Annotated in this window: 62 protein-coding genes and 3 other annotated features (2 of these 65 cut by a window edge); of the genes, 46 read left to right on the forward strand and 16 right to left on the reverse strand. The window is 37.3% G+C overall.

Annotated features, from left to right (window positions below):
* The 7 genes from thrS to AB1280_RS23035 all read left to right on the forward strand — a co-directional run.
* Nucleotides 1–438 carry the end of a threonine--tRNA ligase gene (thrS, locus tag AB1280_RS23005; RefSeq protein ID WP_429757125.1) on the forward strand. 1,494 nt of this gene lie to the left of the window's left edge, so the window shows 438 of its 1,932 coding nt (coding positions 1,495–1,932); the start codon falls outside the window, past its left edge; it ends in the stop codon at nucleotides 436–438.
* A 200-nt stretch (nucleotides 439–638) separates the two neighbouring features.
* Nucleotides 639–757, forward strand: a sequence feature (ribosomal protein L20 leader region).
* Between the two features lie 62 nt (nucleotides 758–819).
* A complete protein-coding gene (infC, locus tag AB1280_RS23010) occupies nucleotides 820–1,323 on the forward strand; it encodes a translation initiation factor IF-3 (protein WP_020060081.1) in 504 nt (167 codons plus the stop codon).
* Nucleotides 1,324–1,344: 21 nt separating this feature from the next.
* Entirely contained in the window at nucleotides 1,345–1,542 is a 198-nt protein-coding gene (gene rpmI, locus AB1280_RS23015; protein WP_020060080.1) for a 50S ribosomal protein L35, read from the forward strand.
* Between the two features lie 40 nt (nucleotides 1,543–1,582).
* The gene (gene rplT / locus AB1280_RS23020; protein WP_230573755.1) at nucleotides 1,583–1,942 is read left to right on the forward strand and encodes a 50S ribosomal protein L20; all 360 of its coding nucleotides are present in this window, start codon (nucleotides 1,583–1,585) and stop codon (nucleotides 1,940–1,942) included.
* 183 nt (nucleotides 1,943–2,125) lie between these two features.
* A complete protein-coding gene (gene adhP / locus AB1280_RS23025) occupies nucleotides 2,126–3,142 on the forward strand; it encodes an alcohol dehydrogenase AdhP (RefSeq protein ID WP_429757126.1) in 1,017 nt (338 codons plus the stop codon).
* A 709-nt stretch (nucleotides 3,143–3,851) separates the two neighbouring features.
* Nucleotides 3,852–4,343 (forward strand): dUTP diphosphatase, encoded by a 492-nt coding sequence (locus AB1280_RS23030; protein WP_272186540.1) that lies wholly within the window; start codon nucleotides 3,852–3,854, stop codon nucleotides 4,341–4,343.
* Nucleotides 4,344–4,414: 71 nt separating this feature from the next.
* Complete coding sequence (locus AB1280_RS23035; RefSeq protein ID WP_429757127.1) at nucleotides 4,415–5,500, forward strand: M42 family metallopeptidase; 1,086 nt, start codon at nucleotides 4,415–4,417, stop codon at nucleotides 5,498–5,500.
* A 38-nt stretch (nucleotides 5,501–5,538) separates the two neighbouring features.
* Here the strand turns inward: AB1280_RS23035 and AB1280_RS23040 are convergent, their stop codons facing one another.
* Nucleotides 5,539–6,159, reverse strand: a complete 621-nt coding sequence (locus AB1280_RS23040; protein WP_272186542.1) for a TetR/AcrR family transcriptional regulator — start codon at nucleotides 6,157–6,159, stop codon at nucleotides 5,539–5,541.
* Between the two features lie 296 nt (nucleotides 6,160–6,455).
* On the opposite strand from AB1280_RS23040, the gene AB1280_RS23045 reads away from it, so the two are divergent.
* On the forward strand, nucleotides 6,456–7,109 hold the full coding sequence (locus AB1280_RS23045; RefSeq protein ID WP_272186543.1) for an HlyD family secretion protein: 654 nt from the start codon (nucleotides 6,456–6,458) through the stop codon (nucleotides 7,107–7,109).
* Nucleotides 7,110–7,124: 15 nt separating this feature from the next.
* On the forward strand, nucleotides 7,125–8,912 hold the full coding sequence (locus AB1280_RS23050; RefSeq protein ID WP_429757128.1) for a DHA2 family efflux MFS transporter permease subunit: 1,788 nt from the start codon (nucleotides 7,125–7,127) through the stop codon (nucleotides 8,910–8,912).
* Nucleotides 8,913–9,139: 227 nt separating this feature from the next.
* Here AB1280_RS23050 and AB1280_RS23055 read toward each other — a convergent pair whose 3' ends face one another.
* The 3 genes from AB1280_RS23055 to AB1280_RS23065 form a co-directional block, all read right to left on the reverse strand.
* The gene (locus tag AB1280_RS23055; protein WP_429757129.1) at nucleotides 9,140–9,508 is read right to left on the reverse strand and encodes an ammonia permease; all 369 of its coding nucleotides are present in this window, start codon (nucleotides 9,506–9,508) and stop codon (nucleotides 9,140–9,142) included.
* Nucleotides 9,509–9,840: 332 nt separating this feature from the next.
* The gene (locus tag AB1280_RS23060) at nucleotides 9,841–10,557 is read right to left on the reverse strand and encodes a CPBP family intramembrane glutamic endopeptidase (RefSeq protein WP_429757130.1); all 717 of its coding nucleotides are present in this window, start codon (nucleotides 10,555–10,557) and stop codon (nucleotides 9,841–9,843) included.
* A gap of 150 nt (nucleotides 10,558–10,707) precedes the next feature.
* Nucleotides 10,708–11,280, reverse strand: a complete 573-nt coding sequence (locus AB1280_RS23065) for an HD domain-containing protein (protein WP_429757131.1) — start codon at nucleotides 11,278–11,280, stop codon at nucleotides 10,708–10,710.
* 191 nt (nucleotides 11,281–11,471) lie between these two features.
* Between AB1280_RS23065 and AB1280_RS23070 the strand changes: the two genes are divergently transcribed.
* Nucleotides 11,472–11,714 (forward strand): hypothetical protein, encoded by a 243-nt coding sequence (locus AB1280_RS23070; RefSeq protein WP_272186547.1) that lies wholly within the window; start codon nucleotides 11,472–11,474, stop codon nucleotides 11,712–11,714.
* 109 nt (nucleotides 11,715–11,823) lie between these two features.
* On the opposite strand, the gene sspI is transcribed toward AB1280_RS23070, so the two are convergent.
* On the reverse strand, nucleotides 11,824–12,033 hold the full coding sequence (gene sspI / locus AB1280_RS23075; RefSeq protein WP_272186548.1) for a small acid-soluble spore protein SspI: 210 nt from the start codon (nucleotides 12,031–12,033) through the stop codon (nucleotides 11,824–11,826).
* An 82-nt stretch (nucleotides 12,034–12,115) separates the two neighbouring features.
* Between sspI and AB1280_RS23080 the strand changes: the two genes are divergently transcribed.
* The 3 genes from AB1280_RS23080 to pheT all read left to right on the forward strand — a co-directional run bounded on the left by AB1280_RS23080 (nucleotide 12,116) and on the right by pheT (nucleotide 16,692).
* On the forward strand, nucleotides 12,116–12,913 hold the full coding sequence (locus AB1280_RS23080) for a TrmH family RNA methyltransferase (RefSeq protein ID WP_429757132.1): 798 nt from the start codon (nucleotides 12,116–12,118) through the stop codon (nucleotides 12,911–12,913).
* Between the two features lie 32 nt (nucleotides 12,914–12,945).
* Nucleotides 12,946–13,174 (forward strand) — a binding site (T-box leader).
* Between the two features lie 44 nt (nucleotides 13,175–13,218).
* Nucleotides 13,219–14,253, forward strand: coding sequence for a phenylalanine--tRNA ligase subunit alpha (gene pheS, locus AB1280_RS23085; protein ID WP_272186549.1), 1,035 nt, complete (start codon nucleotides 13,219–13,221; stop codon nucleotides 14,251–14,253).
* 18 nt (nucleotides 14,254–14,271) lie between these two features.
* Nucleotides 14,272–16,692 (forward strand): phenylalanine--tRNA ligase subunit beta, encoded by a 2,421-nt coding sequence (gene pheT / locus AB1280_RS23090; protein ID WP_272186550.1) that lies wholly within the window; start codon nucleotides 14,272–14,274, stop codon nucleotides 16,690–16,692.
* A gap of 67 nt (nucleotides 16,693–16,759) precedes the next feature.
* Here pheT and AB1280_RS23095 read toward each other — a convergent pair whose 3' ends face one another.
* Entirely contained in the window at nucleotides 16,760–17,473 is a 714-nt protein-coding gene (locus AB1280_RS23095) for a hypothetical protein (protein ID WP_429757133.1), read from the reverse strand.
* 403 nt (nucleotides 17,474–17,876) lie between these two features.
* Entirely contained in the window at nucleotides 17,877–18,434 is a 558-nt protein-coding gene (locus AB1280_RS23100; protein WP_429757134.1) for a hypothetical protein, read from the reverse strand.
* A 281-nt stretch (nucleotides 18,435–18,715) separates the two neighbouring features.
* Between AB1280_RS23100 and AB1280_RS23105 the strand changes: the two genes are divergently transcribed.
* The 4 genes from AB1280_RS23105 (at nucleotide 18,716) to AB1280_RS23120 (ending at nucleotide 22,742) form a co-directional block, all read left to right on the forward strand.
* Nucleotides 18,716–18,931, forward strand: coding sequence for a hypothetical protein (locus tag AB1280_RS23105; protein WP_272186553.1), 216 nt, complete (start codon nucleotides 18,716–18,718; stop codon nucleotides 18,929–18,931).
* Nucleotides 18,932–19,024: 93 nt separating this feature from the next.
* Entirely contained in the window at nucleotides 19,025–20,392 is a 1,368-nt protein-coding gene (locus AB1280_RS23110) for a YcdB/YcdC domain-containing protein (protein ID WP_429757135.1), read from the forward strand.
* Nucleotides 20,393–20,455: 63 nt separating this feature from the next.
* Nucleotides 20,456–20,708: a binding site (T-box leader), on the forward strand.
* 50 nt (nucleotides 20,709–20,758) lie between these two features.
* Nucleotides 20,759–22,150, forward strand: coding sequence for an asparagine--tRNA ligase (gene asnS, locus AB1280_RS23115; RefSeq protein WP_272186555.1), 1,392 nt, complete (start codon nucleotides 20,759–20,761; stop codon nucleotides 22,148–22,150).
* 121 nt (nucleotides 22,151–22,271) lie between these two features.
* A complete protein-coding gene (locus tag AB1280_RS23120; protein WP_429757136.1) occupies nucleotides 22,272–22,742 on the forward strand; it encodes a hypothetical protein in 471 nt (156 codons plus the stop codon).
* 212 nt (nucleotides 22,743–22,954) lie between these two features.
* Here AB1280_RS23120 and rnhC read toward each other — a convergent pair whose 3' ends face one another.
* A complete protein-coding gene (gene rnhC / locus AB1280_RS23125; RefSeq protein ID WP_429757400.1) occupies nucleotides 22,955–23,893 on the reverse strand; it encodes a ribonuclease HIII in 939 nt (312 codons plus the stop codon).
* Between the two features lie 124 nt (nucleotides 23,894–24,017).
* Between rnhC and zapA the strand changes: the two genes are divergently transcribed.
* The 8 genes from zapA to AB1280_RS23165 all read left to right on the forward strand — a co-directional run bounded on the left by zapA (nucleotide 24,018) and on the right by AB1280_RS23165 (nucleotide 32,785).
* Nucleotides 24,018–24,287, forward strand: coding sequence for a cell division protein ZapA (zapA, locus tag AB1280_RS23130; protein WP_154713278.1), 270 nt, complete (start codon nucleotides 24,018–24,020; stop codon nucleotides 24,285–24,287).
* A gap of 1 nt (nucleotide 24,288) precedes the next feature.
* Complete coding sequence (locus AB1280_RS23135) at nucleotides 24,289–24,828, forward strand: CvpA family protein (protein ID WP_429757137.1); 540 nt, start codon at nucleotides 24,289–24,291, stop codon at nucleotides 24,826–24,828.
* 54 nt (nucleotides 24,829–24,882) lie between these two features.
* Entirely contained in the window at nucleotides 24,883–26,601 is a 1,719-nt protein-coding gene (gene polX / locus AB1280_RS23140) for a DNA polymerase/3'-5' exonuclease PolX (protein WP_429757138.1), read from the forward strand.
* 20 nt (nucleotides 26,602–26,621) lie between these two features.
* Entirely contained in the window at nucleotides 26,622–28,982 is a 2,361-nt protein-coding gene (locus AB1280_RS23145; protein ID WP_272186559.1) for an endonuclease MutS2, read from the forward strand.
* A 226-nt stretch (nucleotides 28,983–29,208) separates the two neighbouring features.
* Nucleotides 29,209–30,285, forward strand: coding sequence for a nitric oxide synthase oxygenase (locus AB1280_RS23150; RefSeq protein ID WP_429757139.1), 1,077 nt, complete (start codon nucleotides 29,209–29,211; stop codon nucleotides 30,283–30,285).
* 261 nt (nucleotides 30,286–30,546) lie between these two features.
* Nucleotides 30,547–31,743, forward strand: coding sequence for a class I SAM-dependent rRNA methyltransferase (locus AB1280_RS23155; RefSeq protein WP_429757140.1), 1,197 nt, complete (start codon nucleotides 30,547–30,549; stop codon nucleotides 31,741–31,743).
* A gap of 327 nt (nucleotides 31,744–32,070) precedes the next feature.
* Nucleotides 32,071–32,556, forward strand: coding sequence for a DUF2975 domain-containing protein (locus AB1280_RS23160; RefSeq protein WP_429757141.1), 486 nt, complete (start codon nucleotides 32,071–32,073; stop codon nucleotides 32,554–32,556).
* A gap of 10 nt (nucleotides 32,557–32,566) precedes the next feature.
* Nucleotides 32,567–32,785 carry a helix-turn-helix domain-containing protein gene (locus tag AB1280_RS23165; protein WP_429757142.1) on the forward strand — a complete coding sequence of 73 codons (219 nt, stop codon included), beginning with the start codon at nucleotides 32,567–32,569 and terminating at the stop codon, nucleotides 32,783–32,785.
* Between the two features lie 144 nt (nucleotides 32,786–32,929).
* On the opposite strand, the gene AB1280_RS23170 is transcribed toward AB1280_RS23165, so the two are convergent.
* The 3 genes from AB1280_RS23170 to AB1280_RS23180 form a co-directional block, all read right to left on the reverse strand.
* The gene (locus AB1280_RS23170; protein WP_429757143.1) at nucleotides 32,930–33,124 is read right to left on the reverse strand and encodes a YwbE family protein; all 195 of its coding nucleotides are present in this window, start codon (nucleotides 33,122–33,124) and stop codon (nucleotides 32,930–32,932) included.
* Nucleotides 33,125–33,298, reverse strand: a complete 174-nt coding sequence (locus AB1280_RS23175; RefSeq protein WP_090996626.1) for a hypothetical protein — start codon at nucleotides 33,296–33,298, stop codon at nucleotides 33,125–33,127.
* Between the two features lie 519 nt (nucleotides 33,299–33,817).
* Nucleotides 33,818–34,417, reverse strand: coding sequence for a hypothetical protein (locus AB1280_RS23180; protein ID WP_429757144.1), 600 nt, complete (start codon nucleotides 34,415–34,417; stop codon nucleotides 33,818–33,820).
* A 312-nt stretch (nucleotides 34,418–34,729) separates the two neighbouring features.
* On the opposite strand from AB1280_RS23180, the gene AB1280_RS23185 reads away from it, so the two are divergent.
* The 6 genes from AB1280_RS23185 (at nucleotide 34,730) to AB1280_RS23210 (ending at nucleotide 39,127) form a co-directional block, all read left to right on the forward strand.
* Complete coding sequence (locus AB1280_RS23185) at nucleotides 34,730–35,425, forward strand: response regulator transcription factor (protein ID WP_429757145.1); 696 nt, start codon at nucleotides 34,730–34,732, stop codon at nucleotides 35,423–35,425.
* Between the two features lies 1 nt (nucleotide 35,426).
* Nucleotides 35,427–36,362, forward strand: coding sequence for a HAMP domain-containing histidine kinase (locus AB1280_RS23190; protein ID WP_429757146.1), 936 nt, complete (start codon nucleotides 35,427–35,429; stop codon nucleotides 36,360–36,362).
* Between the two features lie 124 nt (nucleotides 36,363–36,486).
* Nucleotides 36,487–37,410 (forward strand): ABC transporter ATP-binding protein, encoded by a 924-nt coding sequence (locus AB1280_RS23195; protein WP_429757147.1) that lies wholly within the window; start codon nucleotides 36,487–36,489, stop codon nucleotides 37,408–37,410.
* Nucleotides 37,403–38,083 carry an ABC transporter permease gene (locus tag AB1280_RS23200; RefSeq protein ID WP_429757148.1) on the forward strand — a complete coding sequence of 227 codons (681 nt, stop codon included), beginning with the start codon at nucleotides 37,403–37,405 and terminating at the stop codon, nucleotides 38,081–38,083. The genes AB1280_RS23195 and AB1280_RS23200 overlap by 8 nt, the downstream gene beginning before the upstream one ends.
* Before the next feature lie 28 nt (nucleotides 38,084–38,111).
* Nucleotides 38,112–38,804 (forward strand): ABC transporter permease, encoded by a 693-nt coding sequence (locus AB1280_RS23205; protein WP_429757149.1) that lies wholly within the window; start codon nucleotides 38,112–38,114, stop codon nucleotides 38,802–38,804.
* A gap of 164 nt (nucleotides 38,805–38,968) precedes the next feature.
* On the forward strand, nucleotides 38,969–39,127 hold the full coding sequence (locus AB1280_RS23210; protein WP_272186569.1) for a hypothetical protein: 159 nt from the start codon (nucleotides 38,969–38,971) through the stop codon (nucleotides 39,125–39,127).
* A gap of 110 nt (nucleotides 39,128–39,237) precedes the next feature.
* Here AB1280_RS23210 and AB1280_RS23215 read toward each other — a convergent pair whose 3' ends face one another.
* Together AB1280_RS23215 and AB1280_RS23220 are read right to left on the reverse strand one after the other, a co-directional pair.
* Nucleotides 39,238–39,696, reverse strand: coding sequence for an NUDIX hydrolase (locus tag AB1280_RS23215; protein ID WP_429757150.1), 459 nt, complete (start codon nucleotides 39,694–39,696; stop codon nucleotides 39,238–39,240).
* A 127-nt stretch (nucleotides 39,697–39,823) separates the two neighbouring features.
* Nucleotides 39,824–40,327, reverse strand: a complete 504-nt coding sequence (locus tag AB1280_RS23220; protein WP_429757151.1) for a DinB family protein — start codon at nucleotides 40,325–40,327, stop codon at nucleotides 39,824–39,826.
* 343 nt (nucleotides 40,328–40,670) lie between these two features.
* Between AB1280_RS23220 and AB1280_RS23225 the strand changes: the two genes are divergently transcribed.
* From AB1280_RS23225 to uvrC, 7 genes are all read left to right on the forward strand, one after another.
* Nucleotides 40,671–42,356 (forward strand): long-chain-fatty-acid--CoA ligase, encoded by a 1,686-nt coding sequence (locus AB1280_RS23225; RefSeq protein ID WP_429757152.1) that lies wholly within the window; start codon nucleotides 40,671–40,673, stop codon nucleotides 42,354–42,356.
* A gap of 108 nt (nucleotides 42,357–42,464) precedes the next feature.
* A complete protein-coding gene (locus AB1280_RS23230; RefSeq protein ID WP_429757153.1) occupies nucleotides 42,465–43,052 on the forward strand; it encodes a TetR/AcrR family transcriptional regulator in 588 nt (195 codons plus the stop codon).
* Nucleotides 43,053–43,068: 16 nt separating this feature from the next.
* On the forward strand, nucleotides 43,069–43,842 hold the full coding sequence (locus tag AB1280_RS23235) for an enoyl-CoA hydratase (protein WP_429757154.1): 774 nt from the start codon (nucleotides 43,069–43,071) through the stop codon (nucleotides 43,840–43,842).
* A gap of 79 nt (nucleotides 43,843–43,921) precedes the next feature.
* On the forward strand, nucleotides 43,922–44,695 hold the full coding sequence (gene etfB / locus AB1280_RS23240) for an electron transfer flavoprotein subunit beta (RefSeq protein ID WP_272186575.1): 774 nt from the start codon (nucleotides 43,922–43,924) through the stop codon (nucleotides 44,693–44,695).
* Between the two features lie 31 nt (nucleotides 44,696–44,726).
* Complete coding sequence (locus tag AB1280_RS23245; RefSeq protein WP_272186576.1) at nucleotides 44,727–45,704, forward strand: electron transfer flavoprotein subunit alpha/FixB family protein; 978 nt, start codon at nucleotides 44,727–44,729, stop codon at nucleotides 45,702–45,704.
* A gap of 209 nt (nucleotides 45,705–45,913) precedes the next feature.
* Complete coding sequence (trxA, locus tag AB1280_RS23250) at nucleotides 45,914–46,228, forward strand: thioredoxin (RefSeq protein ID WP_098914164.1); 315 nt, start codon at nucleotides 45,914–45,916, stop codon at nucleotides 46,226–46,228.
* Nucleotides 46,229–46,409: 181 nt separating this feature from the next.
* The gene (gene uvrC / locus AB1280_RS23255) at nucleotides 46,410–48,191 is read left to right on the forward strand and encodes an excinuclease ABC subunit UvrC (RefSeq protein ID WP_429757155.1); all 1,782 of its coding nucleotides are present in this window, start codon (nucleotides 46,410–46,412) and stop codon (nucleotides 48,189–48,191) included.
* 156 nt (nucleotides 48,192–48,347) lie between these two features.
* Here uvrC and AB1280_RS23260 read toward each other — a convergent pair whose 3' ends face one another.
* Nucleotides 48,348–48,797 (reverse strand): YslB family protein, encoded by a 450-nt coding sequence (locus tag AB1280_RS23260; protein ID WP_429757156.1) that lies wholly within the window; start codon nucleotides 48,795–48,797, stop codon nucleotides 48,348–48,350.
* A gap of 303 nt (nucleotides 48,798–49,100) precedes the next feature.
* On the opposite strand from AB1280_RS23260, the gene AB1280_RS23265 reads away from it, so the two are divergent.
* The 4 genes from AB1280_RS23265 (at nucleotide 49,101) to AB1280_RS23280 (ending at nucleotide 52,881) form a co-directional block, all read left to right on the forward strand.
* Entirely contained in the window at nucleotides 49,101–49,727 is a 627-nt protein-coding gene (locus tag AB1280_RS23265) for a succinate dehydrogenase cytochrome b558 subunit (RefSeq protein ID WP_429757157.1), read from the forward strand.
* A gap of 13 nt (nucleotides 49,728–49,740) precedes the next feature.
* Complete coding sequence (gene sdhA, locus AB1280_RS23270; RefSeq protein WP_429757158.1) at nucleotides 49,741–51,534, forward strand: succinate dehydrogenase flavoprotein subunit; 1,794 nt, start codon at nucleotides 49,741–49,743, stop codon at nucleotides 51,532–51,534.
* Nucleotides 51,527–52,288: a succinate dehydrogenase iron-sulfur subunit gene (sdhB, locus tag AB1280_RS23275; RefSeq protein WP_272186581.1), complete on the forward strand. Its 762-nt coding sequence runs from the start codon at nucleotides 51,527–51,529 to the stop codon at nucleotides 52,286–52,288. The genes sdhA and sdhB overlap by 8 nt, the downstream gene beginning before the upstream one ends.
* A 146-nt stretch (nucleotides 52,289–52,434) precedes the next feature.
* Nucleotides 52,435–52,881 carry an acyl-CoA thioesterase gene (locus tag AB1280_RS23280; RefSeq protein WP_272186582.1) on the forward strand — a complete coding sequence of 149 codons (447 nt, stop codon included), beginning with the start codon at nucleotides 52,435–52,437 and terminating at the stop codon, nucleotides 52,879–52,881.
* A 25-nt stretch (nucleotides 52,882–52,906) separates the two neighbouring features.
* Here the strand turns inward: AB1280_RS23280 and AB1280_RS23285 are convergent, their stop codons facing one another.
* Nucleotides 52,907–53,701 (reverse strand): M15 family metallopeptidase, encoded by a 795-nt coding sequence (locus AB1280_RS23285; RefSeq protein WP_429757159.1) that lies wholly within the window; start codon nucleotides 53,699–53,701, stop codon nucleotides 52,907–52,909.
* Nucleotides 53,702–53,977: 276 nt separating this feature from the next.
* On the opposite strand from AB1280_RS23285, the gene motA reads away from it, so the two are divergent.
* Together motA and motB are read left to right on the forward strand one after the other, a co-directional pair.
* On the forward strand, nucleotides 53,978–54,769 hold the full coding sequence (gene motA / locus AB1280_RS23290) for a flagellar motor stator protein MotA (protein WP_272186583.1): 792 nt from the start codon (nucleotides 53,978–53,980) through the stop codon (nucleotides 54,767–54,769).
* Entirely contained in the window at nucleotides 54,762–55,538 is a 777-nt protein-coding gene (motB, locus tag AB1280_RS23295) for a flagellar motor protein MotB (RefSeq protein WP_272186584.1), read from the forward strand. Before motA ends, motB begins: the two co-directional genes overlap by 8 nt.
* A 21-nt stretch (nucleotides 55,539–55,559) precedes the next feature.
* Here motB and AB1280_RS23300 read toward each other — a convergent pair whose 3' ends face one another.
* Complete coding sequence (locus tag AB1280_RS23300; protein WP_429757160.1) at nucleotides 55,560–56,393, reverse strand: 5'-nucleotidase, lipoprotein e(P4) family; 834 nt, start codon at nucleotides 56,391–56,393, stop codon at nucleotides 55,560–55,562.
* 190 nt (nucleotides 56,394–56,583) lie between these two features.
* Here AB1280_RS23300 and AB1280_RS23305 point away from each other — a divergent pair, with 190 nt between their 5' ends.
* Nucleotides 56,584–57,468, forward strand: a complete 885-nt coding sequence (locus AB1280_RS23305; protein WP_272186586.1) for an ABC transporter ATP-binding protein — start codon at nucleotides 56,584–56,586, stop codon at nucleotides 57,466–57,468.
* Nucleotides 57,469–57,470: 2 nt separating this feature from the next.
* Nucleotides 57,471–57,671: the beginning of an ABC transporter permease gene (locus AB1280_RS23310; RefSeq protein WP_429757161.1), read on the forward strand. 1,026 nt of this gene lie beyond the right edge of the window; only the first 201 of its 1,227 coding nucleotides appear in the window; its start codon is at nucleotides 57,471–57,473; its stop codon lies off the right edge, out of view.

A 57,671-nucleotide genomic window follows, 5' to 3' on the forward strand; every position in this document is an offset into this window, starting at 1 on the left:
GAACGATTTGAGTTAACTTACATCGGTGAAGATGGTAAGCATCATCGCCCAGTTGTTATTCACCGCGGTGTTGTATCAACTATGGAACGCTTTGTTGCCTTCTTAATCGAAGAGTACAAAGGTGCATTCCCAACATGGTTAGCGCCGGTTCAAGTACAAGTAATTCCAGTTTCTCCGCAAGTACATTTAGACTACGCGAAGAAAGTACAAGAAGAATTACAACGTGCTGGCATTCGTGTTGAAGTGGATACTCGTGACGAGAAAATTGGTTACAAAATCCGCGAGGCGCAAATGCAAAAGATTCCGTATATGCTTGTAGTAGGTGACAATGAAGTTGCTGAAACTGGTGTAAACGTCCGTAAATACGGCGAACAAAAATCAGAAACAATCTCATTAGATGCTTTCGTTGACCTAATTAAAGTTGAAGGAAAACGATAAGAAAAAGTCGCGGCTTGCCCGCGGCTTTTTTGTGTACTTTGAATTGGTAATAAGAACCAGAGTTCGCTTTATATAAAAAACTGTTGCATGTATTCATTTTGTTTGTTACAATATTTTTTGTTGCTACTTAAGAAGTTTGACTTCTTGACACACAGCATGTCCTATGGTAAAATCATCAAGGATAATAGAATACGGATTTGTGGAACAAGTAGAAGCACCCGCTTCTCACCTGATTGACGCGAAAGCAGTTGGCAGGTAAGTATTTCTTACTAGAGATATTATAAGTGTGGGTGTCATATGCCCGCACTTTTTTGTTTGGGTTCTTCCTTCCCAAAACGTATTCCCATAAAACCTTGGAGGTGGCTTACTATTAGCAAGGACATGATGATTAACGAGCAAATTCGTGCACGTGAAGTACGTTTAGTTGGTGCAAATGGTGATCAACTTGGAATTAAGTCTCGTCAAGAAGCATTAGATATGGCTGCAAACGTAAATCTTGATCTAGTATTAGTTGCTCCAAATGCGAAACCACCAGTATGCCGTATTATGGACTACGGAAAATTCCGCTTTGAGCAACAAAAGAAAGAAAAAGAGCAGCGTAAAAATCAAAAAATCATTAGTATGAAAGAAGTTCGTTTAAGTCCAACAATTGATGAACATGACTTTAACACAAAACTTCGCAATGCTATTAAATTCTTAGAGAAAGGCGACAAAGTTAAAGCGTCTATTCGCTTTAAAGGTCGTGCTATTACTCATAAAGAAATCGGTCAACGTGTTTTAGATCGCTTCTCTGAAGCTTGTGCTGAAGTTAGTACAATTGAATCTAAGCCAAAAATGGAAGGACGCAGTATGTTCTTAGTTTTAGCACCGAAAAATGATAAGTAATAAATAGAGGAGGAAATCACTATGCCTAAACAGAAAACTCACCGCGGCGCTGCAAAGCGTTTCAAAAAAACAGGATCTGGTAAACTAAAGCGTTCTCACGCTTACACAAGCCACTTATTCGCTAACAAATCTACAAAAGCTAAACGTAAATTACGTAAAGCTGGTGTAGTAAGCGCTGGTGACTTCAAACGTATTCGTCAAATGCTTGACAACATGTAATTTATATTTTGTTCAGATAGATATCTAGGAGGGAAATAATATGCCAAGAGTAAAAGGTGGTACGGTTACTCGTAAACGTCGTAAAAAAATTATTAAATTAGCAAAAGGTTACTACGGTTCTAAACATACATTATACAAAGTTGCTAACCAACAAGTAATGAAATCTTTAATGTATGCATTCCGTGACCGTCGTCAAAAGAAACGTGACTTCCGTAAATTATGGATCACTCGTATTAACGCAGCTGCTCGTATGAACGGTCTTTCTTACAGCCGTTTAATGAACGGTCTTAAGCTTGCTGGTATCGAAGTAAACCGCAAAATGCTTGCTGACCTAGCTGTTTATGACGAAAAAGCTTTCGCTGAATTAGCAACAGCTGCTAAAACAGCTTTAAACAAGTAATTGATAATAAATCCTTAGGACATTGCTCCTAAGGATTTTTTTAATGTTTATTATTAAAGAATAAATCCTAATAGTCATAAAAAATTCAAAAAATATCCAAAATAGTTCCTCTTTGGTAAATGGGAATGCTTTAATATATAAATGAAAACTTTTTCCAAAAAGCGGGTTGAAGGAGGAATTCATTTGAAAGCGGCTGTTGTAAACCAATTCAAAGAACAATTAGAGGTTAAGGATGTACCAAAACCGAAAGCAGGTCCAAATCAAGTGCTTGTACATATTCAAGCATGCGGCGTCTGTCATACGGACTTACATGCAGCGCACGGTGATTGGCCGGTAAAGCCGAAGCTTCCATTAATTCCAGGTCATGAAGGTGTTGGTGTAATTGAAGAAGTTGGTGAAGGTGTTACACATTTAAAAGTTGGTGATCGTGTTGGGATTCCATGGCTATATTCGGCATGTGGGCATTGTGAATACTGTTTAACAGGAAGAGAAACACTTTGCTTAGATCAACATAACGCTGGTTATTCTGTTGATGGCGGCTATGCTGAATATTGCGTTGCGGCAGCGGATTATGTTATGCAAGTGCCTGAGAACTTAAGCTTTATTGACGCAGCACCACTGTTTTGTGCGGGTGTTACGACATATAAAGCGCTAAAAGTATCAGAGGCAAAACCTGGACAATGGGTTGCTATTTTTGGAATTGGTGGACTGGGACATTTAGCGGTACAATATGCAAAGGCAATGGGATTACACGTTGTAGCTGTGGATACAGTTGATGAAAAGCTTGAACTCGCAAAAGAATTAGGGGCAGATTTAGTAGTAAATCCATTAAAAGAGGATGCAGCACTATGGATTCATGAACAAGTAAATGGTGTACATGCTTCCATTTGTACAGCTGTGTCGAAGCCTGCATTTGACCAAGCTTACCGTGCCGTGCGCCGAGGCGGGGCATGTGTTGCAGTTGGTTTACCGCCGGAAATGATGGAAGTACCAATTTTTGATACAGTGTTAAATGCTATAAAGATTGTCGGTTCCATCGTTGGGACTCGTAAAGATTTACAAGAAGCATTGCAATTTGCAGCTGAAGGAAAAGTAAAAGTAATCATTGAAACGCGTCACCTTCATGAAATTAATGATGTATTTGCTGAAATGGAAGAAGGAAAGATTAATGGACGTGTTGTATTAGATATGACAAAATGAGAATAAAAGATTCAATAATATAGAAGAATAAACATAAAAAGTCGGAGAGGTTCTCTGGCTTTTTATGTTTATTTATCCCGCTATTGGAGGGCAGTAACACTCCCACTTCAAAATTCGGAGAAAGCATTGTTCAGTTCCAGTGGCTAGAATGTTCGGTGGCTTCGCTTCTTCCTACGAGGTAAAAAATACCTCTATGTCAGAAGTTCTATCCCCCTCACATTCTGGGCGAGCCACTTCCGCTTTTCTTAAGAAGTTAGGTGGAAGATAAACTGCTGGCATGCACCCGATTGGTGGAGGCTGATAATCAGTGGGGATGAAGAAAACCTCCACTGATTAAAGTTTCACTTTATATATACAAGGAAATTTAAAAAACAACATAAAAACCCTTTTCTTTTTCGGGAGGACGAGAGTATCTGGCCGTGTATAGAAGTGATCAGTGCCACATGCGAGGTTTCAAACAAAGGAAGACAGCAAGTGCAGATCATGTTGTGTTGTACTTTGCATAGCAACAACTTATATATCGGAAAACAAAAATAGATATATATGAAATATGCTGTGAAAAGGGTGTTTGACTTCAGATAATCTTATCTTTCCACACGAAAGTGACACTGTTATAATGTAAGAATATAACTTGGTTATTTGTTCATATTTACCAATAGAATGGAGCAATATCGAGTGAGTTTATTCGATATTGAAGGAGGAGTACGTTTTGGATTTACTACAATTATTTAAATTACAAAAAGAATTAGATGATCGTATTACGGAAGAACATAATTTAGAACCGAAAAAATTATTAAAAGAAAAAATGCTAGCACTTCTTGTGGAAATTGGTGAACTTGCAAATGAAACACGCTGCTTTAAATATTGGAGTAACAAGCCAGCATCTGAGCGTCAAGTTGTACTAGAAGAATACGTAGATGGGCTGCATTTTATTTTATCTATTGGAATCGATTTAGGAATTGATAAAAATTTCTTGTTTTATAAATGTGCACTAACAAATAAAACGCAAGTAGAAATCTTCTTAGATGTATATGCGAAAGCAATTCGCTTTAATGAGCAGCCGTCTATTACAAATTACATTGAATTGTTTACAAGCTATCTTCGTTTAGGACAAGCGCTTGATTTTGGACAAGAAGAGATTGAGAAAGCATACTTAGATAAAAATGAAGTGAATCATCAACGTCAAACAGAAGGGTATTGATGAAATTTTTTGAATATTATTTTCCGCTCTTGTATAATTGAAGAGGTGAAGAAAAAGGAGGACATTGTCCAATGACAAAATTAGATGCGACATTGACGATGCTAAAAGAATTAACAGATGCACGCGGGATTGCTGGAAATGAACGTGAGCCTCGTGAAGTAATGAAGAAATATATCGCACCGTTTGCTGATGAAGTATCAACAGATAACTTAGGAAGCTTAGTTGCGAAAAAAATTGGTGACGGCAATGGTCCAAAAATTATGGTAGCAGGTCATTTAGATGAAGTCGGTTTTATGATTACGCAAATTGATGATAAAGGTTTCTTACGCTTTCAAACAGTTGGCGGCTGGTGGTCACAAGTTATGTTAGCACAGCGCGTAACAATTGTTACGAACAAAGGTGATGTAACGGGTGTCATTGGTTCAAAACCACCGCACATTTTACCGGCTGAAGTTCGTAAAAAACCAGTTGATATTAAAGATATGTTTATTGATATTGGTGCTTCTAGTAAAGAAGAAGCGTTGGAGTGGGGCATACGCCCAGGAGATCAAGTTGTACCATATTTCGAATTCCAAGTAATGAAAAATGAAAAAATGTTACTTGCGAAAGCATGGGACAACCGCATTGGCTGCGCAATTGCAATCGATGTTTTAAAACAATTAAAAGATGAAAAACATCCAAACATTGTATACGGTGTTGGAACTGTACAAGAAGAGGTAGGTCTTCGCGGAGCGAAAACATCTGCACATTATATTCAACCTGATATCGCATTTGCAGTAGATGTTGGAATCGCTGGTGATACACCAGGAGTAAGCGAAAAAGAAGCGCAAGGAAAAATGGGTGATGGCCCGCAAATTATTTTATATGATGCATCTATCGTTGGACATAAAGGTCTTCGTGACTTCGTTGTTAACGTAGCAGATGAATTAAATATTCCGTATCAATACGATGCACTTCCTGGCGGCGGAACAGATGCAGGAGCAATTCATATTTCCGTGGACGGTATTCCAGCGATGGCAATTACAATTGCAACTCGCTATATTCATTCTCATGCGGCAATGTTGCATCGTGACGACTATGAAAACACAGTGAAGTTAATTGTAGAAGTTGTGAAACGTCTTGATAATGAGGCTGTACATAACATTACATTTGATTAATAGAAAAAAGAGCGAGAGGATATGCCTTTCGCTCTTTTTTATTTAAGTGGCTCCTCTAATCCAGCTGCTGTATAGGGACCTAAAATGATTAAACGAGCTAGCTGTAAGGCCATATAATGAGGTGTATATGGCATATTTTGTTTAAGCCATGAAATGATCATTCCTAAATGTGCACCTGATACATAACTAATGAGGATATCACGTGGTACAACTAATTTATCATCATTAGGTTGTGAAACCGAAAGGCTAAGAAGTAAGTTCGTTTGAATTGCTTTCATCATTCGAGAGGAAAACTTCGGAATCCCATTCTCCCCAAGCATCACTTGATAAAAGAAAGCATTCTCAGCAATATGACTAAACAAAGATAGAAAGACAGGATGAGGAGTATCAAGGGTAAGTTTAAACTCACTCTTATCTAATTTTTTCGGCTTGAGAATGTCTGATAATGTTGTTAACTTTTCTTCAATGCTTTTGTCTAGTAGATCATATTTGTCATAATAATGACTATAAAAGGTTGCACGGTTGACAGTTGCCTTTTCAGCAATATCCTGAACGGTAATGCTATTGAAACTTTTTTCATGTATTAAAGATATAAGGGCATCACGTATTGCTTGTCTCGTTCGTTTTACGCGTGGATCGTTTGAGTTTTTAATAGACATTTTCGTTCTCCTTGCTGAATTTTATTCACTTAACCAACATATGTTTAGTAAAGTGTTGGTTAAACAACATACATAATCAAATTGTCGGTTGTAGATTCAAAATAATTATTTATAATTATAAACGATATTCCTTTAGAAAACAGCACCACTTGCATGCAGACGAAAAACTGTTTTGTCATGCAAAAGGTGTGATTTTTTTGGTTAATTGTTAATATAATTAACAATTAAAGAGTATAAACAAAAGGGGTATTAATAGTTTAGAAAAAAATTATATGCGATATAAGGAGAGGAAAGCAATGAATCAGTTTCGAAGAATGATAATTATCAACATTATCACATTAATTGTATTAGTTGGTGGCGGTATTGGCGGTTATTACTACTACAATCAATCTCAAAATTATTTAAAAACGGATAATGCAAAAATCGATGGGAAAATAATTCCAATCGCATCACCAGTAGCAGGGAAGTTAACTGAATGGAAAGCTGAAGCAGGTAAGAATTACAATGAAAACGATAAATTAGGTACTGTTTCTACAGTAGGACCAAATGGTGAGCAAACGGTGGATGTAACAATTCCGAAAAGTGCAACAGTTGTTCAATCAAATGCAACAACAAATGCTTTTGTTGGAGCAGGTAGTCCAATTGCGTATGCATATGATATGAATGATTTATGGGTAACAGCAAATATTGAAGAAACAGATATTGATAGTGTACACAAAAGTCAAGAAGTAGACGTGTATGTAGATGCATATCCTGATACAACGTTAACAGGAAAAGTAGAACAAGTTGGTTTAACAACAGCAAACACGTTCTCTATGCTACCATCAAGCAATGCAACAGCAAACTATACAAAAGTAACACAAGTTGTACCAGTTAAAGTTTCTTTAGATCATAGCAAATCAGTAAATATTGTTCCTGGAATGAATGTGACAGTTCGTATTCATAAGTAAGAGGGGGAAGATAAAATGTCCTCAGGTTTAATTGTAGGATATGCATTATTTTGTATTATTGTCTTCTTCCTTGTAAATCGTCTTTTAAGAAAGAAAAAAACGAACGTGGGAGAAGAACAAGTCCCAGCCGTAAGTAAGATAGAAGCAAAGCAATCAAGGCAAGAAGCTTCAAATGTCGTGGAATTAGAAACACCAAAAAAAGAAGTAGCAGAACAAGAAATACCGAAAATTACAAAAGAAGAACAAAAAAAAGAATCAAAAAAGCAATTGCCAGTAGAAAATGTAAATGTAAAGGCAGTTGTAGCAGTATTAATTCTCGGTATGTTCGTGTCGATTTTAAACCAAACAGTCATTAATGTTGCTTTGCCGGCATTAATGAATGAATTTAACGTATCTACTTCAACGGCACAATGGTTAACAACAGGATTTATGCTTGTAAATGGCATTTTAGTGCCAATTAGTGCGTTTTTAGTTTCTCGGTTTACGTATCGTAAACTATTTGTAGCAGCGATGTTGTTCTTCACAGTAGGTTCTATTATTTGTGCTGTATCTGGAAGCTTCACGATGATGATGACAGGACGCGTGACTCAAGCAGTTGGTGCAGGGATTCTAATGCCAGTTGGTATGAATATTTTCATGACTTTATTCCCGCCTCATAAGCGCGGAGCAGCGATGGGGTTACTTGGGGTAGCAATGATTTTAGCGCCAGCTATTGGACCAACTATAACAGGTTGGGTTATTCAAAATTACAATTGGAACTTAATTTTCTATGCGATGTTTTTCATTGGTTTATTTGTCACATTGCTATCTGTAAAATTCTTTACACTTGCTCAGCCAGTTTCTAACACAAAGTTAGATATATTTGGCGTTATTAGTTCAAGTATTGGGCTTGGTAGCTTACTGTATGGATTTAGTGAAGCGGGAAATAAGGGCTGGAGCAGTGCAGAAGTTGTGATTTCACTTATCATTGGTGTAATTGGTATAGCGTTATTTATTTGGAGAGAGATGACGACGGATAATAAGATGCTTGATTTACAAGTATTTAAATATCCAACGTTTACTTTCACATTATTAATTAACGCAATTGTAACGATGGCACTCTTTGGAGGTATGTTATTACTTCCTGTCTATCTGCAAAATATTCGCGGCTTTACGCCAATTGAATCTGGTTTGTTGCTTCTTCCAGGATCATTAATTATGGGGATCATGGGACCAATTGCAGGTAAGCTATTTGATAAACATGGTATTCGTCCATTAGCGATATTTGGATTAGCTATTACGACATTTGCAACATATGAATTTACTAAGTTAACAATGGATACACCATATAGCGTCATTATGACGGATTATATTATACGTTCATTTGGTATGGCATTCATTATGATGCCAATTATGACAGCGGGTATGAACGCATTGCCGATGAAATTAATTTCTCACGGTACAGCAACGCAAAATACATCAAGACAAGTAGCAGGTTCAATTGGTACAGCGATCTTAATTACAATTATGACGCAGCAAACAACAGCACACGTAGCAGATTACGGAAATATGCTAACAAAAACAAACCCAATTTTAGTTGATAAAGTACATGGAATGGGGCAAAACTTAGCAGCGGTTGCCGGATCAGCACAAGCTGGAGATGCGATGAGCTCGCAATTATTATTCGGACAAATTTCGAAACTGTCTGCGATTAACGGTATTAATGATGCTTTCTTAATTGCAACAATATTAGCGGGCATTGCCTGGGTATTATCATTCTTCTTACCATCAGGCAATAAGCCAAATCGAAAAGCAGAGAATTGATTTCTCTGCTTTTTTTCATTTTGATATTAAAATAGAGGTTTAATCATAGGGATTATTATTGGCTCTTTTCTCGGAAAGCTGTTAACGGGGATTATTTATGGCATAGTATTTGGCATTTGTTTTTATGAAATATTTAGAAGAAAAAAGATGAATTAAGGCTAATGCAAAATAAAAAGTCACGTATGATGAGATGGCATACATGACTTTTTTCTTATTTGAGATTCAGCTTAATGAGGATTAGACATGATTTGGTAGAAAGTTACCCCAAGGACACCAACAGAAATCATGATAATCCCCATAAGAAGGATACTCATAATTTTATTGCGCATTCCACTTATGCTAGCTAACGCGCCAGCTAAAGGAAAGATGCTCCAGTACATAGTAGTTGGGATAGGAATAAGTCGTTCCATATCAATCCCTATTCCCCAGAGAATAAAAGGTGTAGTTACAAGTGAGAAACAAACCAGTCCTGCGATAATAACAATGACCTTTCGGTGCTTCACTCCTGTGATTATTAAAAATATGCCTCCAATAATTCCGGAGAATACTAGGACTGGCATGAATAAAATCCAAAGAAAGACTCCCGCATTTTCCATATAAACATATCTCCTATAATTAGTGTTGTTTTACAACAATAGTTACATTTTATACTAAATATCTTATTGTGGATATGTTTTGTGTAAAAAAATCCATTTATAGGGGTTTTCAACTAGAACATGTTCTAAAAGTTAAAACGCCATTATGTAACCATAATGGCGTTTTGTTCAGTACAAGAAGGAACATGTATTAATTGTGATGTGAAGAAGGATAGCTGGAATAATAGAATTCGTTTGTTGTTCTATATGTATATGTGTTTGCAAAGTTATACTCCTTTTTAATAATAGTTAGTTGATTTAGTGTAATCGGTATATACTCCCTACTCCCTTGTTTATGATAAAAACGCGAGCGTATTATTCATCATATGAAATAACATAGCAGGAATAATAGAGTTCGTTTTTTTATATACTACAGCCATAAACATGCCCATCATAAAAGCACTAACCATAACACCTAGAGAATATGTATGGGCAATTCCGAAGATGAAGCTTGAGCTAAGTGCGGCTATCCAAAATGGAAAACGCTGCTGGAAAAATTGAAGAATGATTCCGCGGAAAATAAGTTCTTCAAAAATAGGGACGAAAATCGCACTTCCTAAAATTAGTAGAATTTTATATTGATTTAAAGTTTCTAAGTTTAAAGCTAAATCTTGTTCTTGCGTTGCATGAGGAAATATCTTAGAAATTACAAATACATTTATAGCAATGCTAAGCGCGAAGAAAAGAAATAAGTATACATATGTACGAACTTTTTGGAGCGCTTGAAAATTGAAAACAGGTAATAATAGTTTTTTTAAGGGTTCGTATTTAAAAATAAACAATAATAAAATGAGCAGTTGTAATAAAGCACTTCCGGTTGTTCCAAGTGAGCTATAAAGGGCACTCGTTTTTTTGTTCGAAATACTTTCGCTGTAAATCATAAACGGAAGAGCTATAAATAAGCCGCTTATGATATTCGTCCCCAAAAAAGCAAATGAAACAGAACCAATAAATTTTCCCCATGATAAAGAATGATTTTGATCGTATGTGAGTTGTACAGAATGCTGCATATATCGAATCCTTTCTATTGTTTATATATAAAATTATACATATTTGGATGAAATGTTCCAGGAGATAATGTTACATAATAGTTCGAAATTTCGCAATCAAAGTAAAAATCACCTTAGCCTTTACTAAGGTGATCTGTGTATAGTTATTGATTAACAGATTTGCTCTGCTTTTTTATTGGTAGAAATATGAGCATGGGACACTGATTGTTGAACTTGTAATTCACGATCTACCATCTCATCTAATCGCTGGATTGCTTGCAATGCTTTTTCATAAGAAATTGTTCGATAGTGATGTGCCCCGCCCGGTTCTTCATCGGCTTCGTCTGCCCATTTAATAATATTTTGGAGAGGTGTTCTCTCAAGAGTTTGTTCTAGTAGAAAAGAATCAGTGTGCAGAAGAATGGCAACAGAAATATCCTTTGCTTGTTTTGGGTGTTCTCCTAATCGAATTAGCAATTTATGAGCTCTTTCCGCTCCTTTAATCGCATGTATATCATTTTTCTTGTACCATTCATAGTCCCATTGTCCGTTTTGATACCATGTGTGGTGTCCTATATCATGAAGAAAACCAGCCTTTGTTGCCGCATCGACTGAGGCGTGATGCTTTTTGGCTAAGTGAAACGCATGGTAAGCGACGGCAATCGCGTGAACCATTCCAGCACGGTTTACATACTTTTGGGTAATATGATGTTTGAAAATTTGTTCAAGTGTAACACGGCGCATAAAGTATCCACTCCTTTTATTCATTGCTGTATATGGTAGAAAAAATAATAGCTATAAAGATATTTTGAATATTTTACTCCATCATATTGTGTTAGTAAAGAAATTTATGAAAGGTTGTTCAATTGTCTATTTCAAAGAGAGTTACTCTATCATATAAATATAGTAACTCTATAAAGAAAGGAGTTAAATGTATGGCCCTTCTAACTAACTGTACTACATGTACGCCTCCTGCGGGTTCAACACCTATTCTCACTGTAGATATTCCTGGTGGACTTGCTATTAATCTATTGGGTATTCATATTGAAGCTTGCCCAATCTGTCTTACAGTATTCACTGGTGGCGGAACATTAACTGCTGAACAGCAAGCTATTGCAAACAACCTTGTGCAAGCTGTTAATAATTTGATTCCGAATATCCCGAATGTTCAAAAGTGAATAGGTGTATAATTATTTTGAAAAGTCTTCCATTTTTCTCCAGAAGGCTTTTTGGTGAATAGCATTAGAGACGAGGCAATATGTATTGCCTCGTCTCTAAGGAAATTCCCTATCGTTTTAATCCTTGCTCTAGCGTCGCTAACATTTCATGTTTTTCTTGTTCATCAGCAGTTTTCCAAATGACTTCGAATAACACGCCAAGGCCTGGAAGCATTTTTTCTTCTCCGCTTTGAATCGCATCGACAATTGTTTCTTGTAATTGGTCTTGTGTATTTCCTGATACGTTGGCTAATACAGCACCGCGTAAATTAAAGTTCATCATGCTCACCTCTTTTTAGGAATGGAAACTGACGTTAGTTTTTGTTCTTTTTTATGTAAATATGTATGAAAAATGGGCTATAATGAGAAGACAAGAAGAGAGGGAAATACATATTATGAAAAACATTGATTCAGTACAAAATCCACGCGTAAAGCAGTGGAAGAAGCTGCAAACGAAAAAAGAGCGCGATAAAAAAGGATTATTTTTTGTAGAGGGATTCCATTTAGTAGAGGAAGCTTTAAAAGCAGGTGTTGCAACAGAGCTAATCGTCTCAGATCAGACAGACCTTCCGAAAGATTGGACGGTTGCTGAGGTAGAAATGTATATCGTGTCTGAAGCGGTTGTGAAAATGTTATGTGAAACAGAAACGACGCAAGGAGTATTTGCTGTTTGTGAGAAACATGAAAAAGAAATCGCTCTTACAAATGGGAAGTTTCTACTATTAGACGGCTTGCAAGACCCAGGGAATTTAGGGACAATTATTCGTACCGCAGATGCCGCTGGACTTGACGCTGTTATTCTTGGAGAAGGGTGCGTCGATGTATATAACAGTAAAGTATTACGTTCTACGCAAGGATCTGTATTCCATTTACCAATTGTAAAAGGAAACTTAGAAGAATGGGTAGACAAGTTAACTGAAAAGAACGTTCCTGTATACGGAACAGCTCTTGAAAACGGGGTTCCATACGGTGAAGTAGTGCCGTCAGGAAGCTTTGCATTAATTGTAGGTAACGAAGGAAACGGCGTTCGCCAAGAGCTTCTTGCGAAATGTAATCAAAACTTATACATTCCGATTTACGGAGGAGCAGAATCATTAAATGTTGCGGTTGCAGCAGGTATTTTAACGTATTATTTACAAACTCCGGTTGCGAATCGCTAAAAAACTTCTTATAATAGGTGGAAGTGAAATATTAAAAAACGATGATAGAGAAGAGTAGCTTGCAAAATCGCCATTTAGGGAGAGAATGTCATAGACTGAAAGCATTCTTATGGTAGACGGAAGTGAATTCACCTCTGGAGTTGACGCCAGGACCATTGTTATGTAAAGGCGTTCCGGTTTAACAAACCGTTATAACGAATTAAGTGGGCAGACTCGTTCTGTCAATTTAGGGTGGTACCGCGAATTTACCTCGTCCCTTTTTAGGGAGCGAGGTTTTTTTATTTTTAAAATTAGGAGGGTTCCAAATGGAAGCACGTTTAAAAGAGCTAAAGCAAGAAGCGTTAGAGCTTATTGAAAAAGCGAAAGAGCTAAAGGGCTTAAACGATGTACGCGTTGCGTATTTAGGAAAAAAAGGCCCAATTACAGAAGTACTGCGCGGCATGGGGAAATTATCTCCAGAAGAGCGCCCGCGTATGGGAGCTTTAGTAAATGAAGTGCGCGAAGCAATTCAAACGCGTTTAGAAGAAAAAGTTAATCATTTAGAAAAAGCAGTAATTGAAGCAAAATTAGCATCTGAAACAATTGATGTAACATTACCAGGACGTCCCGTAAATACAGGTTGCCACCATCCGTTAACAGCAGTTGTAGAGCAAATTGAAGATTTATTTATCGGTATGGGATATGAAGTTGCTGAAGGCCCTGAAGTAGAAAAGGACTACTACAACTTCGAAGCGTTAAACTTACCGAAAGATCACCCAGCACGCGATATGCAAGATTCTTTCTACATTACAGAAGAAATGTTACTTCGTACACATACATCTTCTGTACAAGCGAGAACGATGGAGAAGAATACAGAAAAAGGTCCAATCAAAATTATTTGTCCTGGTAAAGTATATCGCCGCGATGATGATGATGCGACGCACTCTCACCAGTTCATGCAAATTGAAGGTCTTGTAATCGATAAAAACATTCGTATGAGTGACTTAAAAGGAACATTACAAGCATTCGCGAAGAAGATGTTCGGTGAAGATCGTGAAATTCGCCTTCGTCCAAGTTTCTTCCCATTCACAGAGCCATCTGTTGAGATGGATATTTCTTGTATGATGTGTCATGGCAAAGGTTGCGGCACTTGTAAGGGAACTGGTTGGATCGAAATTTTAGGTGCAGGTATGGTTCATCCAAACGTTCTTGAAATGGCTGGCTATGATTCAAAAGAATATCAAGGCTTCGCATTCGGTATGGGTGCAGAGCGTATTGCGATGTTAAAGTACGGCATTGATGACATTCGTCATTTCTATACAAACGATGTACGTTTCTTACAACAATTCAAACGAGCGTAAGGGAAGGAGAGAGAAAGAATGTTCGTATCATATCGTTGGTTACAAGAGTATGTAGATATTAAAGACGTAACAGCACAAGAATTAGCTGATAAAATTACGAAAAGCGGTATTGAAGTAGAAGGCGTGGAAGTATTAAATAAAGGCGTAAAAGGTGTTGTAGTTGGTCATGTATTAGAGTGTGAAAAACACCCGGAAGCTGATAAGTTAAGCAAATGTTTAATCGACATCGGCGAAGAAGAGCCAGTTCAAATCATTTGCGGTGCTCCTAACATTGCAAAAGGTTTAAAAGTACCAGTTGCAAAAGTTGGTGCTGTTCTTCCTGGTAACTTCAAAATTAAAAAAGCGAAACTACGCGGCGAAGCTTCTCACGGTATGGTTTGTTCCTTGCAAGAGCTTGGCATTGATGCAAAATTAGTATCAAAAGACTATGCAGAAGGTATTTTCATTTTCTCAAGTGATGTAGAAGTTGGTGCAGATGCACTTGAAATCTTAAACTTACATGATGAAGTACTTGAACTTGGTTTAACGCCAAACCGTGCGGATTGCTTAAACATGTTAGGTGTTGCATATGAAGTAGCAGCAATTTACGGCCGTGAAGTGAAACTTCCAGCAGCAGACTTACAAGAAGTTGCAGAAAAAACTTCTGATTATATTTCTGTAAGTGTAGAAGCAACAGAACAAAATCCATTATACATTGCGAAAATGGTGAAAGACGTAAAGGTTGGTCCATCACCAATCTGGATGCAAACGCGCCTAATGGCAGCGGGCATACGTCCAATTAGCAACGTAGTTGATATTACAAACTATATTTTAATTGAATACGGTCAACCGTTACATGCATTTGACTATGATAAATTAGGTTCAAAAGAAATCGTTGTTCGTCTTGCACAGGAAGGCGAGAAAATGACAACATTAGACGATCAAGAGCGTACATTGCAAGCGCATCACCTTGTGATCACAAACGGTACAAAACCATTAGCGGTTGCCGGTGTAATGGGCGGAGCAAACTCTGAAGTAGATAACGATACAGTAAACGTATTAATTGAGTCTGCATATTTCGCAGGTCAAACAGTGCGCCGCACATCAAAAGACTTAGGTCTTCGTAGCGAATCAAGTGCTCGTTTTGAAAAAGGAATCGATCCAACACGTACATTCGAAGCGATTCAACATGCAGCAGCGTTAATGGCAAAATATGCTGGCGGCGAAGCGTTAGAAGGCGTTGTAGAAGTTGATCACTTACAAGTAGAAGAGCGTACAGTATCTGTTACAGTTGAAAAAATTAATCGTGTATTAGGTACAGAGATCTCCGCTGGTCAAGTGAATACAATTTTCACAAACTTAAAGTTTCCGTTCACAGAAGTAGAAGGAACATTCCATGTGAGTGTACCAGCACGTCGTCCTGATATTACAATTCCAGAGGATTTAGTAGAAGAGGTAGGTCGTTTATACGGATACGACCATATTCCTTCAACATTACCAACTGGTACAATTACACGTGGTAAATTAACAGCAGCGCAAACAAAGCGTCGTAAAGTACGACGTTATTTAGAAGGCGCTGGTTTATATGAAGCAATTACGTATTCATTAACTAGTGCTGAAAAAGCAAAACAATATATGGTGGAGTCAAACGAAAAAACACCTGTGAACCTTGCACTTCCAATGAGTGAAGAGCGTAGCCAGCTTCGTTTAAGTTTAGTACCACAATTATTAGAAGCGGTAACATATAACAACGCTCGTAAAGTAGATAACGTTGCGTTATACGAAGTAGGATCTGTATTCTTACCAACAGTTGAAGGCGAACTTCCAAAAGAAGAACAACATCTTGCGGGTGTAATGACAGGGCTTGCTCTTCATCATCAATGGCAAGGTGAGAAGAAGGTTGTTGACTTCTTCGTGATGAAAGGTGTATTAGAAGGATTATTTGACGTACTTGGCGTTGCGAAGAATATCACGTATGTACCAACAAAACGTGAAGGTATGCACCCAGGACGTACGGCTGACATTGTACTCGACGGCGAAGTCATTGGGTTCATCGGTCAAATACACCCAGAAGCACAAAAACAATTAGATGTAAAAGAAACGTATGTATTCGAATTATCTCTTGCGAAAGTATTCGCAGCAGATGCAGAAGAAATATACTACACAACAATTCCGCGCTTCCCATCTATGACACGCGATATGGCTGTTGTTGTAGCAAAAGAAGTAAAAGCAGGCGAAATGAAGCAAGTAATTGCTAAAGCAGGCGGAGAACTTCTAAAAGAAGTAACATTATTCGACTTATACGAAGGCGAAAAAATGGAAGAAGGCAAAAAATCACTTGCATTCTCTATGAATTACTTCGACCCAGAACGTACATTGACAGATGAAGAAGTAACAGAAGCACATAGCCGTGTATTAGCAGCGGTAGAAGAGAAATTTGGTGCGGAGTTACGTAAATAATAAAAAAGCAGCCTTGCGGCTGCTTTTTTTGTTGCGTTTTATAGTTAAAATTCCGCTGAAAACTTGATTATGCATACGGTGAAGGGGCGGTTGCATTTTTGGAAAAAGGAACGCCATTTACAGTGCCTGAAGCTGTAAGAGTTATATCCCCAGGTCCAAAAGCAGTGACAGTAGTGTAAAAAAACCCGTCTGCATCTGTAAAAACAATGGTTGGAGAAACATTTGCTGAACCAGATACCGTGAGAAAAACTGGGATGCCTGCAAATCCGGTACCATTGACTAATAACCGATCTGGTACAGGTGCGCTATCATCTTCACTTGGAAAACTGAATTCAAGATCTACTTCTATACTAGTAATTGTTAGTCTTTTCACACAAACTTTGATGATTTCTTTTTCTTTGAATGTAAACGCAACCCGCTGTTCATTTATAACACCAAAGTTTTGTTCTTGAGCAGAAACTTCGCTAAAAATAGCCACGCCAGTCACTTCAAAAATATCACCTTCATTTGCATCTTCGCGATCAATGACACATTGAAATGGGATATCGTCTACAATTTGAAAATTGGGAACTAGAGTGCCGTTATCTAAAACAGCTGTATAGGTGAGAGTTGTATGAATGGCTCCGGAAATAACAAGCCTTTCCGGGAGTACCTTTTCAACATGTGCTTCAACTGTTCTCGTAAAAGTAACGGTATTTTTAAGTGCTGGGGGGACAAGTTGTGTAGTGTGTTCGACGAAAACTTGGCAACAAGTTGTTGGGTTAGCGAGGGGACAAACCATTACATATTCCTCCTTGTTTTTTTAGGATATACTCTGTTCATCTATTATAAAATAGCTACTTGAACAGGGGACCACCTTCTCTAGTATAGATATATGAAATATATACGAATTTTGTATAGGAATGTATCTTAGACAAGGTTCCCATTTTATGTTTTTTCATTTAATCCATAAGGAGTTTCATTCTGAGAAATTTATAACTTGGAATTTAGAGGCTAACGTGAGCTATATATTTTAAATTTTTGACGCAGAGCACAACATGACTACTACTTACTTTCTCCTTATTTTTTAAACTTTGCATGTGGCAGGAAAAGGATCTAACCACCTCTATGCATGGCCAGATGCTCTCGCCTGCCTAAAAAAAGAGGGTTTTTATGTCAACTTTTAATTTGTATTTATAGGTTTGCTAGGTAATTATTTGTACGGAAATTTTTATAATATCTTTCTCTATTAAATTGAAAGCAAGGGTGTGCATATACAATTCAGGATTATTTGATTGTCCTAAATTAACTTCTTGGGAGAAAACCTCACTGAGTATTTTCTGTTCGGTGATGTCAAATTGGTTGTTTTCTTTAATAGCTGTAGATTCTATAAGACATTGGAAGGGAACATCATCTTGAATACTATAATTCGGGACTTCTTCGTTATGAATGACGGCTGTATAAGTAATCGTTTTACGGATAAAGCCAATGATGACAACAACTTCGGAACAAATCTTTTCAATATTAGCAAGTATTTGTTTATCTACTGTTATGGTTCCTTGTTTCGCAGGGGGAACTAACTGAATTTTATGTTCGACAATTTGTCTGCAACACATAATTTGGGGTTCGGGTGATTGTATTGGTTTTTGAATTTTAGTGTTTTTTGATAAAGCTGTTGTTTGCATCCTAGAAAGTTTTGATGAACCGATACAAGGAAAAAAAGGCGTGTTTGTATCAGATTCTTTTTTATGATAGCGATACATGTATGTTTCCTCACTTTTTTGTTGGTGTATAGTGTAGAATATGTTTTCTGAATTGTAGATGTTTGTTTTTAATAATGGATTGAAAAAAATGAGTGATTGTCATGTGGATGTGAAGTTAAGAATAGTTTTAAGTACGAAAGAGAGGTTTGTCACTCATAATCAGAGTGATAGGCCTCTTTTTTATAAAAAAGAAAAATGAATGCAACCAAATGCTAATTTTTTGCTATCTAATAGAATGTAAAGAAGAGTATATTGAAATAAGTTAGCAAGGGGGTTCTATAATGGGGAAGCTGGAAGCCTTAGTGAAAAAGGAAAAAAGGGAGATGGAAGAAGCTTTTGTTTCTCTTGCGCAGCGCTATGAAGATGTGCTGTACAAAGTTGCAAGTAGATTGTTGCAGAAAGATGAAGATGTAGCTGATGCGATGCACGAAGCAATCACAGTGGCTTATGAGAAAATACATACGCTGAAAAATGAAGAGTACTTTAACAGATGGTGAGGGCTTTCCATCTGTGGGAGATGAAAAAACTCTCCACTGATGGAAGTTTCACTTTATAATAGTTATAAGAGAAAGGGTGTGTGGGGATTTCAAATGACGAATATAGTTGAACAAATAAAATTATTTTTAAAAATTAATGAGAACATACAATTATTTGCGGTCACCTCAGAAGAAGGTGAGAATGAGTTTAATGTGTTTGAGCAGCGAACAGGAGAATTAGTAGCATGTTATGAAATGGATGGAGACGGTAGATTAAAGCATTTTCAAACGTGCAGAGATTTAGAGAACGTACAATGCGTACCATTATCCCATGATGAGGTTTATGAGATTGCACAATCCTTTTTACAAGTATTTGCTCAAAATATCGTTAAATTTATCTATTTAATAAAAATGATAGAAATAGATAACGTGTTCCAACTTTCCTATGAATTGCGAGATGAACGCTACGGTTTATCTTTTCCGCATTCTAGTGTTATGCTTGAGATTGCAAAGGATGGACGCTTCCAATATTTCCTTTTTGAAGGAGAAGTGTGTGAAGTGCGGTATCCAAAAGAGCTTATTACAAAAGAAGAAGCGAAAGAAAAATACATTGAAGCGCTTCAATTTGAATTATTGTTTGCAAATAGAGATGATGCATATCATCTCGTTTATGCACCAAAAGATCACGTTATGGGTATAGGAACAAACGGAGACCTACATACATATGAGAATAATAGTGGGTTCATTCAGCAGTTTTATAACTTAGAGAACCGCACTGTACCAAATGGAGAGATTTTAAAATTAATTGGGTTAGATGATACATATGTAAAGATTTATACGAACTATAGAGAGGATACAGTAACGGAACTTTGGACGAAGCAAGAGAATGTTAATGATATAGAAGTGGAAGAAGGAACGCCGTTTCATACCATCCAAGTACGTTTTCAACAAGAAACATTTCAGTGTATAAGTGTAATCAATAACGAACGAAAAGATGGGAAGAAAGAAGTCATAACAGAAGAGGAAGCAAGAGAACGTGCACTTCAATTTTTATTTGCGTGTTATCCTAAAGCTGACGAACTATTCTTAATAGAGAGAAGCCATCCGCCGCATCATTGTGTATGGGAAGATGAAAATTGTGAGTCGCAATACGGATTTTGGTTCCATCCGCTGTACAGCGGGAAAAGAGTAGATACATATAATATGGTGATTCAAGTCGGTCAGCAATCTGGGAAGATTTTAGAGTTTCAAGTATTGGATGGCTTTGATAAAGAACTAGATGACCTAAACGATGAGCCGACAATTTCTGAAAAAGAAGCAAAATCTATTTACGTTCGTGATTTGGAGATGGAACTTGTGTGGATGAAAGAGCAAAATCCATTACATTACGAGCTTTGCTACGCACCGTCGTTCTCAAAAACAGATGGACATGTTCGGATGATTGAAGCGCATACGGGGACGGCATTGTCTTTGAAAGTGTAAGTCTTTTAAAGACAACTTGCATCTTTCAAAGGAATGTAGTACATTAATTTTAGTTTAACAAAAGAAAAGACGATGATAAGGAAAAGTAGTATATACTATAATCCAAAGCGAGTCAGGGACGGTGCGAGCCTGATGAGGCGGTATATGTGAAGAACACCTTGGAGTTGCTAACCGAAATTGAATTGTGTATTCAAGAGTAGACTTAGACGGGAATCCGGCCTGTTACAAACCGGGAAGTATGTATATACATACGAGTTAGAGTTGGTCTTTATGACAAATTGGGTGGTACCGCGAAGTTTAACCTTTCGTCCCTTTATGGATGGAAGGTTTTTTTGTATTTAAATATAAGTAAAGGAGAATTTTACTATGGAAAACACATTAGTAAAAAGTCTATATAGAGAAACTGATAAATATGTAGACCAAAAAGTACAAGTATCAGGTTGGATCCGTAACTTACGTGATTCAAAAGTATTTGGTTTTATCGAATTAAACGATGGTAGCTTCTTTAAAGGCGTTCAAATCGTTTTCGATACAGAATTAGATAACTTTACTGAAATTACGAAACTTCCATTGAGCTCTTCTATTAAAGTAGAGGGAACATTAATCGCAACACCAACTGCAAAGCAGCCGTTTGAAATTAAAGCGGATAAAATCGAAATTGAAGGATTATCAGATTCTGATTATCCGTTACAAAAGAAACGTCATACGTTTGAATATTTACGTACAATCGCTCATTTACGCCCAAGAACGAATGCATTCTCAGCAACGTTCCGCGTACGTTCTGTTGCAGCTTATGCGCTTCATAAGTTCTTCCAAGAGCGCAATTTTGTACACGTTCATACACCAATTATTACAGGAAGTGATACGGAAGGTGCAGGCGAAATGTTCCGCGTAACAACGCATGACATGAACAACGTGCCAAAAGGTGAAGATGGACAAGTAGACGATTCAAAAGACTTCTTCGGCAGAGAAACAAACTTAACAGTAAGTGGACAATTGAATGCTGAAGCATATGCATTAGCATTCCGCGATGTATACACATTTGGTCCAACATTCCGTGCTGAAAATTCTAACACAACTCGCCACGCTGCTGAGTTCTGGATGCTTGAGCCTGAGATTGCATTTGCTGAATTAGAAGATGTAATGCAGTTGACTGAAGATATGCTGAAATATGCAATGAAATACGTATTAGAGCATGCACCAGAAGAAATGGAGTTCTTCAACAGCTTCGTTGATAAAACAGTTCTTGAGCGCATGAATAACGTAATCAACTCTGATTTCGGACGTATCACATACACAGAAGCAATTGAAGTGCTTCAAAAATCAGGTGCTGACTTCAAATACCCAGTAGAATGGGGGATTGATTTACAAACAGAGCACGAAAGATATTTATCAGAAGAAATATTCAAACGTCCTGTATTCGTAACAGACTATCCAAAAGAAATTAAAGCATTCTACATGCGCTTAAATGATGACGGAAAAACAGTAGCTGCAACAGACTTACTTGTTCCTGGCATCGGCGAATTAATCGGCGGAAGTCAACGTGAAGAAAGAATGGATGTTTTAGTAGATAGAATTAAAGAACTAGGCATGAACGAAGAAGACTACTGGTGGTACTTAGAGCTTAGAAAATACGGCGGTACAAAACATGCTGGATTTGGTCTAGGTTTCGAACGTTTCTTAATGTACATCACTGGTATGGCAAACATTCGTGACGTAATTCCATTCCCAAGAACACCAGGTTCTGCGGAGTTTTAAGATTGAAAAAAGGTATATCAACAGCAATTCAGCTGATTGATATGCCTTTTTATTTTTTTTTGAGCAGGGAGAGATACGGAATAAGGAGAAACATTACGTAGAAGGGAAAGGAGCTGGATTTGTGAAAAAAAGAATGATGTGTTTCTTAGCAATCATGCTAATTGGTTTAAGTGCATGTGGAAATGAAAAGCAAGAACAAGTAGTTCCAACATCACAAGAGGCAGAGGTTGTTACGTTTCAAGGAAAAGAGATAAAGGAAATTCAGCTGACATCTACGAAAACGAAAGGCACGAAAGTATTGAAAAAAGCGAAAGATATAAAGCAGCTTGTATCTGCGATGGAACAGGTAGGATTGGAGGGGAACGGAGATGAGCCGAAAACATTGTCATTAGATGAAGAGGCTAAATCTACCGTTCACTACAATATGTCTATCTATTATGATAATGGGTCAACTGAAAATTATTTTGTTTGGATAGAAGATGATGGGGACGTTGTGATTGGACATAAAGATAAGCCAGAGAAGAATCGTATTGAGTTTTATGATTTAAAAGAAGTCTCAAAAAAAGTTACAGAGACGTTTAAAACAGAGTAGTACAAACAAATGAGCTGACTAAAGTCCATTTTTTAGTCAGCTCATTTCACTTTTCGGTATGATTCAGGTGAGTAGCTCGATTACTCGCATGTCGAATGTCGTTGGAAGGGCTTTAAAATGTCTCGAAGCGCCGATATATTTTAAAGGACGGTCGATATATTGAATGAGCCCTTTGTTTAGCCTATACGCATCCTGTCCATAATGAAAAATAACTATTTCTTCAACAATCGAAACGCCTTTTCTGTATTTGCAAAATGTAATTTCACAAACTCAGGTAATCTTTCTTTCCCAAGCTTTTGAATCAATTTCGCTGCGGCAATATCGACTTGTTTCCCAGCGCCTTTTGGAAGTGGCATGCCTGCTTTTTTGCTTAGTTCATCAAACTGTTTTACGAATGAATAGCGAGCCAAAATAGAAGCTGCTGCAACGGCGATATGTACACTTTCGCCTTTTGTAGCAAAATAGACATTTTCGCGCTGAACGTTTTTTTGTTTGGCTAAATATTTATAATATGTAGTCGGTTGTGTGAACTGATCAATTAAGATGCCTTCTGGTTTCGTCGGTGCAATTTTAGCCAATAAGTTTGTGATAGCTTTATTATGAAGCAATGCTTTTAGGTGTCCTTGATTGTAGCCTTTCTCAAACATTTCGTTATATTTTTCGTTATGCAGAACGAGAGAGCTGTAAGGGACAACTGCTAGTAGTTGCTTTGCGATTTCACAAATTTGGGTATCATTTAAGCCTTTGGAGTCTTTCACGCCAAGTTCTTTTAATAATGGAATTTGCGTCGCATCTACGTATACAGCAACAACTGTCATCGGTCCAAAATAGTCTCCTGTTCCAACTTCGTCTGAACCGAGAATAGACATGGCACTGATAGAAGCTGGTGGTGCATAGGCATGGTTGTCTACACTCTTCTTGAGAGAAGGTTTTGGCGGCGCGGCATTTGCTTGCCACTGGCTCGCTTCTTCTGTTGCACGTACACCTTGAAACATCACTTTTCCTGATTTATAGGCTGTAATTGTGCAAGATGGAACCTTTGCCATGAAGACGCCGCCTTGAGGTACTTTTGGCTGCACGGCTTGTGCGTACTTTGATTTCATGTCTTCTATAACCGCAGAGTTTACTTGAATAACAATAGAATTTGACAAAATGGTTGCTCCTTTTTCATTATTTATATTTTTATCATATCGAATAGTTGTTTCTGTTTCCATATGATGTTTTTTCATGGTATGATAATCTTTAGGATTCTGTACGGGATTGGAGGACAGTAAGTTGTCACAACAAAAGGGAAATCGAAGTCGAATTAATGTAGAAATTTACGGTCAACAATATTCAGTTGTTGGCGATGAAAGTACAAGTCATATACGCATTGTCGCGGCGATTGTGGATGATAAAATGCGCGAACTGAATGCTAAGAATCCTTCGCTTGACACAAATCGATTGGCGGTGTTGACAGCAGTCAATGTCGTACATGATTATATAAAATTAAAAGAAGAAAATGAAAAGTTGAAAGAAAGAATGAGACAAAAAGGAATGGAATAACATGGTTGATATTATAATCATTTTACTGCTTGTTATGGGGTTTCTTCTTGGTTTAAGAAGAGGACTAGTACTGCAGCTTGTAAAGTTAGCAAGCTTTATTATTGCTTGTCTTGTAGCATATTGGTATTGCAAAGATTTAGCACCTGCATTACAAAAAATTATTCCGTATCCATTTAAGCAAGAAATAAATGTGCCGAATTGGATCGATGCAAATAGCATGGAAACAGTCTTTTACCAAGCTATTTCGTTTATTGCGTTATTTATCACTACAAAAATCGCACTAACATTGCTTGGACAGCTTTTGAACATGTTTACAGAAATCCCTGTTGTGAAACAGGTTAATGCATTAGGCGGGGCGGTTTTAGGTTTTTTAGAAGTGTATATTATATTGTTTGTATTAATTGTGATCGGTACGGTACTTCCAGTTCAACAAGTACAAACGTCGCTTAATACATCAACAATAAGCAAAGTAATTGTAAATGATACACCGATTCTTTCTGAAAAAGTTAAGGAATTATGGCAGACAAGCAGCAAGGTATAACTTCTCTTCTTTAGAAAGAGAAGTTTTTTTCTATGATGGGAAGGCGGGAGAAGAATGAAAATAAATAAAAAACAAGTGATTAAACTACTTGAAACAATTGCACTTTTCATGGAACTAAAAGGGGAAAATCCTTTTAAAATATCAGCATTTCGTAAAGCGGCAGCAGCGTTAGAAAGTGATGATCGCAGCCTTTCAGAAATTGAAGATTTCACAAAAATACCAGGAATCGGAAAAGGAACAGCGGCCGTTATCGCAGAATATATTGAAGTTGGAACATCAGAAGTGCTTACAGAGCTTGAAAAAGAAGTACCAAGCAGCTTATTACCGCTTTTAAAATTACCAGGTCTTGGCGGGAAAAAAGTCGCGAAGTTATATAAAGAACTTGGCGTTGTAGATATGGAAACGTTAAAGAAAGCTTGCGAGGAAAAGCAAGTGCAAGCTCTTGCTGGGTTTGGTAAGAAAACGGAAGAGAAAATGCTAGAGTCAATCGAGCAGGTTGGTTCCAGGCCAGAACGTCTTCCGATCGCAATGGTACTTCCTATTGCCGGGGAAATAGAGCGGAAATTGTCGAATGTACCAGAAATTATTCGCTATTCTCGTGCTGGTAGTTTGCGCCGCGTTCGTGAAACAGTGAAAGATTTAGATTTTATTATTGCGACAACAGAACCAGAAAAAGTGCGTGAGCATTTACTGCAGTTTGATAATATGATTGAAGTGATTGCAAGCGGGGATACAAAGGTTTCCGTACGCCTTCAGTATGAGTACGATATTTCAATTGATTTCCGTCTGGTGAAGCCGGAAGAATTTATTACTACTTTGCATCACTTCACAGGTTCAAAAGATCATAATGTAAGAATGCGCCAAATCGCCAAAGATAAGGGAGAGAAAATTAGTGAATACGGCGTTGAAAACTTAGAAACGGGAGAAGTGCAGACATTCGAGACAGAAGCAGCGTTTTTTGCACACTTTGGACTTCCATTCATCCCGCCAGAAGTGCGTGAAGATGGAAAAGAGATTGATCTAATTGAGCAGTATCCAAATTTCGTTCAGTTCTCTCATATTCAAGGGGATTTACATATGCATACAACATGGAGTGACGGTGCTTTTTCTATTGAAGAAATGGTACAAGCATGTCGTGCTCGTGGATATAAGTATATGGCGATTACGGATCATTCTCAGTACTTAAAGGTGGCGAATGGATTAACGAAAGAGCGCCTTCGTGAACAAGGAAAAGAAATTGAACGTCTGAATGAAAAGTATCCGGATATCACTATTTTACGCGGTATTGAAATGGACATTTTACCAGATGCAACACTTGATTTTGATGATGACGTATTAGCAGAACTTGATTATGTAATCGGAGCTATTCATTCTAGTTTCTCACAAGATCGTGAAACAATTATGAAGCGCCTACGTGCTGCAATTGAAAATCATCATGTAACAATGATTGCGCATCCAACAGGCCGCTTAATTGGTCGCCGCGAAGGCTATGATGTCGATACAGATTTATTAATTGAGCTTGCGAAAGAAACAAATACTGTACTTGAATTAAATGCAAATCCAAACCGTTTAGACTTAAGTGCGAAGCTGTTAAAGCAAGCGCAAGATGCGGGTGTGAAAATCGCCATTAATACAGATGCTCATACGCTTGAAATGCTAGAGGATATGGAAATTGGTACTGCAGCTGCGCGCAAAGGTTGGATTCAAAAAGATACAGTTATTAACACGTGGGATATTGAACGTTTATTAGATTATATTAAGCGTAATAAGTAACACAAGGGGGACGTGCAACTATGTTAGAACGAACGTTGCGTGTATTAGAATATGAAAAAGTAAAAGAACAATTGCTGGAACACGTTGCTTCTTCACTTGGACGAGATAAAGTAAAAGGACTTGTGCCAAGCACAGATTACGAAGAAGTGGTAAAAATGCAGGAAACAACAGATGAGGCTGCAAAGGTCATCCGTTTAAAAGGGCATGTGCCGCTTGGTGGGATTTTTGATATTCGTCCAAATGTAAAGCGGGCGAAAATTGGTAGTATGCTAAGCCCGCATGAACTTTTAGATATTGCAAGTACGATGTATGGCAGCCGCCAGATGAAACGATTTATTGAAGATATGATTGAAAATGGTGTGGAACTGCCGATTTTAGATACGTATGTAGCGCGCATTGTATCCTTATATGATTTAGAAAAGAAAATTACAAATTGTATTAGTGATGGCGGAGAAGTAGTTGATAGTGCGAGTGAAAAATTACGTGGTATCCGCCAGCAAATTCGCACTGCGGAAAGTCGCATTCGCGAAAAACTGGAAAATATGACGCGTTCTTCTAACGCACAGAAGATGTTGTCAGATGCAATTGTAACGATTCGTAACGATCGCTATGTAATTCCAGTTAAACAAGAATACCGCGGTGTATATGGTGGTATCGTTCATGACCAATCTGCTTCTGGCCAAACGTTATTTATCGAACCGCAAGTTATTGTAGAACTGAATAACGCACTACAAGAAGCGCGCGTGAAAGAAAAGCAAGAAGTAGAACGTATTTTAATGATGCTAACAGAAGAAGTAGCTATCGAGGCTGATATCATTTTAGAAAACGTTGATGTTGTGGCAGAACTTGATTTCATTTTCGCAAAAGCTTTCTATGCAAAACGATTAAAAGCAACGAAACCAATTTTGAACAATGAGCGTTATATGAACTTACGCCAAGCACGTCATCCGCTTATTGATCCGAAAGTTGTTGTGCCAAACGATATTGTGCTTGGAAAAGACTTTACAACAATCGTTATTACTGGACCGAATACAGGTGGTAAAACAGTTACATTAAAAACGGTAGGGATTTGTATTTTAATGGCACAATCTGGTTTGCACATTCCTGTTTTAGATGAGTCCGAAATTTGTGTGTTTAAAAATGTGTTTGCTGATATCGGTGATGAGCAATCAATTGAGCAAAGCTTAAGTACATTCTCCTCTCATATGGTAAACATTGTTGATATTTTAGAACAGGCTGACTTTGAAAGCTTAGTATTGTTTGATGAATTAGGAGCAGGGACAGACCCGCAAGAAGGGGCTGCACTTGCGATTTCCATTTTAGATGAAGTGTATAATCGTGGCGCGCGCGTTGTGGCAACGACGCATTACCCTGAGCTAAAAGCGTACGGCTATAATCGTGAACAAGTTGTTAATGCAAGTGTTGAGTTTGATGTAAACACATTAAGCCCAACGTATAAATTGTTAATTGGTGTACCAGGGAGAAGTAACGCTTTTGAAATTTCAAAACGTCTTGGGTTATCTGACCGTGTAATTGATCGTGCCCGTGGTCATATTAGTACGGAATCAAATAAAGTAGAAAATATGATAGCTAAGCTGGAAGAAAGTCGAAAGAACGCTGAGCGTGAATGGAATGAAGCAGAAGAGCTTCGCAAGCAATCTGAAAAACTTCATAAAGAACTGCAGCGTCAAATTATTGAATTTAACGAAGAGCGTGATGAAAGATTACTAAAAGCACAAAAAGAAGGCGAAGAAAAAGTCGAATTGGCGAAGAAGGAAGCAGAAGAAATTATTCGTGAACTTCGTCAATTGCGAAAAGCAAAGCTTGCTGATATTAAAGATCATGAGCTAATTGAGGCGAAAAGCCGTTTAGCAGGGGCAGCGCCGGAGCTTGTGAAAAAACAACAAACAAAAGTGAAAAACACAGCACCAAAACAAGTGTTAAGACCAGGCGACGAAGTAAAAGTATTAACGTTCGGTCAAAAAGGTCAGCTTCTGAAAAAAGTAAGCGACAACGAATGGAACGTCCAAATCGGAATCTTGAAGATGAAGGTGAAAGAGTCTGATATGGAATATATTAACACACCAAATCCTGTTGAGAAAAAAGCAGTGACAGCGGTAAAAGGAAGAGACTATCAAGTTTCGTTAGAACTTGATCTTCGTGGTGAACGTTTTGAAGATGCGCTAGCACGTGTAGAAAAATATTTGGATGATGCGCAGCTTGCAAGCTATCCGCGCGTTTCCATTATTCACGGAAAAGGAACCGGGGCACTGCGTCAAGGTGTACAAGATTATTTGAAAAAACATCGTGGTGTGAAAAGCTTCCGTTATGGTGATATGGGTGAAGGTGGCCTTGGTGTTACAGTTGTAGAACTGAAATAGGAAACGAAGCAAAGGGGAAACGGCTATGTTTATGGACAAACTTGCAAAAGTATTGTTAGCTTGTTGCGGAACGTTTTTTATCATTGGGGTTATATATTTGCTGTTTTTTGCGAAATAAGGGAGAGGACACCGTTTTTGGTGTTCTTTTTCATTGTCTGTTTTCTAGGCATGAGTAGAAGATGTTTTGTATAATAGAGAATGTTATACAGGAATAGAAGGAGACACTATGATTACAACAAAAAAACTGTTAGAGGAAGCAACTAATTTTATTACAGATTGCTACAACGAGCTAGAAAAGTCTCATGAAATGCAAGATAGATTATCACAAATTGAATCTGAAATACAAATGACAGGAACGTATGAGCATACTTTTGAAGAGCTTGTTCACGGGGCACGAATGGCATGGAGAAATAGTAATCGCTGTATCGGTCGTCTGTTTTGGAATAAGCTTCATGTATTAGATGCGCGTGATGTAAATGATGGGGAAGGGATATATGAGGCACTGCTTCATCACATTCAATATGCGACAAATGACGGGAAAATTCTACCTACGATTACTATTTTTAAACAACATCAAAACGAGCAAAATCATATTCGAATTTATAACCACCAATTAATTCGCTATGCGGGTTATGAAACCGAGCAAGGCATTATCGGTGATTCTCATTCCTTATCCTTCTCATCATTTTGTCAAGAACTTGGCTGGAGAGGGAAGGGAACACATTTTGATGTGCTGCCACTTGTATTTTCAATAGATGGAAACGAACCGGTATATATGCCAATCCCAGAGGAATCTGTAAAAGAAGTGCCGTTAGAACATCCGGAATATCCATTTTTCACTTTGGAAGCAAAATGGTATGGTGTTCCAATCATTTCAGATATGCGCTTAGAAATTGGCGGTATCTCTTATACAGCTGCTCCTTTTAACGGCTGGTATATGGGAACAGAAATTGGTGCACGCAACTTAGCTGATCAAGATCGTTATAATCTGCTTCCAGCTATTGCGGAGATGATGGGATTAGATACGTCAAGAAACAGTACACTTTGGAAAGATAAAGCATTAATAGAATTAAATATAGCCGTTTTACACTCTTTCAAAAAACAAGGTGTAACGATTGTAGATCACCATACAGCTGCGCAGCAGTTTAGTCAATTTGAGAAGCAAGAAGCAGCATGCGGTCGTTTAGTCACAGGGAATTGGGTATGGTTAATTCCACCTGTTTCTCCTGCAGCGACGCACATTTATCATAAGCCTTATCCGAATCAAGTACTTACACCTAATTTTTTTCATAAAAAAGGGTGAGGGTTTGTCGGGCGGATAAAAAAATAACGTGTATAGATAAAAGGGACCATTAATGCCCGATTAGTTCAACTAACCATCAGTGAGAAAAGCATCACTGATGGAAGTTTCACTTTATTGGCGATACTAAATAAACGGCCCTATTTCTGTGCTTCTAACATAGAGTGGTTTCATACATAAGAAAAGTTGTTACAAAACTTCTGACTTCGTGTAGGGCCTTTCTTAACAGCTAGAAAGCATTGAAATGGAAAGGTAGGATAGGTAATGAAAACAGAAGTCATTTTAAAGGTTAAAACAAAATATACAAACGAATTAAAAAGTGGCTATCCACTTATTTCAAAAGAAGCGATTATAAATTTACATGATGTAAATGTAGAAGGTACAATCGTAAAACTTGTAGATGACAAAAATAAGTTTATTGGTACAGGATATTATGGAAAGCAAAATAAAGGATATGGCTGGATTTTAACAAGAAAAGAACAAGAACAAATCGATCAAGACTTCTTTGAAAAGAAGATTAAATCTGCTTTAAGTAAACGTAAAAATTTCTATGAAGACACAGATACAACAGCATTTCGCGTGTTCAATGGTGAAGGTGATGGAATTGGTGGCTTAATCATCGATTACTATGATGGGTATTACGTGATTAGCTGGTATAGCGAAGGCATTTATCAATTTAGTAAAGAGATTATCGAGTCCTTACAGAATGTGGCTACATATAAAGCGATCTATCAGAAAAAACGCTTTGATACGAAAGGACAATATATTGAAGAAGACGATTTCGTAACAGGAGAACGCGGAGAATTTCCGATTATCGTCAAAGAGAATGGTGTTAACTTTGCCGTATATTTAAATGACGGAGCAATGGTCGGTGTCTTTTTAGATCAACGTAATGTAAGAAAGCAAATTCGTGACAAATATGCAGATGGCAAAACAGTCTTGAATATGTTCTCCTACACAGGTGCATTTTCTGTCTTTGCAGCACTTGGCGGGGCGACAAAAACAACAAGTGTGGACCTTGCAAACCGCAGTTTAAGTAAAACAATTGAGCAATTTAGCGTGAACGGCGTTGATTATGAAGTGCAAGATATTATCGTAGAAGACGTATTTCACTATTTTAAATATGCAGTAAAGAAAGCACTGAAGTTTGATATGGTCATTCTAGATCCACCAAGCTTTGCACGCTCAAAAAAATATACATTTAGCGCGGCTAAAGATTATAAAAACTTATTAAAAGAAGCAATTGCGATTACAGAAAATAACGGTATCATTGTCGCTTCTACAAATTGCAGTACTTTCGGTATGAAAAAGTTCAAAGGCTTCATTGATACAGCATTTAAAGAAATGAACGGCAAGTATAAAGTATTAGAAGAACATTCATTACCAGAGGACTTCCGGACGATTTCACAGTTTCCAGAAGGTGATTATTTAAAAGTAGTGTTTATTAAAAAAATAAAGTAAAAACCTTTTTTAGATAGGCGAGAGCATCTGGCCATGCATAGAAGTGGTCAATGCTTATTACTGCCACAAAATAAAGGGAAAAAGCGAGTGCATGTCATGGCTGGTCTTGCATACTAGTAACTTATAGGTTGAAAAATCAAAATAGGTTTATTTAACCTTTTAAAGTGAGAGCGTTTCTTTGTAATGAGAAATGCTTTTTATTTTTGTTAAAATTAAAATGATATTTTAATAACAATAATAATGTAATGAAAAACAATATTAATTTATTGTAAAACAATAAATTGAGTGCTAAAATTATGTTGTTATGAAATAAGTGAGGTGTTTTAAATGAATGTTAAACGAGGTTCAACCACTTTCTTAAAGGTAATTATTTTTCTGGCTGGAATTGCAGTTCTTGCTTTATGTATATTTTTAGTGCCCCATATGGCGAATTTCGCAGCGAAACTGTATCCAAATATTGCCCCAATGAAATATCTCGTTTTCATCGTGATGTATGGAGCGGCTGTGCCCTTTTACTTTGCTCTATATCAGGCTTTCAATCTTTTACGATACATTGACGAGAACACAGCGTTCTCGGAATTATCTGTAAAGGCGTTAAAGAACATAAAGTGCTGTGCGATTACAATCAGTGGTTTGTATGTATTAGGTTTGCCACTCTTTCATTTTATAGCGAAGAAAGTTGACCCTCCTATTGGATTAATGGGACTCATCATCATTTTTGCTTCGTTGGTTATCGCCGTTTTTGCTGCTATCCTCCAACGGCTTCTACAAGAAGCGATTAACATAAAATCAGAAAATGATTTGACGGTCTGAGGTGGAGGCTATGACAATTATTATTAACATTGATGTGATGTTAGCAAAACGAAAAATGAGCGTAACGGAGCTTTCGGAGAGGGTTGGAATTACTATGGCGAATCTTTCTATTCTGAAAAATGGGAAAGCAAAAGCGGTTCGTTTTTCAACATTAGAAGCGATATGTAAGACTTTGGATTGTCAGCCAGGTGATATTTTGGAGTACAAAAGCGATGAAGATGCTCAATAAAAATAGATAACATATTTATTTAACGGGAGTTGATAGAGAATTTAAGGGATAGCCATTAAGCTATCCCTTCTTTGCGTTTATTGATGTTATTTGTAATGTTTGCACTTCAAAAGGGAACCCATTAGTACAAAATGAGCTCCTTTTTTATTGTACAATGTGCTGTACTCTGCCAACTTGTCCGTCTTGTAAACGTACTTTTATGCCATGTGGATGAGAAGGTGAGTTTGTCAAAATGTCTTTCACAATCCCTCTCGTTAACTTTCCAGTACGCTGATCTTGCTTTAGTACAATATCAACTACGAGACCAGGCGATATATTTGTGCGTTTCTGTCCATTCATTTATACACCTGTGCGTCTGCGTTGATTGTTTGGTTTTTTCGTTTGTTGATTTTGTAGCTTCTTCGTTGCTTGATTTTGATTTTTCGCATTAGCTCCATTTCCATTTCCTTGCTTTTTCTTCGCAAGTTGCTCACGCATTACATCGGCTAAGCTTACTTTTTTATTTTCTGACATATGAAATCTCCTTTTATATACAGTGAATTGTAAACATTTGTAGTGAACTCCATCATATCATTGTTGGGAGAAGAAATGAAGCTACACGTAAATAAGAAGTTCTATAGGGATTTTCGACGGGGAAATGGGTCGTGGGTCTCTAATAGCGTAATAAACATGGGAGAGCGACGAGAAGATAGTCCCTGAAGAACCCGCCACATTCTTTTAATAGTTTTTTGTATTCATAAAAATTTTTTTGAACCTTTTTATTCAAAATAGCGAATATAAGGGTGAAGAATATTTTAGGGGAAAAGGGAGTATTTACAAAAGTTTTGTATTTAATGACAATGGAGGTTACAGAGATTTTGGACACGACCATGAATATGGTAACAGTTGTCGTAAAGGACTTCTTTGGAAATACGTTAAAACGAATGGGTAGTCCATGTATCGAGCTAATTAACGAAAAGCCCCTCCAGTGTATGAACTGAAGGGGCTTTTCACTTGTATCTCTAAATTGTGGATCTGTAATAATTTGTTCCCTTATGGAGCAACAGGGCTAAGGGGAGCGTAAGGATAATGTGGGAGACCATGTGAGATGGCCGGAGTAGATGAAAATTGATGGTGCAAGGCTGTATTTCCTTCTTGCGGAACACCGGCAGCATTGACTCCAAATGTGTTCGTGATGACACACTTGGCAGGTCCATGTTGAGAAGTCACAAGTACTTCGTAGCAAGGACTTGGCATCTGGAAGGGATTTGGAAGGGATGCGTGAATCACGAGAAGATTGCGTGGAGGAATTGTAAACGTAAACGGTGTGAGAATTGGTTGAATGTTGCCGGGCGGAACGATGCTGTTTTGTTGAGGTTGAATCGTTTGTGCGGTGTTTACAGGTGGATTGACGACTTGTCCATATAAAAATGCGGACTTGGAAACTTCAGCCGGATTATACGTGTTTTGCCAATCTAACACGGATACAGTGACGGTTTGGGGGATATTGTAATCCTCATTTAATAGCGTGACGATCACGACCTCGGTATTGGGATTTCTCCATACAGGTCCTGTCGTAAATACAGCGGATTCCCTTGGATAGTTTGGAGGCGGAGCAGGATGCCCATAAGAATTAAAGTGTTTTGCTGACAAGAATAATAAAACTCCTTTCTTTTAGAATATAATTTATTTATATGCCATTGTGTTCCTTTTGCTTGTATGCTTGTCTGATTCATAATATTATTGAACATTGGGTTTTTTTTGTGGGGAATAAAAGTTTTTTGAAGGTAATTGTATTCATATATGAGAAATTAAAACGAGGAATGAGGCTACATGATAGTTAGGATAAAAGAATGATAGGAACATGGTTATATTTATATGTGATCCACTCCGTATATTGTATTTACCAAATTCAACCACCATATTACAATATAGTTATAAATTTTCGAGAAAACGGGTGATGGTGTGCAACATAAAATTTTATTAGTAGAAGATGATATATCGATTCAAGAAATGGTGAATGGGTATTTAACGAAAGATGGATTTGTTGTAGCGGTAGCTTCGGATGGAGAGGAAGGGTTTTCTAAGTTTTTAGAAGATCAGTTTGATTTAGTTATTCTTGATATTATGATGCCTAAAATAGATGGCTTAGAAGTGATGAATATGATTCGGAAAAAGAGTTCTGTTCCGATTTTAATTATGTCCGCAAAGGATACGGATCTTGATAAGGCGTTAGGACTTGGGCTTGGCGCAGATGATTATATTTGTAAGCCGTTTTCTATGATTGAGCTATCCGCACGGGTGAAGGCGGGAATTCGCCGGTCAACTACGTATTCCGCTCCGCAGCAAAAGCAAGAGGACATAATTGTGATTGGAAATTTGAAAGTTGATACGGCTAATTTTACTGTTCAAAAAAACAACGAAACTATTAAACTTACATCGAAAGAGTTTGAGCTATTAAAGCTATTTGCGACCAATCAAAATCGCGTGTTTACGAAGGCACAAATTTATAGCTTAATTTGGAATGAAGAATATTACGGTGATGAGAATGTCATTAATGTGCATATGAGAAGGCTGCGGGAAAAAATTGAGGACGATCCTTCTCAGCCGCAGTACATTAAGACATTATGGGGTATCGGTTATAAGTTGGAAGTGATATAGAATGCTTTTATTTTTAACGGCAATTATTTTTTTATTACTTGGTGTAATTTACTTTCAATATCGCATGGGAAAAAATCGAAGTGCGAATTTACGTTATACATATGAAAAACTGCAGATGATTCTAGAAAAGCAAACGAGTGAAAATTTATTAGTTGTGACAGATGATAACGAACTGAAGTCATTATTAGTGGCGATTAATTATTTGTTAGATGAAAAGAAAAAAACAATTGCGAAGCATTCAAAACTGGAAATCTCCATGAGAAAGATGCTTTCTAACATTTCGCATGACTTAAAGACGCCGCTTACTGTTATTCTCGGTTATGTGGAAATTTTAAATGTAGATAAAACGATAAATGAAGAAGATCGGAAGGTATTACTAGAAAAAGTTCATACGAAAACGTTAGAAGTGCTAGATCTTATACATAAATTTTTCGACCTTGCCAAACTAGAATCAGGCGATAAAGATATTGAAATGACACGGGTTTATATGAATGAAATTTGTCAGGAACATATGCTGTCATTTTATGATTTATTAACAACGCAAGGATTTGACGTTCATATCGATATACCTGAAACACCGATATATGCACACGGGAATACAGAAGTGCTCGGAAGAATTATGAATAACTTAATTTCAAACGCAATTGCTTACGGGGGAGACGGAAAAACATTAGGGATTACACTGCGAAGTGATGAGCAGTTTGTGTACGTGGACATATGGGATAAAGGAAAAGGAATCTCTGAATCGCATATCGATAAAGTGTTTGAAAGGATGTACACATTAGAAGATTCAAGAAATCGCTTGTATCAAGGAAGTGGACTTGGATTGACGATTACGAAGCGTCTTGTAGAAGCATTAGGAGGAGAAATTCATCTATCTAGTACGCCTTATGAAAAAACAGTATTTACGGTTATGTTAAGAAGAATCAATTATTAGCTTGTAGAAAGAGCAATTCTACAAGCTTTTTTAACTTAAGAAATTTGTAAGGATTAGGTAAGAAAAAAGAGAATTTCATTTCTTATTATATAAATATAGAACGGGAGCGAAAGGGGAATGGAAAATGACGTACGTATTGAGAACGAATCAATTAACGAAAGTGTTTGACGGTAAAGAAGTTATTTCTAACGTAAATATGCATGTGAAACAAGGTGAAATATATGGATTTTTAGGACCAAACGGTGCTGGTAAAACAACAATTATGAAAATGATCACGAATTTAATTAAGCCGACGAGCGGTGAGATTGAGATTTTCGGTGAGAAATTAACGAATACTTCATATGAAGTATTAAAACGAATGGGGACAATTATTGAATATCCAATTTTTTATGAAAAACTAACAGCTAAAGAGAATTTGAATTTACACTGCGAATATATGGGGTTCTATGACAAGAAAGCAATTGATAGGGCGTTAGACCTTGTGAATTTACACAATGTTGATGATAAGCAAGTAAAAGATTTTTCACTTGGGATGAAGCAGCGACTAGGGATTGCAAGGGCAATTACAACAAAACCAGAGTTGTTAATTTTAGATGAACCGATTAACGGTTTAGATCCAATCGGCATTAAAGAGTTACGAGAATTATTTAAACTGCTTTGTAAAGAATATGGAATTACGTTATTAGTGTCTAGCCACATTTTAGGTGAAATGGAGCAAATGGCAGATACAATTGGTGTCATTCAAAATGGAAAGCTAATAAAAGAAGTTTCCATGAAAAGTATTAATGGTCAACAAACGGAGTATATTGAAGTCACTGTTCAAGATGTGAAACAAGCAGCTTATCTGTTAGAAAATAGACTACACCTAACAAATTATAAAATTATGGGTGAAAATATAATTCGCATTTACGATATGTCAGCAACGCAGCAAGCCATTTCAAAAACATTGATTATGAATGATATAGAAATTGAGAGTATTAATAAAAAGAATAGTTCATTGGAAGAGTACTTCTTAAATCTTATGAATGGAGAGGGAATCCATGCTTAATTTAATAAGATTAGAACTTGTTAAATTTAAATTATGGCCAGTCATTAAAGGAGCCTTCATAGCGCTTCTTGTTATGCTAGGGTTCGTTACATTAATTATGCTTGATGGGGAATTTAAAAGTTACGATGATGCTTTTCGGTTTATTGATATTTTTGTGAAGGCAACATTTATGATATTTGGAGCAAGTTTAATTGCTAAATTTATTATTCAAGAATTTAAAGAAAAGACAATGACAGTCATGTTTATGTATCCGATTAATCGTAAAAAAATGATGATTGCAAAATTGTTCATAATTATGATCTTTACATTTCTTTCGATTGTTATTTGTGACATTGTAATTTTTAGTTTCTTTTATGGATTAAATGTATATTATTCAGTCATAACAGAGCCGTTAACGATGACAATTCTTTTGCCAAATGCATCAAAATTATTAATGAATGCCATCGCGGCAACTGGAATTAGCTTAATTCCCTTATATTTTGGTATGAAAAAGTATTCAGTGCGGACAACGATTGTATCGGCGGTTATTATTATGTCCCTGCTAACATCAAGCTTATCTGGTCATTATTCCTTATATGATATTATTTTGGTCCCTATTACATTAGCTTGTGTTGGACTATTGATTGCCTATATGACCGTAAGAAAAATAGAGCAAGTGGATCTGTATAAATAAATTAGACAAACTAGGAGGAGAGGCCATTATGCTACACCTCATGAAGCTAGAAATGAAAAAGTTTAAATTTGGTTGGTATGTAAAAGGGGCAGTGCTTGCTAACGTCATTATTACGGCTTTGTTCATTTCCATGAACTATATACAGGAAGTAGAAAAAGATGTCATTATGACGAATGCTGAGGATGCTTTTTTATTGATAGGGACAATGGTAAGGGCGACGTTTATTGTGTTTGCTGCAGTATTACTTTCGCAATTAGTGATTGAAGAATATAAAAATAAGACAATCATGCTTATGTTCTCTTATCCGGTCAAGCGGAAGAAACTCTTTACTAGTAAATTAGCCATTATAGCGATACTGACATTTATAACAATTTGGTTATCTAACATAATCGTTACAGGTGCTGTCTTTGTTTTACATGGATATTTTTCGTTCATATCATACTCGATCACATTTACGGACTGGATGCAGCAAGCAATCACAATGATTCCCTTTGCAGTTGCTGCTGCAGGTACAAGTTTAATTCCGCTATATTTCGGAATGCGTAAATATTCTGTTCCAATCACAATTGTATCATCATTGCTTGTTGTTTCATTCGCTTGTTCTAATAATCCAGGGTTCTCGGTGGCCGTGATGATTCCCATTCAGTTTGTCCTTGCAGCTGTTGGGATGATGATTGCCTACTTAGCAATTCGAGACATTGAGAAAAAGGATGCGATTTAGAAAGGTATAAAAGGGCGAGAGCATTTGGCCGCGTATAGAAGCGGTCAGGGCCTTTTTATGCCACATGTGAGATTTAAAACAAAGGGAGAAAGCAAGCTGCGATTATGTTGTATTTTGCATAGCAAAGACTTATATGTCGAAGATCTATTTAGGGAGGAACGATTATGGATTTACTTGTACTTAATTTAGTAGGTGGGCTTATAGCGCTTTTAATAGGGGGAGTTTTGTATTACAGAAATCCAGGGCAGAAGTTTTATCTACTTATAGTGGGGATAGGGATGGCAAGTATAGTTATAACTGGAATTAGAATGCTTTTAAAATAGGTGATGATTCAGAACGATTGCAAGAAAAACGTACTCACCTGAGTCTAATAGAATATCGAACACAGGTGAGTGCGTACCATATGGCTATTTTGTCTACTTAATAGGAAACATTAGTTTTTTATTTTCATAAACTCCAACAAATCGTCAAAAACTTCTTGTTGATTCTGCCATAGTTCAGGTAAGTTATCTAAGGGGAAAAATTTTAGCTGTAAGCTTTCTTCGTTATCAGTATGTAATGTTCCGTGAAAATCCTTGCAAATATAAGTCAATTTCACTAAGGCAACTTGATCACCGTTAGCAAGTGTTCTTTCGTATTTCTTTCCAGAATACACATTAAAGAATGCAAGCTTACCTAATTTTAAACCAGTCTCTTCAAACACTTCTCTCCTTGCTGTATCTTCAACTGTCTCGCCAAATTCCATAAATCCGCCAGGCTGTCCCCACTTGCCGTTATCAGATCGTAATTGCAGAAGTACTTCGTTTTTTTCATTCAAGACAAAACAACCTGCGACCACCATAATTACTTTTTCGTGTCCAACCATATTTCGTAGATAGCTTATATAATCCATACGTTTCAGCTCCAATATTCATTTATATTCATTATAAGTGATTTCAGGGAAATTTGTTTTGTTCTCATAGAATGAAAATGAGGTTCCTCCAAAAAAAGGAACCTCATTTTCATTTAGTAAGCAAATATTATCTCTTTGGCTCTTCCATTCCAGCTGCAGCCCACTCTTCTTTTGCTGGACCGTAAATGCCAGGAACTTTCAATCCTGCTTGACGCATAAGGACTGTCATTTGTCCGCGGTGATGGTTTTGGTGATTGATGATCGTCATAAGAAAGATTGAATTGGGCATTTGCTGTCCGAAGAAGTCATTTAAAATAGCTAAGTCTTTGTCTGTCCATTGTGTTTGAATTGCTTCAACAAATGCACTAGCAGTTTGACGATAGCTGTCTGCAATAAACTGAGCTGAAGTTGGAACAGGGAAGTCATTCGCCGGTGCGTCAAACTGGAGTCCTGTACGTGATGCGATAACAGAAATAGTGGTAACAATGTGCCATGCAATGCGTCCTAACGTCCAGTTGTCTGGTGTAACTTCTTGTGTCAGTGACTCATCAGTTAGCATATCTAATACTCTTTGTGTTGAATCTGCTTCGTATTTCCATGCTTTTAAAAAACCTTCTACAGTTTGGAACATAGAAAAAACCTCCTATGATTAGATTCAAATGGTAAATTCGTGAAAGTTTTGTCGTTTCCTTCTAGTATTTTAATTTACAAGAGATTTTGTTTTAGTAGATGGATTTATTGTTGAAGAAGGCTCTTACGAAGAATTAAACAGAAAATCGCAGTCTTATGCTCATGTGCTGGAGAATATTTGTAGGGTGGTAATAGGATTGCAATAGTCTGAATATTATGATTGTAACGAGGCAATCCCTATACTATAATGAAAATAAGCAACATGAATACACATTCATTTATGTTAGAACGGGCGTACCGCAGAGAAGTTATGTTTTTATAATGTAGAGAAGGGGGAGTTAGAAGTGGAAAAACCATGGCTGCAAAATTATCCAAAGGAAATTCCGCACACGATTTCCTTTGATATGAAGCCTCTTCACGTGTATTTGCAGGAAGCTGCTTTACAATATCCGGAAAAGAAAGCGCTTCATTTCCTAGGGAAAGATATTACGTTTGCAGAGCTAGATCGTAAGGTTAGGCAATTTGCCAATTATCTTCAGAGGCTTGGGTTAGAAAAAGGGGACCGAGTTGCGATTATGCTGCCAAACTGTCCACAAGGTGTTATCGGTTATTACGGAACACTATTAGCTGGCGGTGTTGTCGTGCAAACGAATCCGCTTTATACAGAAAGAGAGCTTGAATATCAACTTCATGATTCAGGTGCGAAATTTATTCTTTGCCTCGATATCGTATTTCCGAAAGTCAGCAATGTGCAGTCTAGAGCGAATGTTGAACATGTCATTGTGACACGTATAGCAGATTATTTACCATTTCCGAAAAATTTATTGTATCCATTTGTACAAAAGAAACAAACGAATCTTGTTGTTCATGTAAAAGAAAGTGAGAATATTCACGTTTGGAAGTCTATTGAACGTGCAGAGGATACAGCGGTAGACGTGCCGTGTGATCCAGAAGAAGATTTAGCACTCCTGCAATATACAGGCGGGACGACTGGATTCCCAAAAGGCGTTATGCTTACGCATAAAAATCTTGTATCTAATACAAGAATGGGAATGCATTGGCTTTATAATTGCCGGGCAGGTGAAGAGGTTATTCTCGGAGTATTGCCGTTTTTTCATGTATATGGGATGACAGCTGTTATGAATCTGTCAATTATGGAAGCGTATAAAATGGTCCTCATTCCAAAATTTGATATTAAAATGGTATTAGAGGCAATAAAAAAACATCGCGTTACATTATTTCCTGGAGCCCCGACTATTTATATTGCACTATTAAACTACCCTGAACTCCACAAATATGATGTTTCTTCTATTAGCGCATGTATTAGCGGATCAGCTGCTCTTCCGGTTGAAGTGCAAGAACAATTTGAACGTGTAACAGGTGGCAAGCTTGTAGAAGGATATGGTTTAACAGAATCGTCTCCAGTTACACATGGTAATTTTTTATGGACAAAGCGAGTGCCCGGAAGTATTGGTGTGCCGTGGCCAAGTACAGATGCGCGTATTCTTTCACTAGAAACAGGTGAACCGCTCTCGGTAGGTGAGGTTGGCGAAATTGCTGTGAAAGGTCCGCAAGTGATGAAAGGTTACTGGAATAAGCCAGAGGAAACAGCGGCGGTATTGAAAGATGGGTGGCTGTATACGGGTGATGTTGGCTATATGGATGAAGACGGATTTTTTTATGTGAAAGATCGGAAGAAAGACATGATAGTGGCAAGTGGGTTTAACGTATATCCGCGTGAAGTAGAAGAAGTATTATATGAACATGAAAAGGTGCAAGAAGTGGTTGTTTTGGGTATGCCTGACCCGTATCGCGGTGAAACGGTAAAAGCGTTCGTTGTTGTGAAAGATGGTGCAACATGTTCAGAAGAAGAATTAAATGCGTTTGCTCGTAAATATTTAGCAGCGTATAAGGTTCCGAAAGTATATGAGTTTCGAAAGGAATTACCGAAAACGACTGTTGGGAAGATTTTGCGTCGTGTGCTAGTTGAGGAAGAGTTGCAAAAGGAAGATGATGAGCAAACGGGCTAATGCCCTTTCTTTTTTTGAGGAAATAGCATTGACAATATTTGAAATAGTCAGTATTATTAAAATGTGAATGAATCATCATTCAGTCATCTTCTTGAAGGGGATAGTACTGTGAAAAAGAATCGACCTAAATATAACCAAATTATTGATGCAGCGGTGATTGTCATCGCAGAAAATGGATACCACCAAGCTCAAGTTTCCAAAATAGCAAAGCAAGCTGGTGTTGCCGATGGAACGATATATTTATATTTCAAAAATAAAGAAGATATATTGATATCTTTATTCCAGGAGAAGATGGGAGAATTTATCGAAACAATTCGGCAAAAAACAGCAGGAATTGAAAGCGCTGTAGAGAAGTTATTTATGTTGGTAGAAACACACTTCTCTTTACTTTCGCAAAATGACCCTCTTGCTATCGTTACGCAACTAGAACTTCGCCAATCTAACCAAGACTTACGCCTCAAAATCAATGAAGTGCTGAAAGGGTACTTGCAAGTCATTGACGAAATTTTAGAAACTGGCATTAGGCAAGGAGAATTTCGTACGGATTTAAATGTCCGCGTGGCAAGACAAATGATTTTCGGAACAGTAGATGAAGTTGTCACCAACTGGGTAATGAGCGATCATAAATATGATTTGGTCGCAATTTCGAAAACGGTGCATGAGCTATTAGTAGCAGCTTGTGGTTACCGCAATTAATGGGGAGGGAGTACATTTGAATTTCCTATCTGTAACGGTGGAGGATTATATAGCAATTGTAAAGATTAATCATCCGCCAGCAAATGCGATGTCTTCACAAGTTATTAGTGAAGTTGGTGAACTACTTGATGCAGTGGAAACGGATGAGAATGTACGCGTTGTACTTGTTCATGGAGAAGGCCGATTTTTCTCAGCGGGAGCGGATATTAAGGAGTTCACTGCTGTTGAAGAAGCAAAAGAGGCAACGAAATTATCGCAACATGGACAAGTGATCTTTGAACGCGTTGAAAAATTCTCAAAGCCAATTATTGCGGCAATTCATGGCGCAGCGCTTGGCGGGGGATTAGAACTTGCGATGTCTTGCCATATGCGCTTTGTAAGTGAGACTGCAAAAATTGGTTTACCGGAGCTAACGCTAGGATTGATTCCAGGATTTGCGGGGACGCAGCGTTTACCGCGTTATGTTGGAAAAGCGAAAGCTTGTGAAATGATGTTAACAAGCGATCCGATTTCAGGTGTGGAAGCAGCTGAGATTGGGCTTGCAAACCGAGCATTTCCTGAGGAAGTATTGTTAGAAGAGACGTTAAAAGTAGCGAAAAAGATTGCTGGAAAAAGCACAGCATCTGTCCGTGCTGTATTAGAACTGCTGCAAACTACGAAGTCTTCTCATTACTATGAAGGTGTACAACGTGAGGCACAAATATTTGGTGAAGTGTTCACAAGCGAAGATGGAAGAGAAGGTGTAGCGGCGTTCCTAGAAAAACGTAAACCTTCTTTTAGCGGCAAGTAGTTCTCTATTTTTTTAATATAAATTAACAGAATATTAGGATTAACCAAATTTTCCTTTAAAAAACAAGGGGGTAAATAGAATGAACATCTACGTACTCATGAAACGAACATTTGATACAGAAGAAAAAATCGCAATTAAAAACGGTGCAATTTACGATGGCGAAGCGGAATTCATCATCAACCCTTACGATGAATATGCGATTGAAGAAGCAATTCAAGTAAGAGATGCACAAGGTGGTGAAGTGACAGTCGTTACTGTTGGCGGTGAAGATAGTGAAAAAGAACTTCGCACGGCACTTGCGATGGGCTGCGATAAAGCGGTATTGATCAACATTGAAGATGATGTTGAAAATGGCGATCAATATACAACAGCAAAAGTGCTTGTTGAGTACTTAAAAGAGAAGGATGTTGACTTAATTTTAGCTGGTAACGTAGCGATTGACGGTGCATCTGGACAAGTTGGACCACGTGTAGCGGAAGCGCTGAATATCCCATATGTAACAACAATTACAAAGCTTGAAATTGACGGTACAAACGTAAAAATCGAGCGTGATGTAGAAGGGGATACAGAAGTCATCGAAACATCTTTACCTCTTTTAGCAACAGCGCAGCAAGGTTTAAATGAACCGCGTTATCCATCGCTTCCAGGTATTATGAAAGCGAAGAAAAAGCCGCTAGAAACGTTAGAATTAGATGACTTAGATTTAGATGAAGATGATGTAGAAGCGAAAACAAAAACAATTGAAATCTATTTACCTCCTAAGAAAGATGCTGGAAAAGTGTTACAAGGCGAACTGCAAGATCAAGTAAAAGAACTTGTATCGCTATTGCATACAGAAGCGAAAGTAGTTTAAAAAATACTAGGATATCCAGGAGGGAAAACATATGGCTCGTAAAGTATTAGTAATGGGAGAAGTTCGTGACGGTTCTTTACGTAACGTTTCATTTGAGGCAGTAGCAGCCGCAAAAACAATTGCAGAAGGCGGAGAAGTTGTCAGTCTTTTACTAGGTGAAAGCGTCGCTTCATTCGCACAAGAACTTATTTCTTACGGTGCAGATCGCGTTGTGACAGTTGAAAGCGAGAAATTAGCTTCGTATACTTCTGATGGATATGCGCAAGCATTTCTAGCAGTGTATGAAGAAGAAAAGCCAGAAGGAATTGTGTTTGGACATACAGCATTAGGAAAAGATTTATCACCAAAACTTGCAGCGAAATTAGAGGCAGGTCTTGTTTCTGACGTGACAGCGTTAGAAGTGGCTGGTGGTAATGTTGTGTTCACACGTCCAATTTATTCTGGTAAAGCATTTGAGAAGAAGATTGTAACAGATGGTGTATTATTTGCGACAATTCGTCCAAATAATATTGCACCACTTGAAAAAGATGAAGCGCGTACAGGCGATGTTTCTTCTATGACAGTCGATGTAAAAGATTTACGTACAATCATTAAAGATGTTGTTCGTAAAACAGCAGAAGGTGTCGATCTTTCTGAAGCAAAAGTAATTATTGCTGGCGGACGCGGCGTGAAAAGTGAAGATGGTTTCAAGCCGTTAAAAGAACTAGCAGATGTGCTTGGTGGAGCAGTTGGTGCGTCTCGTGGAGCTTGTGATGCAGAGTACTGCGATTATTCACTGCAAATTGGGCAAACGGGTAAAGTTGTAACGCCTGATTTATATATTGCATGTGGTATTTCTGGTGCGATTCAACATTTAGCTGGTATGTCTAACTCAAAGATTATTGTAGCAATTAACAAAGATCCAGAAGCGAATATTTTTAAAGTAGCTGACTATGGCATCGTTGGTGACCTATTTGAAGTATTACCGCTTCTAACAGAAGAATTTAAAAAGTTAAAAGTACATTCTTAAGTTGCGCATAATGAGTTTCTAGTAAGTAATTACCCCTATAAAAATAAAGAAAAGCGAGAGGTCCCCTGCTTCTCGCTTCTTCGTTTGAATGAATTTTTGCTAGTATAAAGGTTGAGTTATTTGTTAAAATATTTAACGATACATATTATTCGCCACGTATATAAGATAATGATATACTTTGGTTAAAGGTTCATAAAGGAGGAAATAAAATGGCAATTGTAAACGCAACTGACCAAACTTTCGCAGCTGAAGCAAGCGAAGGTGTTGTATTAGTAGATTTTTGGGCACCTTGGTGTGGCCCTTGTAAAATGATTGCTCCTGTATTAGAAGAAATTGATGCAGAATTAGGCGATAAAGTAAAAGTAGTAAAAGTAGATGTGGATGAAAATCAAGAAACAGCTCGTAAATTCGAAGTAATGAGCATCCCAGCTCTTTTCGTATTAAAAGATGGTCAAGTGGTTGATCAAGCATTAGGTTACAAACCGAAAGAAGCGTTGGCTGAATTAGTATCTAAACACTTCTAATCCGAGGAAAAGCTGCCAAGTGGCAGCTTTTTTCTTATGCGAAAAAATATGGAAATGTGTATAATGTTTTCAATTTTGACTGCTTTCTATTACAATAAAAGAACGTATGTTGGGAAAGGGGTTGTTGTATTTCTCTAAGAGAAATACGAATGATAAACATGAAAGGAATGGAGGAATACGAGTGCACGAGCATTTAAAAGAAAAGTTAGCGATTTTACCGGACCAACCGGGCTGTTATTTAATGAAAGATAAGCAAGGAACAGTTATCTATGTCGGGAAGGCCAAGGTGTTAAAAAATCGTGTGCGCTCGTATTTTACTGGTTCACATGATGGAAAAACACTTCGGCTTGTAGGAGAAATTGTTGATTTTGAATATATTGTCACCTCCTCGAATCTGGAGGCTCTTATTTTAGAATTAAATTTAATTAAAAAATATGATCCAAAGTATAATATCCAATTAAAAGATGATAAAACATACCCATTTATTAAAATTACAGCTGAAAAAGAGCCGCGTTTGCTTATTACGAGAAATATAAAAAAGGATAAAGGGAAATATTTTGGTCCATATCCAAATTCGCAGTCAGCCCATGAAACGAAAAAACTGTTAGATCGTATGTATCCGCTTCGGAAATGTACAAATATACCAGATAAAGTTTGTTTATATTATCATATGGGACAATGCTTAGCGCCTTGTGTACAAGAGGTAACAGATGAACAAAATAAAGAAATTGTTGATGGAATTATTAAGTTTTTAAATGGTGGACATAAAGAAATTCGTTCGGAATTGGAAGCAAAAATGTTTGAAGCATCAGAGAAATTAGAGTTTGAACGAGCGAAAGAATTGCGTGATCAAATTGCTCATATGGATGCAATTATGGAAAAACAAAAAATGATTATGAACGACTTAGTCGACCGGGATGTATTTGGTTATGCGGTTGATAAAGGATGGATGTGCGTGCAAGTATTTTTCGTTCGAAAAGGAAAGTTAATTGAACGGGATGTTTCGATGTTTCCGATTTATGATGATCCAGAAGAAGGATTTCTAACGTTCATTGGGCAATTTTATGAACAAAATAATCACGTTAAACCGAAAGAACTTGTCGTACCAAGCAGCATTGATCATGAATTGATTGGGAAATTTTTAGATGTAGAAGCAACGCAGCCAAAACGGGGCAAGAAAAAAGAACTTGTCGACTTAGCGAGTAAGAATGCGAAAATTGCACTACAGGAAAAATTTTATTTAATTGAACGCGACGAAGAACGCTCCATTAAGGCGGTAGAAAACTTAGGCGAACAGTTAGGGATTGAAACGCCGCATAGAATTGAAGCATTTGATAATTCTAACATTCAAGGGACAAATCCAGTTTCTGCGATGATTGTTTTTATTGATGGAAAACCTGCCAAGAAAGAGTATCGTAAATATAAAATTAAAACGGTGCAAGGACCTGATGATTATGAATCGATGCGTGAAGTTGTGCGCCGCCGTTATACACGTGTTTTAAAAGAAAGTTTACCGCTTCCAGATTTAATTGTAATTGACGGGGGAAAAGGTCATCTTGCTGCGGTATGCGATGTGTTAGAAAATGAACTCGGGCTTTCTATTCCAACAGCAGGGCTTGTGAAAGATGATAAACATCGCACGTCACATTTAATAATCGGTGAACCACCGGAACCTGTTTTACTAGAGCGTAACAGTCAAGAGTTTTACCTACTGCAGCGTATTCAAGACGAAGTGCACCGCTTTGCGATTACATTTCATCGTCAAATTCATGGGAAATCTGTCATTCAATCGGCATTGGATGATATACCAGGGATCGGGGAAAAACGAAAGAAAGCACTTTTAAAACATTTTGGCTCTCTTAAGAAAATGAAAGAAGCATCTGTTTCAGATATTATAGAAGCTGGAATGCCGCAAAAAATAGCCGAAACCATTCATACGTATTTAACAGGGAAGACATTGTAAGCGGCAATGTCTTCTTTTTTTGTAATCCAAGAATGTCACAAATAAAAAAAGTGATTGTTTATATTATAGAGAAAGCAAAACTTCCATCGCTTACAAATAGAGGAATAAAAAAAGTCAACTAGACAAAGTCATGTCTAGTTGACTTCTAAATGTGCATTATACTTCGACAGGATCTTTTACATCCCATTGCACAAGAAATGTAACAGAGTTAGAGCGCTTTTTCTGTTCTTCGTAAGATTCAGCAATCACACTGCGCTGCTTTTGAATTTGCTCAGCAATAAAACCAGCTTCTAATTGGTAAGAAGAGTGTTTTTTTTGTTGCTCACGCTCTTCAATAAGAGCACCTGTTAGTTTAAATTGCATTTCACGACGTTTATGTTCAATGATTGTTAAGTCGCCCCAACCAGCTATTGCGAAAAATTGGATCATTTCATCGATTGTTTCTAACGGATATTTTCGTGCTAAGTTTCTGCCGGCCCAATATAAAATGGCATCCAATTCTTTCCCTATTAAATCAGGGAGTAATTCTTCACGAAGCAATTCATAGGCAAACGCATTGATTGAAATATTTTGTAAAGATTCGCACTCAATTTTTTTTGTACTCACAATATTCCCCACTTTCTATACTGCCAATATTATATACCATTTTATATATATAAACACAGCTATTTCTTTGGAAAAAATCTGATGTAGAGAGCGGAAAAAAGAATATGAAAATTATATGAAGATTATGTATACGTTTTCTTGACGCTTCGACAAAAATAGGAGTAAAATGAATTTGTTATCAAATTATGCTGAAATATTTCGAATAATTTTTTCAGTTTTTCTTATAACAATAGTGGGAAGATGCTATTGTTATAAAGTAAAGTGACAAACAGTAGTCAAACATTCGAGGGGGGTAATGGGGACATGAAAGGCCGCGAGTATACGTTTCGCAAGTGGCATTCGTTAATGGGTGTCATTCCGATTGGTGTCTTTATGACGCAACACTTAGTAGTAAACAACTTTGCAACAAGAGGGGCAGAAGCTTTCAATAGTGCTGCTCATTTTATGGAAATGCTTCCATTTCGGTACGCATTGGAAATCTTCGTGATTTTCTTACCAATCTTGTATCATGCTATATACGGTTTGTATATCGCATTTACAGCAAAGAACAATGCAACATCTTACAGCTATTTCCGCAACTGGATGTTCGTTCTGCAACGATTCACAGGGGTATTTACCCTAATCTTCTTAGCTTGGCACATTTGGGAAACCCGTATTCAAGCTGCGTTGGGACAAACGGTAAACTATGATATGATGGCAAATCTTTTAAGCAATCCATTTATGTTTGGTTTCTATTTAATTGGGGTTGTATCAGCTATTTTCCACTTTGCAAATGGATTATGGACATTCTGTATTAGCTGGGGTATCACAGTATCACCACGTTCACAGCGTATTTCTACGTATGTAACATTAGCAATTTTCTTAGCATTATCATACGTAGGAGTGAGCGCATTATTTGCGTTCATTAATCCGAATCTAGCAAACTTGTAAGGAGTGGGAGAGCATGAAAGGGAAACTTATCGTAGTTGGCGGTGGATTAGCCGGCTTAATGGCAACGATTAAAGCAGCGGAAGCAGGCGTGAACGTAGAACTATTCTCTTTAGTACCAGTGAAACGTTCTCACTCTGTATGCGCGCAAGGCGGTATTAACGGTGCTGTAAATACAAAAGGTGAAGGGGATTCTCCATGGATCCACTTTGACGATACAATTTATGGAGGAGATTTCTTAGCGAACCAACCTCCTGTAAAAGCAATGTGCGATGCAGCACCTGGTATTATTCACTTAATGGATCGCATGGGTGTTATGTTTAACCGTACGGAAGAAGGTTTACTAGACTTCCGCCGCTTCGGTGGAACGCAGCATCACCGCACAGCATTCGCTGGTGCAACAACAGGACAGCAATTATTATATGCGTTAGATGAGCAAGTACGTCGTCATGAAGTAGCAGGTCTTGTTACGAAATATGAGGGCTGGGATTTCTTGCGCGCTGTTGTAGATGACGAAGGTGTATGCCGCGGAATCGTAGCACAAGATTTACAATCTATGGAGATTAAAAGTTTTCCAGCTGATGCCGTAATTATGGCAACAGGGGGCCCTGGTATCATCTTTGGAAAATCTACTAACTCTATTATTAATACAGGTACGGCAGCATCTGCTGTATATCAACAAGGTGCATATTATGCAAACGGTGAGTTCATCCAAATCCACCCAACAGCAATTCCAGGCGATGATAAATTACGCCTTATGAGTGAATCTGCACGTGGTGAAGGCGGTCGTGTTTGGACGTATAAAGACGGAAAACCATGGTATTTCCTTGAAGAGAAATATCCTGCATATGGAAACCTTGTACCTCGTGATATTGCAACGCGTGAAATTTTCGATGTGTGCGTTGAGCAAAAGCTTGGTATTAACGGCGAAAACATGGTATATCTTGACCTTTCTCATAAAGATCCGAAGGAGCTTGATATTAAGCTTGGTGGAATCATTGAAATCTATGAAAAATTCATGGGTGACGATCCACGTAAAGTACCGATGAAAATCTTCCCAGCGGTTCACTACTCAATGGGTGGACTATGGGTTGACTATAAGCAAATGACAAATATTCCAGGATTATTCGCAGCAGGTGAGTGTGATTACTCTATGCACGGTGGTAACCGACTAGGTGCTAACTCATTATTATCAGCGATTTACGGTGGTATGGTAGCGGGACCAAATGCAATTGAGTATATGAAAGGTCTTTCAAAATCATCAGATGCTGTTTCATCTGCTTTATATGAGCAAAATGAATTAATCGAAACTGAGAAGTTCAACGATATTTTAACGTTAGATGGTAATGAAAATGCATATGTTCTTCATAAAGAGCTTGGAGAATGGATGACAGATAACGTAACCGTCGTTCGTGAAAATAAAAAATTATTAGAAACAGATGCAAAAATCGTAGAGTTAATCGAGCGTTATAAACGTATTAACATTAACGATACAGCGAAGTGGAGCAACCAAGGTGCTTCGTTTACACGTCAACTGGCAAATATGCTTGAATTAGCTCGTGTTATTACAATTGGTGCATATAACCGTAATGAAAGTCGCGGTGCACATTATAAACCAGAATTCCCAGATCGTGATGATGAGAACTTCTTAAAAACTACAATGGCGAAGTTTGAGGGAGCAGGAAATGCACCAGCATTCCATTACGAAGAGGTTGATATTTCATTAATCCAACCACGTAAGCGCGATTATTCTTCAAAACATGAAGTAGCTGCTAAGGGAGAAGAGAAGGGGGATAAGCAACATGTCTGAGAAAACAATCCGCCTTATTATTACAAGACAAGATGGCCCAAACTCACAGGAGTATGATCAAGAATTTGAAATTCCATATCGCCCAAATATGAATATTATTTCGGCATTAATGGAAATTCGTCGTAATCCTGTTGATACGAAAGGAAATAAGACAACACCTATCGCTTGGGATATGAACTGTTTAGAAGAAGTGTGCGGTGCATGTTCGATGGTAATCAACGGAAAACCACGTCAATCATGTACAGCGCTTATTGATAAACTAGAGCAACCAATTCGCTTAAAACCGATGAAAACATTCCCGGTTATTCGTGACCTGCAAGTAGACCGTAGTCGTATGTTTAACGCGTTAAAACGTGTAAAAGCATGGATTCCAATTGATGGTACGTATGACTTAGGTCCAGGGCCGAGAATGCCAGAGAAGAAGCGTCAGTGGGCATATGAGTTATCAAAATGCATGACTTGCGGTGTATGTTTAGAATCATGTCCAAACGTAAACAGCAAATCTGATTTTATCGGTCCAGCACCGCTTTCACAAGCACGTTTATTTAATGCACATCCAACGGGTGAGATGCATAAAGCAGATCGTTTACGTGCAATCATGGGCGATGGGGGACTTGCAAACTGCGGTAACTCACAAAACTGTGTACAATCTTGTCCAAAAGGAATTCCATTAACGACATCGATTGCTGCATTAAACCGTGATACAACGATTCAATCCTTTAAAGATTTCTTTGGTAGTGACAATAACTATTAATTTAAATTGCCTCTTCAGTTTGAAGAGGCAATTTTTGTAGTTATATAAATACAAGTCAATCGGGCGTATGCCAGTGCATTTTGATTTTAAAATTCCGAAAAATCAAATAATATTAAAGAGAGTATACAAGAAGGAGATGGATGGTTGTGAAGAAAATTCATTATATTGGAAACTTTGAAGAGTGGGCGAGTGCATTTTCATTTTACATTCCGGTAAAGGTTCGTTTTTGTGAAACAGATATGTTTGGACATATGAATAACGGTGTTGCATTTACTTATTTTGAAGAAGCTCGTATTGAATTTTTTAAAGAACTTGGTTTTATGCAAGAATGGGTGCATGAATCGTCAGAAACGATGGTCGTAGTAGCAGATTTACAATGTAATTTTTTGAAACAGGTGTTCTTTGATGAGAACTTAAAAGTGTATGTGAAAGCAGAACATGTCGGAAACTCATCGTTAGATTTACACTATATGGTGAAGAATGAAGCAGGAGAGATTTGTTTAGTGGGACGCGGGGCGATGGTACAGGCCTCGAAAAAGACAGGAAAAGGAGTACCCTGGTCAGAAGAATGGAAACAAAGGTTATTCGATTAAAAAAATAAGAGAGTGCATAACTCTCTTATTTTTTGTCTTCTTCTGCTTCTTCTAATGTCAGGTGATGCGCATATAAATATGTGGCATACGGATTGCCAACAAAGCGGAGATGCCATGGCTCATAAGCGTATTCTGTAATGTTTGTTTTATCTTGTGGGTAACGGATAATAAATCCAAATTCGTGAGCATGCTCTGCCACCCATTTTCCTTCAGGTGTTTCGCCGAATACAGGTTCCAATTGGAAATCTGCTGAATTAGAGCTAATATCCATAGCAAGTCCTGTTTGATGCTCGCTTGTTCCTGGAACGGCGCTTAATGCATCAGCAGCTTCTTTACCTTGACGGTTTACATATGTGTTGTGTAATGACTGTTGTCGTTTATAAGAGCGAAATCCAGATATTGCTGTAAGCTCAATTCCTTGTTTTTTTGCTATTTCAAACATTGTTTCTAGAGCATCCGCTGCGGGCTTACGAAGCAATGTTTTTTCTTTATCTTTTGGATTTGAAAACGGAACATTTGGTTTTGTTAAATCATTTGGTGTATAAGAGTCTGGTAGCTTTCTATGCTTGTTGACTAAAACGAGTAACGAATCAGGATTATCAACAAGACTATATTGATCATCTGTTTTTTTGGCGGTCTCACTTGCTTTTGGGAACGGAGGAATTCCCTCTTTTTGGTGTTGTTCAATATGTCTTTTTGTTTCAACTGCTTCTGCTTGCTTGTTTATCAAAGGTTTGGATAGAAAATTTATTAAAGCAATAACAATGAGAATAATAATCGAAATTAAAAGGGTCCTTTTTATAATTCTTTTTTTAATCATGTTTAACCGATATAGTCCTTTCTAAATTGCTTGTACTTGAATATCTTTTTACATTATAAATCTATCTTATCTAAAAAGGAACAAAGGAGTGGTGACGTAATGAAAATGAAAAAAATTTGTAAAAAAAAGTCGATAATTATTCCTTTTTTTTTAAAATGACACAATTATAACCTTTCGCTAACTCTATTTTTTATGTAATATATACTTATAAAACGATTTAACGATTTTCGTGTTATATAGCTTTTTTGTAGTAAACAAATTGGGAGGGAACAACGAATGGATTTGGCATCAATCATTGGAATTATCCTAGGGATAGTTGCTATTGTGGTAGGAATGTTTTTGAAAGGAGCCCCGCTTAACGCCTTATTAAATCCGGCGGCATTTATGATTATTTTTATGGGTACATTTGCAGCGGTCTGTATCGCTTTTCCAATGAACCAATTAAAAAGAATTCCTAAATTATTCAAAATCATTTTCGGGAAAAATAAAAAAGAGATGACTTATGAAGAAATATTGGAATTGTTTGTGCATTGGACATCGGAAAGTAGAAAGTATGGTATTTTATCCTTAGAACAACAGCTAGATCAAGTAGAAGATGAATTTTTAATGAGGGGTATGAAATTTGTTATCGATGGTGTGTCAGCAGATGACCTTGAGCAAATATTAGAATCAGAAATTGAAGCAATAGAGGAGCGTCATACAAAAGGAGCTAGTCTTTTCACTCAAGCTGGTACATATGCACCGACACTCGGTGTTTTAGGGGCTGTAATTGGACTTGTAGCTGCATTGGGGAACTTAGCGGATATTGATAAGCTAGGTCATGCGATTTCTGGTGCGTTTATTGCGACAATTTTTGGTATTTTTTCTGGTTATGTGCTGTGGCATCCATTTGCAAACAAATTAAAACAAAAGTCTGCACAAGAAATTGAGAAGAAGCGTTTAATGGTTGAATGTTTATTAATGCTTCAAGCTGGTACGTATCCATTTGTTATGAGAAATCGTATTTTATGTGCACTCTCTGAAACTGAGCGTAAAAAGCTAGAACAGGGAGCGAAGAAAGATGAGTAGAAGAAAGAAGAAGAAAAAAAAGCATGAAGATCATATTGATGAGACCTGGCTAATTCCGTATGCGGACATGTTAACTTTGTTATTTGCATTATTTATCGTTTTGTTTGCGATGAGTAGTATTGATGCAGGGAAGTTTAAACAAATGGCAGTTGCTTTTAAGAAAGAGCTTTCAGGTGGGACAGGGAATAAAGAGTTTTTAAGTGAACAAAAGCCAATATCTGACAAGGATTTAAAAGAAACGCGCCCTGAGTCTGAAAAAATTAAGGAAAAAGCAGAGGCAGAAGTGAAGCAGCAGGAAATGAATGAATTAAAAGAATTACAAAAAAATATTGATAAATACATTGCAGAAAAGGGACTTCAATCTTCATTTAATACAGAGCTCACAGAACGTGGATTAATGGTAACAATTCGAGATAACGCACTTTTTGACTCTGGACAAGCTACTGTGAAGTTAGAGTCGCTGAATATGGCGCAGGAGATGTCCTCATTATTAGTTGCAGCATCTCCTCGAGAAATTACTGTATCAGGACATACAGATAATGTTCCAATCTCGAATGCGAATTTTGCTTCTAACTGGGAGTTAAGTACGCAGCGTGCTGTTAACTTTATGCAAGCACTACTCAAAAACAACCAATTACTTCCGCAAAAATTTAGTGCAATTGGCTACGGAGAATATCGTCCTGTTGCATCGAATGACACTCCGGAAGGAAGAACGAAAAATAGACGGGTAGAAGTATTTATTTTACCTCTTATAAAAGATAAAAAATAAAGGATGGCATTGTGCCACCCTTTATTTTTTATCTTCAAATGATTTTAAGTTGTCTCTACGAATTTTATCTTTTTCTGCATCAGATTTTTTAAAGTCATAGTTATATAAAGAACCTTCCCAGTCACCATACATAGGATTTGGGAAAACGATAAATTTTTCGCCAAATTGTGCTTTTAATTCTTCTACTTTCTTATTGCGATCTTGCGTAGATAATCCATCAAAACCAATGAAGTCTGATAAATTATCACCGAATAATAAGACGATATCATGCGTTGATGAAACGAGTTCACGACGCTTTTCTTTTCCCTTTTCTTTCGGCTCTTGTAGTAAGATATGTTCTTTCGTTGCTTGTGGAGCACCGATACGTTCTAAATTTTTAATTGTTGCATCTAACTGATTCGTTTTACGATTTGAAATGTAGTAAATATCTACACCTTTTGATTCTGCATGTTTTAAGAAATCAATTGCACCAGGAAGAGCTTCCGCTTCTGCTTTGTTAATCCATTCATCCCACTTATAAGGATAGCCTTTTCCTGTTTTTACAGTCATTGCTTGGTGTGGACTGTTATCAACAACAGTTTCATCTAAGTCTAGTACTACAGCCGGTTTCTTGCTTGTCCCCTTAGCAAGAACTGCATCTAGCTTTTGTGTACCGATGTTGTAGCCTTGGTAGTATAATGCTTTTGCTTCACCAGATGTTTGATACCATAAGTCAGCCATTAATTGTTGATCTGTTAATTGGACTTTTTCTTCTTTTGCTTTTGCTGATGTCTGTTCTGCCCCCATGTTGCATGCTGTTAAAGTTGTAGATAACAACGCAACAGATAACAGAGTTGTTAATGTTCTCTTTTTCATAGTGTCCTCCCTAAGGTGTGTAATTTAACACTTGATTATATCACGATAAAATAATGGGAAGTAAATGTAATTTTGCATATTTATATACGTATATAATTTATTGTGTGCAATGTTATAATAAAATATGGTAAAAATATACGTATTTTGAATAGTATTAAATGTATAGGACTAATTTTAAGGAGAGAAAAGTATGACATTGCAGATTCAACAATTAACCAAGCAGTTTGGTGAAAACGTTGCAGTGAATCATCTGAATCTTACTCTGCCGAAAGGTGAAGTATTAGGACTGTTAGGACGAAACGGTGCAGGAAAAACAACAACTATTAAAATGCTGTTAAGTTTATTAACACCAAATAAGGGCAGTATTACGTGGGATGGGAAAGAGATTTCGGAGAGTGGTGTGACAATTGGTTATCTTCCCGAAGAGAGAGGCTTGTATACGAAAAGTCGAGTAATTGATCAACTTCGCTATTTTGGTAGATTAGAAGGAATGACAAAAAAAGCAGTAGATGCAGCTATTGATTTTTGGTTAGGGAAATTAGCGATTCCTGAATATAAGCATAAGGTTGCGGGGGAATTATCAAAAGGGAATCAACAAAAAATTCAATTAATCGCAGCGCTTCTACATGACCCTGAGCTACTCATTTTAGATGAACCGTTTAGCGGGCTGGATCCCGTAAATGCTGAAATGCTAGCAAATATTATTGAAGAACAAGTTCAAAGAGGGAAAACAATTATTTTATCCAGTCATCGTATGGAACAAGTTGAATCGTTTTGTCAGCATGTGTGTATTTTGAAGCAAGGTGAAGCGGTTGTAGAAGGTCACTTAAGTGATATAAAAAAAGAATACGGATTTCGAAACTTAACAATTGAAGATAACGAAGAAAATGAAAAAGCATTGCAGACATTACAGATTGTGTATGAGAAACGTCTTGGTTATCTTTATATTAAAGTTCAGGAAGATACAGAGGCCCTATCAATCTTACAAAAATTACAAGATCAAGGTATGCATTTACGTCAGTTTAAAATGCTAGAACCGACCTTAAATGAAATCTTTGTAGAAAGGGCGAAATAAGAATGCGTAAATTTTTTCATGTGTTTTCGTTTTATTTTAGAGAATCATTTCTTTCTAAAAAATCACTAATTACAAGTGGGATTTTATTTTTAGTGGTATTTGGAGTTTTTGCTTTTAATCACTTTACTGCTGATAAAGATAAAAATAAAGACAAAGACAAGCTGGCAATCGTAATGGATAGTTCGACATATACCGTGCAAGAA

It is taken from the genome of Bacillus sp. S10(2024) (genome assembly GCF_050473865.1).
In the GTDB taxonomy this organism is placed as follows: Bacteria; Bacillota; Bacilli; order Bacillales; family Bacillaceae_G; genus Bacillus_A.

Bases quoted from the DNA above. Each gene is read 5' to 3' on its own strand.
- AB1280_RS23050 (WP_429757128.1), top strand. From the start codon at position 7,125: ATGTCCTCAGGTTTAATTGTAGGATATGCATTATTTTGTATTATTGTC.
- AB1280_RS23070 (WP_272186547.1), top strand. From the start codon at position 11,472: ATGGCCCTTCTAACTAACTGTACTACATGTACGCCTCCTGCGGGTTCA.
- pheS (WP_272186549.1), top strand. From the start codon at position 13,219: ATGGAAGCACGTTTAAAAGAGCTAAAGCAAGAAGCGTTAGAGCTTATT.
- AB1280_RS23100 (WP_429757134.1), bottom strand. From the start codon at position 18,434: ATGTATCGCTATCATAAAAAAGAATCTGATACAAACACGCCTTTTTTT.
- AB1280_RS23190 (WP_429757146.1), top strand. From the start codon at position 35,427: ATGCTTTTATTTTTAACGGCAATTATTTTTTTATTACTTGGTGTAATT.
- sspI (WP_272186548.1), bottom strand. From the start codon at position 12,033: ATGAACTTTAATTTACGCGGTGCTGTATTAGCCAACGTATCAGGAAAT.
- AB1280_RS23195 (WP_429757147.1), top strand. From the start codon at position 36,487: ATGACGTACGTATTGAGAACGAATCAATTAACGAAAGTGTTTGACGGT.
- pheT (WP_272186550.1), top strand. From the start codon at position 14,272: ATGTTCGTATCATATCGTTGGTTACAAGAGTATGTAGATATTAAAGAC.
- etfB (WP_272186575.1), top strand. From the start codon at position 43,922: ATGAACATCTACGTACTCATGAAACGAACATTTGATACAGAAGAAAAA.
- AB1280_RS23165 (WP_429757142.1), top strand. From the start codon at position 32,567: ATGACAATTATTATTAACATTGATGTGATGTTAGCAAAACGAAAAATG.
- AB1280_RS23205 (WP_429757149.1), top strand. From the start codon at position 38,112: ATGCTACACCTCATGAAGCTAGAAATGAAAAAGTTTAAATTTGGTTGG.
- AB1280_RS23040 (WP_272186542.1), bottom strand. From the start codon at position 6,159: ATGTCTATTAAAAACTCAAACGATCCACGCGTAAAACGAACGAGACAA.
- AB1280_RS23080 (WP_429757132.1), top strand. From the start codon at position 12,116: ATGAGAAGACAAGAAGAGAGGGAAATACATATTATGAAAAACATTGAT.
- AB1280_RS23215 (WP_429757150.1), bottom strand. From the start codon at position 39,696: ATGGATTATATAAGCTATCTACGAAATATGGTTGGACACGAAAAAGTA.
- motB (WP_272186584.1), top strand. From the start codon at position 54,762: ATGAGTAGAAGAAAGAAGAAGAAAAAAAAGCATGAAGATCATATTGAT.
- AB1280_RS23220 (WP_429757151.1), bottom strand. From the start codon at position 40,327: ATGTTCCAAACTGTAGAAGGTTTTTTAAAAGCATGGAAATACGAAGCA.
- rplT (WP_230573755.1), top strand. From the start codon at position 1,583: ATGCCAAGAGTAAAAGGTGGTACGGTTACTCGTAAACGTCGTAAAAAA.
- AB1280_RS23035 (WP_429757127.1), top strand. From the start codon at position 4,415: ATGACAAAATTAGATGCGACATTGACGATGCTAAAAGAATTAACAGAT.
- AB1280_RS23245 (WP_272186576.1), top strand. From the start codon at position 44,727: ATGGCTCGTAAAGTATTAGTAATGGGAGAAGTTCGTGACGGTTCTTTA.
- AB1280_RS23145 (WP_272186559.1), top strand. From the start codon at position 26,622: ATGTTAGAACGAACGTTGCGTGTATTAGAATATGAAAAAGTAAAAGAA.
- motA (WP_272186583.1), top strand. From the start codon at position 53,978: ATGGATTTGGCATCAATCATTGGAATTATCCTAGGGATAGTTGCTATT.
- rpmI (WP_020060080.1), top strand. From the start codon at position 1,345: ATGCCTAAACAGAAAACTCACCGCGGCGCTGCAAAGCGTTTCAAAAAA.
- AB1280_RS23300 (WP_429757160.1), bottom strand. From the start codon at position 56,393: ATGAAAAAGAGAACATTAACAACTCTGTTATCTGTTGCGTTGTTATCT.
- AB1280_RS23045 (WP_272186543.1), top strand. From the start codon at position 6,456: ATGAATCAGTTTCGAAGAATGATAATTATCAACATTATCACATTAATT.
- sdhB (WP_272186581.1), top strand. From the start codon at position 51,527: ATGTCTGAGAAAACAATCCGCCTTATTATTACAAGACAAGATGGCCCA.
- AB1280_RS23170 (WP_429757143.1), bottom strand. From the start codon at position 33,124: ATGAATGGACAGAAACGCACAAATATATCGCCTGGTCTCGTAGTTGAT.
- AB1280_RS23110 (WP_429757135.1), top strand. From the start codon at position 19,025: ATGACGAATATAGTTGAACAAATAAAATTATTTTTAAAAATTAATGAG.
- trxA (WP_098914164.1), top strand. From the start codon at position 45,914: ATGGCAATTGTAAACGCAACTGACCAAACTTTCGCAGCTGAAGCAAGC.
- AB1280_RS23160 (WP_429757141.1), top strand. From the start codon at position 32,071: ATGAATGTTAAACGAGGTTCAACCACTTTCTTAAAGGTAATTATTTTT.
- AB1280_RS23055 (WP_429757129.1), bottom strand. From the start codon at position 9,508: ATGGAAAATGCGGGAGTCTTTCTTTGGATTTTATTCATGCCAGTCCTA.
- AB1280_RS23155 (WP_429757140.1), top strand. From the start codon at position 30,547: ATGAAAACAGAAGTCATTTTAAAGGTTAAAACAAAATATACAAACGAA.
- AB1280_RS23135 (WP_429757137.1), top strand. From the start codon at position 24,289: ATGGTTGATATTATAATCATTTTACTGCTTGTTATGGGGTTTCTTCTT.
- asnS (WP_272186555.1), top strand. From the start codon at position 20,759: ATGGAAAACACATTAGTAAAAAGTCTATATAGAGAAACTGATAAATAT.
- AB1280_RS23265 (WP_429757157.1), top strand. From the start codon at position 49,101: ATGAAAGGCCGCGAGTATACGTTTCGCAAGTGGCATTCGTTAATGGGT.
- polX (WP_429757138.1), top strand. From the start codon at position 24,883: ATGAAAATAAATAAAAAACAAGTGATTAAACTACTTGAAACAATTGCA.
- AB1280_RS23285 (WP_429757159.1), bottom strand. From the start codon at position 53,701: ATGATTAAAAAAAGAATTATAAAAAGGACCCTTTTAATTTCGATTATT.
- infC (WP_020060081.1), top strand. From the start codon at position 820: ATGATGATTAACGAGCAAATTCGTGCACGTGAAGTACGTTTAGTTGGT.
- AB1280_RS23305 (WP_272186586.1), top strand. From the start codon at position 56,584: ATGACATTGCAGATTCAACAATTAACCAAGCAGTTTGGTGAAAACGTT.
- AB1280_RS23060 (WP_429757130.1), bottom strand. From the start codon at position 10,557: ATGCAGCATTCTGTACAACTCACATACGATCAAAATCATTCTTTATCA.
- AB1280_RS23200 (WP_429757148.1), top strand. From the start codon at position 37,403: ATGCTTAATTTAATAAGATTAGAACTTGTTAAATTTAAATTATGGCCA.
- AB1280_RS23105 (WP_272186553.1), top strand. From the start codon at position 18,716: ATGGGGAAGCTGGAAGCCTTAGTGAAAAAGGAAAAAAGGGAGATGGAA.
- AB1280_RS23210 (WP_272186569.1), top strand. From the start codon at position 38,969: ATGGATTTACTTGTACTTAATTTAGTAGGTGGGCTTATAGCGCTTTTA.
- sdhA (WP_429757158.1), top strand. From the start codon at position 49,741: ATGAAAGGGAAACTTATCGTAGTTGGCGGTGGATTAGCCGGCTTAATG.
- AB1280_RS23065 (WP_429757131.1), bottom strand. From the start codon at position 11,280: ATGCGCCGTGTTACACTTGAACAAATTTTCAAACATCATATTACCCAA.
- AB1280_RS23150 (WP_429757139.1), top strand. From the start codon at position 29,209: ATGATTACAACAAAAAAACTGTTAGAGGAAGCAACTAATTTTATTACA.
- AB1280_RS23095 (WP_429757133.1), bottom strand. From the start codon at position 17,473: ATGGTTTGTCCCCTCGCTAACCCAACAACTTGTTGCCAAGTTTTCGTC.
- AB1280_RS23175 (WP_090996626.1), bottom strand. From the start codon at position 33,298: ATGTCAGAAAATAAAAAAGTAAGCTTAGCCGATGTAATGCGTGAGCAA.